The organism is Streptococcus oralis (assembly GCF_022749195.1).
Lineage (GTDB): Bacteria > Bacillota > Bacilli > Lactobacillales > Streptococcaceae > Streptococcus > Streptococcus oralis_CI.
In genome coordinates this window covers 842,060-899,730 of sequence record NZ_CP094226.1, presented here as the reverse complement: position 1 = coordinate 899,730, position 57,671 = coordinate 842,060, and the positions used below count along the sequence as shown (strand labels likewise).

The 57,671-nt window shown below is 39.9% G+C and carries 54 protein-coding genes and 2 pseudogenes (1 of these 56 cut by a window edge); 19 read left to right on the top strand and 37 right to left on the bottom strand.

The window, feature by feature from the left end:
* The 8 genes from glgB to MP387_RS04360 all read right to left on the bottom strand — a co-directional run.
* A protein-coding gene (glgB, locus tag MP387_RS04395) for a 1,4-alpha-glucan branching protein GlgB (protein ID WP_242747965.1) crosses the window boundary here: on the bottom strand, positions 1-1,149 show its 5' portion. The gene continues 747 nt to the left of window position 1, outside the view; 1,149 of the gene's 1,896 nt are visible here — the first part of the coding sequence; its start codon is at positions 1,147-1,149; its stop codon lies beyond the left edge, outside the window.
* A gap of 272 nt (positions 1,150-1,421) precedes the next feature.
* Entirely contained in the window at positions 1,422-2,846 is a 1,425-nt protein-coding gene (locus MP387_RS04390; protein WP_242747963.1) for an NADP-dependent glyceraldehyde-3-phosphate dehydrogenase, read from the bottom strand.
* Between the two features lie 197 nt (positions 2,847-3,043).
* Positions 3,044-5,329 (bottom strand): type I pullulanase, encoded by a 2,286-nt coding sequence (pulA, locus tag MP387_RS04385; protein WP_242747961.1) that lies wholly within the window; start codon positions 5,327-5,329, stop codon positions 3,044-3,046.
* Between the two features lie 149 nt (positions 5,330-5,478).
* Complete coding sequence (ligA, locus tag MP387_RS04380; RefSeq protein WP_242747959.1) at positions 5,479-7,437, bottom strand: NAD-dependent DNA ligase LigA; 1,959 nt, start codon at positions 7,435-7,437, stop codon at positions 5,479-5,481.
* A gap of 88 nt (positions 7,438-7,525) precedes the next feature.
* Positions 7,526-8,704: an MFS transporter gene (locus tag MP387_RS04375; protein WP_242747957.1), complete on the bottom strand. Its 1,179-nt coding sequence runs from the start codon at positions 8,702-8,704 to the stop codon at positions 7,526-7,528.
* An 80-nt stretch (positions 8,705-8,784) separates the two neighbouring features.
* Entirely contained in the window at positions 8,785-9,648 is an 864-nt protein-coding gene (locus MP387_RS04370; protein WP_242747955.1) for an Rgg family transcriptional regulator, read from the bottom strand.
* A gap of 3 nt (positions 9,649-9,651) precedes the next feature.
* A complete protein-coding gene (locus MP387_RS04365; protein ID WP_242747953.1) occupies positions 9,652-11,553 on the bottom strand; it encodes an ABC-F family ATP-binding cassette domain-containing protein in 1,902 nt (633 codons plus the stop codon).
* A 78-nt stretch (positions 11,554-11,631) separates the two neighbouring features.
* Positions 11,632-12,786, bottom strand: a complete 1,155-nt coding sequence (locus MP387_RS04360; RefSeq protein ID WP_242747950.1) for a DUF4352 domain-containing protein — start codon at positions 12,784-12,786, stop codon at positions 11,632-11,634.
* Between the two features lie 408 nt (positions 12,787-13,194).
* On the opposite strand from MP387_RS04360, the gene MP387_RS04355 reads away from it, so the two are divergent.
* Positions 13,195-14,913, top strand: coding sequence for a phospho-sugar mutase (locus MP387_RS04355; protein ID WP_242747949.1), 1,719 nt, complete (start codon positions 13,195-13,197; stop codon positions 14,911-14,913).
* 110 nt (positions 14,914-15,023) lie between these two features.
* Positions 15,024-15,371 carry a DUF6568 family protein gene (locus MP387_RS04350; RefSeq protein ID WP_242747947.1) on the top strand — a complete coding sequence of 116 codons (348 nt, stop codon included), beginning with the start codon at positions 15,024-15,026 and terminating at the stop codon, positions 15,369-15,371.
* Positions 15,372-15,380: 9 nt separating this feature from the next.
* On the opposite strand, the pseudogene MP387_RS04345 reads toward MP387_RS04350, so the two are convergent.
* The 9 genes and pseudogenes from MP387_RS04345 to yjbM all read right to left on the bottom strand — a co-directional run.
* Positions 15,381-16,157: pseudogene (locus MP387_RS04345) on the bottom strand (potassium channel family protein); the annotation flags it as partial.
* A gap of 111 nt (positions 16,158-16,268) precedes the next feature.
* Positions 16,269-17,078 (bottom strand): MBL fold metallo-hydrolase, encoded by an 810-nt coding sequence (locus MP387_RS04340; RefSeq protein ID WP_242747945.1) that lies wholly within the window; start codon positions 17,076-17,078, stop codon positions 16,269-16,271.
* A gap of 1 nt (position 17,079) precedes the next feature.
* Complete coding sequence (vicK, locus tag MP387_RS04335) at positions 17,080-18,429, bottom strand: cell wall metabolism sensor histidine kinase VicK (RefSeq protein ID WP_061413994.1); 1,350 nt, start codon at positions 18,427-18,429, stop codon at positions 17,080-17,082.
* Positions 18,422-19,129: a response regulator YycF gene (gene yycF / locus MP387_RS04330; RefSeq protein ID WP_000722058.1), complete on the bottom strand. Its 708-nt coding sequence runs from the start codon at positions 19,127-19,129 to the stop codon at positions 18,422-18,424. The genes vicK and yycF overlap by 8 nt, the downstream gene beginning before the upstream one ends.
* 56 nt (positions 19,130-19,185) lie before the next feature.
* Entirely contained in the window at positions 19,186-20,364 is a 1,179-nt protein-coding gene (mutY, locus tag MP387_RS04325; protein WP_242747943.1) for an A/G-specific adenine glycosylase, read from the bottom strand.
* 82 nt (positions 20,365-20,446) lie between these two features.
* Positions 20,447-21,421: a phosphate acetyltransferase gene (gene pta / locus MP387_RS04320; protein ID WP_242747941.1), complete on the bottom strand. Its 975-nt coding sequence runs from the start codon at positions 21,419-21,421 to the stop codon at positions 20,447-20,449.
* Positions 21,422-21,464: 43 nt separating this feature from the next.
* Positions 21,465-22,361 (bottom strand): RluA family pseudouridine synthase, encoded by an 897-nt coding sequence (locus MP387_RS04315; protein ID WP_242747939.1) that lies wholly within the window; start codon positions 22,359-22,361, stop codon positions 21,465-21,467.
* On the bottom strand, positions 22,358-23,176 hold the full coding sequence (locus MP387_RS04310; protein ID WP_061413985.1) for an NAD kinase: 819 nt from the start codon (positions 23,174-23,176) through the stop codon (positions 22,358-22,360). Before MP387_RS04310 ends, MP387_RS04315 begins: the two co-directional genes overlap by 4 nt.
* Entirely contained in the window at positions 23,160-23,831 is a 672-nt protein-coding gene (gene yjbM, locus MP387_RS04305; RefSeq protein WP_000151555.1) for a GTP diphosphokinase, read from the bottom strand. Before yjbM ends, MP387_RS04310 begins: the two co-directional genes overlap by 17 nt.
* Positions 23,832-23,959: 128 nt before the next feature.
* Between yjbM and MP387_RS04300 the strand changes: the two genes are divergently transcribed.
* From MP387_RS04300 to MP387_RS04265, 8 genes are all read left to right on the top strand, one after another.
* Positions 23,960-24,529, top strand: a complete 570-nt coding sequence (locus tag MP387_RS04300) for a CYTH domain-containing protein (RefSeq protein WP_242747937.1) — start codon at positions 23,960-23,962, stop codon at positions 24,527-24,529.
* Between the two features lie 111 nt (positions 24,530-24,640).
* Positions 24,641-25,600: a ribose-phosphate diphosphokinase gene (locus MP387_RS04295; protein ID WP_001283843.1), complete on the top strand. Its 960-nt coding sequence runs from the start codon at positions 24,641-24,643 to the stop codon at positions 25,598-25,600.
* Between the two features lie 9 nt (positions 25,601-25,609).
* Complete coding sequence (locus MP387_RS04290; protein WP_242747935.1) at positions 25,610-26,725, top strand: cysteine desulfurase family protein; 1,116 nt, start codon at positions 25,610-25,612, stop codon at positions 26,723-26,725.
* A gap of 4 nt (positions 26,726-26,729) precedes the next feature.
* Positions 26,730-27,077, top strand: a complete 348-nt coding sequence (locus MP387_RS04285) for a DUF1831 domain-containing protein (protein WP_000863524.1) — start codon at positions 26,730-26,732, stop codon at positions 27,075-27,077.
* A 6-nt stretch (positions 27,078-27,083) separates the two neighbouring features.
* The gene (locus MP387_RS04280) at positions 27,084-27,299 is read left to right on the top strand and encodes a DUF4649 family protein (RefSeq protein WP_000286093.1); all 216 of its coding nucleotides are present in this window, start codon (positions 27,084-27,086) and stop codon (positions 27,297-27,299) included.
* 82 nt (positions 27,300-27,381) lie between these two features.
* Positions 27,382-28,023, top strand: coding sequence for a redox-sensing transcriptional repressor Rex (locus MP387_RS04275; protein ID WP_033629707.1), 642 nt, complete (start codon positions 27,382-27,384; stop codon positions 28,021-28,023).
* A 15-nt stretch (positions 28,024-28,038) separates the two neighbouring features.
* Entirely contained in the window at positions 28,039-28,728 is a 690-nt protein-coding gene (locus tag MP387_RS04270) for a gamma-glutamyl-gamma-aminobutyrate hydrolase family protein (RefSeq protein WP_242747933.1), read from the top strand.
* Between the two features lie 23 nt (positions 28,729-28,751).
* Complete coding sequence (locus tag MP387_RS04265; protein ID WP_242747931.1) at positions 28,752-29,234, top strand: hypothetical protein; 483 nt, start codon at positions 28,752-28,754, stop codon at positions 29,232-29,234.
* A 14-nt stretch (positions 29,235-29,248) separates the two neighbouring features.
* Here the strand turns inward: MP387_RS04265 and radC are convergent, their stop codons facing one another.
* The 3 genes from radC to MP387_RS04250 all read right to left on the bottom strand — a co-directional run bounded on the left by radC (position 29,249) and on the right by MP387_RS04250 (position 34,119).
* The gene (radC, locus tag MP387_RS04260) at positions 29,249-29,929 is read right to left on the bottom strand and encodes a RadC family protein (RefSeq protein WP_242747929.1); all 681 of its coding nucleotides are present in this window, start codon (positions 29,927-29,929) and stop codon (positions 29,249-29,251) included.
* A 42-nt stretch (positions 29,930-29,971) separates the two neighbouring features.
* Entirely contained in the window at positions 29,972-32,263 is a 2,292-nt protein-coding gene (gene pcrA / locus MP387_RS04255; RefSeq protein WP_242747927.1) for a DNA helicase PcrA, read from the bottom strand.
* Positions 32,264-32,448: 185 nt separating this feature from the next.
* On the bottom strand, positions 32,449-34,119 hold the full coding sequence (locus MP387_RS04250; RefSeq protein ID WP_242747924.1) for a formate--tetrahydrofolate ligase: 1,671 nt from the start codon (positions 34,117-34,119) through the stop codon (positions 32,449-32,451).
* Between the two features lie 228 nt (positions 34,120-34,347).
* On the opposite strand from MP387_RS04250, the gene coaB reads away from it, so the two are divergent.
* Genes coaB through MP387_RS04235 form a run of 3 tightly spaced genes read left to right on the top strand, consistent with a single transcriptional unit; the run spans position 34,348 to position 36,147 of the window.
* Positions 34,348-35,037 carry a phosphopantothenate--cysteine ligase gene (gene coaB / locus MP387_RS04245; RefSeq protein WP_242747921.1) on the top strand — a complete coding sequence of 230 codons (690 nt, stop codon included), beginning with the start codon at positions 34,348-34,350 and terminating at the stop codon, positions 35,035-35,037.
* Positions 35,038-35,048: 11 nt separating this feature from the next.
* A complete protein-coding gene (gene coaC / locus MP387_RS04240) occupies positions 35,049-35,600 on the top strand; it encodes a phosphopantothenoylcysteine decarboxylase (RefSeq protein WP_242747919.1) in 552 nt (183 codons plus the stop codon).
* Positions 35,584-36,147: an ECF transporter S component gene (locus MP387_RS04235; protein ID WP_001042723.1), complete on the top strand. Its 564-nt coding sequence runs from the start codon at positions 35,584-35,586 to the stop codon at positions 36,145-36,147. The genes coaC and MP387_RS04235 overlap by 17 nt, the downstream gene beginning before the upstream one ends.
* A 40-nt stretch (positions 36,148-36,187) precedes the next feature.
* Here the strand turns inward: MP387_RS04235 and MP387_RS04230 are convergent, their stop codons facing one another.
* Positions 36,188-36,547 (bottom strand): hypothetical protein, encoded by a 360-nt coding sequence (locus MP387_RS04230; RefSeq protein WP_242747917.1) that lies wholly within the window; start codon positions 36,545-36,547, stop codon positions 36,188-36,190.
* A 135-nt stretch (positions 36,548-36,682) separates the two neighbouring features.
* On the opposite strand from MP387_RS04230, the gene MP387_RS04225 reads away from it, so the two are divergent.
* Together MP387_RS04225 and MP387_RS04220 are read left to right on the top strand one after the other, a co-directional pair.
* Positions 36,683-37,210, top strand: a complete 528-nt coding sequence (locus MP387_RS04225; protein WP_242747915.1) for an ECF transporter S component — start codon at positions 36,683-36,685, stop codon at positions 37,208-37,210.
* Between the two features lie 11 nt (positions 37,211-37,221).
* Positions 37,222-37,737 carry a transcription repressor NadR gene (locus MP387_RS04220; protein ID WP_242747913.1) on the top strand — a complete coding sequence of 172 codons (516 nt, stop codon included), beginning with the start codon at positions 37,222-37,224 and terminating at the stop codon, positions 37,735-37,737.
* Here the strand turns inward: MP387_RS04220 and MP387_RS04215 are convergent.
* From MP387_RS04215 to uvrB, 10 genes and pseudogenes are all read right to left on the bottom strand, one after another.
* Positions 37,734-38,201 (bottom strand): 8-oxo-dGTP diphosphatase, encoded by a 468-nt coding sequence (locus tag MP387_RS04215; RefSeq protein ID WP_242747911.1) that lies wholly within the window; start codon positions 38,199-38,201, stop codon positions 37,734-37,736. The genes MP387_RS04220 and MP387_RS04215 overlap by 4 nt on opposite strands.
* Before the next feature lie 22 nt (positions 38,202-38,223).
* Positions 38,224-38,649, bottom strand: a complete 426-nt coding sequence (locus tag MP387_RS04210) for a hypothetical protein (protein WP_242747909.1) — start codon at positions 38,647-38,649, stop codon at positions 38,224-38,226.
* Positions 38,650-38,722: 73 nt separating this feature from the next.
* A complete protein-coding gene (locus MP387_RS04205) occupies positions 38,723-39,163 on the bottom strand; it encodes a hypothetical protein (RefSeq protein ID WP_242747907.1) in 441 nt (146 codons plus the stop codon).
* Positions 39,141-39,698 carry a hypothetical protein gene (locus MP387_RS04200; RefSeq protein WP_242747905.1) on the bottom strand — a complete coding sequence of 186 codons (558 nt, stop codon included), beginning with the start codon at positions 39,696-39,698 and terminating at the stop codon, positions 39,141-39,143. The genes MP387_RS04205 and MP387_RS04200 overlap by 23 nt, the downstream gene beginning before the upstream one ends.
* A gap of 495 nt (positions 39,699-40,193) precedes the next feature.
* Complete coding sequence (locus tag MP387_RS04195) at positions 40,194-40,697, bottom strand: hypothetical protein (RefSeq protein WP_242747904.1); 504 nt, start codon at positions 40,695-40,697, stop codon at positions 40,194-40,196.
* A gap of 72 nt (positions 40,698-40,769) precedes the next feature.
* Entirely contained in the window at positions 40,770-41,489 is a 720-nt protein-coding gene (locus MP387_RS04190; RefSeq protein WP_242747902.1) for a hypothetical protein, read from the bottom strand.
* A gap of 192 nt (positions 41,490-41,681) precedes the next feature.
* Positions 41,682-42,308 (bottom strand): NAD(P)H-dependent oxidoreductase, encoded by a 627-nt coding sequence (locus MP387_RS04185; protein WP_242747900.1) that lies wholly within the window; start codon positions 42,306-42,308, stop codon positions 41,682-41,684.
* Between the two features lie 14 nt (positions 42,309-42,322).
* Positions 42,323-42,475: pseudogene (locus tag MP387_RS09145) on the bottom strand (UvrB/UvrC motif-containing protein); the annotation flags it as partial.
* Positions 42,476-42,564: 89 nt separating this feature from the next.
* Positions 42,565-43,602: an acyltransferase gene (locus MP387_RS04175; RefSeq protein ID WP_242747898.1), complete on the bottom strand. Its 1,038-nt coding sequence runs from the start codon at positions 43,600-43,602 to the stop codon at positions 42,565-42,567.
* Between the two features lie 40 nt (positions 43,603-43,642).
* A complete protein-coding gene (gene uvrB, locus MP387_RS04170; RefSeq protein WP_242747896.1) occupies positions 43,643-45,631 on the bottom strand; it encodes an excinuclease ABC subunit UvrB in 1,989 nt (662 codons plus the stop codon).
* Positions 45,632-45,811: 180 nt separating this feature from the next.
* On the opposite strand from uvrB, the gene MP387_RS04165 reads away from it, so the two are divergent.
* From MP387_RS04165 to zwf, 3 genes are all read left to right on the top strand, one after another.
* Positions 45,812-47,977, top strand: coding sequence for an ABC transporter substrate-binding protein/permease (locus tag MP387_RS04165; protein ID WP_242747893.1), 2,166 nt, complete (start codon positions 45,812-45,814; stop codon positions 47,975-47,977).
* Positions 47,977-48,717 (top strand): amino acid ABC transporter ATP-binding protein, encoded by a 741-nt coding sequence (locus MP387_RS04160; RefSeq protein WP_001096337.1) that lies wholly within the window; start codon positions 47,977-47,979, stop codon positions 48,715-48,717. Before MP387_RS04165 ends, MP387_RS04160 begins: the two co-directional genes overlap by 1 nt.
* 149 nt (positions 48,718-48,866) lie before the next feature.
* Positions 48,867-50,354 (top strand): glucose-6-phosphate dehydrogenase, encoded by a 1,488-nt coding sequence (gene zwf / locus MP387_RS04155; RefSeq protein ID WP_242747891.1) that lies wholly within the window; start codon positions 48,867-48,869, stop codon positions 50,352-50,354.
* Positions 50,355-50,398: 44 nt separating this feature from the next.
* Here the strand turns inward: zwf and ftsY are convergent, their stop codons facing one another.
* From ftsY to MP387_RS04140, 3 genes are read right to left on the bottom strand one after another with little or no spacing between them, the layout of a single operon-like run.
* On the bottom strand, positions 50,399-51,709 hold the full coding sequence (gene ftsY / locus MP387_RS04150) for a signal recognition particle-docking protein FtsY (RefSeq protein ID WP_242747889.1): 1,311 nt from the start codon (positions 51,707-51,709) through the stop codon (positions 50,399-50,401).
* Between the two features lie 3 nt (positions 51,710-51,712).
* The gene (locus MP387_RS04145) at positions 51,713-52,531 is read right to left on the bottom strand and encodes a Cof-type HAD-IIB family hydrolase (RefSeq protein ID WP_242747887.1); all 819 of its coding nucleotides are present in this window, start codon (positions 52,529-52,531) and stop codon (positions 51,713-51,715) included.
* Positions 52,531-53,322, bottom strand: coding sequence for a Cof-type HAD-IIB family hydrolase (locus MP387_RS04140; RefSeq protein ID WP_242747884.1), 792 nt, complete (start codon positions 53,320-53,322; stop codon positions 52,531-52,533). Before MP387_RS04140 ends, MP387_RS04145 begins: the two co-directional genes overlap by 1 nt.
* Before the next feature lie 205 nt (positions 53,323-53,527).
* Here MP387_RS04140 and MP387_RS04135 point away from each other — a divergent pair, with 205 nt between their 5' ends.
* The gene (locus MP387_RS04135) at positions 53,528-54,223 is read left to right on the top strand and encodes a VIT1/CCC1 transporter family protein (RefSeq protein WP_242747882.1); all 696 of its coding nucleotides are present in this window, start codon (positions 53,528-53,530) and stop codon (positions 54,221-54,223) included.
* Between the two features lie 38 nt (positions 54,224-54,261).
* Here the strand turns inward: MP387_RS04135 and MP387_RS04130 are convergent, their stop codons facing one another.
* The 3 genes from MP387_RS04130 to MP387_RS04120 form a co-directional block, all read right to left on the bottom strand.
* Positions 54,262-56,250 carry an ABC transporter permease gene (locus tag MP387_RS04130; protein ID WP_242747880.1) on the bottom strand — a complete coding sequence of 663 codons (1,989 nt, stop codon included), beginning with the start codon at positions 56,248-56,250 and terminating at the stop codon, positions 54,262-54,264.
* A 1-nt stretch (position 56,251) separates the two neighbouring features.
* The gene (locus MP387_RS04125) at positions 56,252-57,010 is read right to left on the bottom strand and encodes an ABC transporter ATP-binding protein (RefSeq protein WP_000173369.1); all 759 of its coding nucleotides are present in this window, start codon (positions 57,008-57,010) and stop codon (positions 56,252-56,254) included.
* Positions 57,011-57,390: 380 nt separating this feature from the next.
* A complete protein-coding gene (locus MP387_RS04120) occupies positions 57,391-57,663 on the bottom strand; it encodes a PspC domain-containing protein (protein WP_242747878.1) in 273 nt (90 codons plus the stop codon).
* Positions 57,664-57,671 lie beyond the last annotated feature (8 nt).

The following is a 57,671-nucleotide window of genomic DNA, read 5'->3' as shown; positions in this document are numbered from 1 at the left end:
CATCCAGCCCATATTCCATTTATAGTCAAATCCAAGGCCACCCATTTCTTTCATACCAGTAATCTTTGTCGCTGATGAACTTTCTTCTGCAATCATCATGATGTCTGGATGAGCTAACTTAATCACTGTGTTTAACCGTTGAAGGAAATAATAACCCTCGTAGTTAAGGTTTCCACCATCTTTGTTTGGAGTCCAAGGAGCATTATCATAATCTAGATACAGCATATTGCTCACTGCATCGACCCGAATACCATCTAAGTGGTAAAAATCAATCCAGAATTTAATACTTGAAATCAAGAAAGATTGGACCTCATTTTTCCCGAGGTCAAAATTCAGAGCACCCCAACCATAGTTATGAGCCTTGTTGTGATCTTGGTATTCAAAAGTTGGTGTACCGTCATAATATGCCAAGGCATCATCATTAATAGTGAAATGACCTGGAACCCAGTCTACGATAACACCAATGTTATTTATATGACACTCTTCAACGAAATCTTGGAATTCCTCAGGTCTGCCATAGGAATGTTCAAAAGCAAAGTAACCCATAAGTTGATAGCCCCAGCTCAATCCAAGTGGGTGAGCCATTAAAGGCATGAACTCAATATGTGTATAGTTCATCTCAACTAAGTATGGAATCAACTCGTCTTTCAGTTGCGAAAAAGTATAGGGACTACCATCTGGATTTCTCTTCCAAGATCCTGCATGGGCTTCATATATATTAACTGGTCTCTCGAAAAATCCCAGACGTTTGCGACGTGCTAACCAAAGGCCATCTTTCCATTTCTTTTCACGGATATTAGTCAAAACAGCTCCTGTACCCGGTCTAGCTTCAAAATAAACTGCCAAAGGATCAATCTTCATAATCTGGTGACCATTTGCACGCGTGATATGATATTTATAAATCTGACCTTCCTGAGCTTGACTCGTAAAGACTTCCCAAACACCTGCTTCATTACGAACCATGGGAATCTGATTCTCAACCCAATCAGTAAAATCACCAACTAGATGAACTGCTTGTGCATTCGGGGCCCAAACCCTAAAGGTATAGCCTATTTCTCCGTTTTTCTCCTCTCTATGCGCTCCTAAATAATGCTGGAGGTGAAAGTTCTCACCTGTAGTAAAGGTTCTTAATGCTTCTTGATTATTCATTCAATCCCCTTTCTTTTGTAAGCGTTTTCTATAATTCTATTATACAATCTTTTAAGATAACTTTCAAGTAATTTACGAAGGAAATCATATTTTTTTATGAAAGTCTTCAAAAAATTACCTAGCATTTTAAAAAAGATATCCAGAAAATAGAACACGAAACAATTTCCATATATTTTTTTATTATAATACCAGAATATTCGCTTTTTATCAATTTTCTACTGTATTTTTTAAAAAAAAATAAAACCAGGAAGTTATTTTCCTGATTTTATAAATTATTTCACATCAAAAACAATGGATTTGACATTTGTCATCGCTTCGATACTATATTTAATTCCTTGAACTCCTGCACCAGAACCTTTTACACCAAGGAATGGGAAATTATCTGGTCCACGTTGTGTTTTATTATTAATATGAACGGTTCCAACTTCAAGTTTTTCAGCAATTTCAAATGCCTTCTTAAAGTCATTTGTAAAGACTGAAGATTGAAGACCGAATTCTGATTCATTAGCAATTTCTACCGCTTCATTAGCATCTGAAACTCGAATAATTGGGAGAACAGGTCCAAATGGTTCTTCCCAGGCTAATTTCATATCTCTTGTGACATAATCAAAAAGTCCTGGCCAAATGAGATTATTCTCACGTTTGATTGGGCTGAGCGCTTTAGCTCCTTTTTCCTGAGCATCTTCAATCAATCCCCAGATGAAATCAGCTGAAGCATTATCAATAACAGGTGTGATATCTGCATTGTCAAATGGATCACCGACTGTTAACTTAGCAACTTCAGCTTGGAGCAATTCAGCCAATCTGTCTGCTACGCTTTCCACAACCAAAACACGTTTGATAGCAGTACAACGCTGACCAGAGTAGCTAAAAGCACCACCTACGATCTGCTTAGCTGCATTTTCTAAATCTGCATCTTCTAAAACAATTGCTGCGTCTTTTCCACCAAGTTCAAGCATAATTGGGCGCATACCAGCTAAACGACCAATACGCTCCCCAATCGGTGTTGAACCTGTAAAGTTAATGAAGTTCACTTCCTTGTGTTCGATGATGTAGTCTCCGATTTCAGAACCACGTCCAGTGATGGTGTTAAAGACACCTGCTGGGATTCCTGCTTCGTCAAATGCTTTAGCCAACAAGAGACCAGAAATAGATCCTTGTGTTGGGGGTTTGAACATAACGACATTTCCTGCAATCAAAGCCGGAGCAATCTTAGATCCAGAAAGGTTGACTGGATAGTTAAATGGTGCAATAGCTAAAACGACACCAACTGGTTCACGACGGACAACGGCTAGTTTATTTTTACTTGCAGCTTCAAAACCGCCACCTTCCATTGCTTGTCCAGTGATACGGAGACCTTCCTCGGCAGCAAAACGAATCAATTCTGCTGTACGTACTACTTCTCCAATGGCTGCTTTAATCCCTTTTGCAACCTCTTTAGCAAGAATGGTACCAATTTTTTCTTTGTCACGTTCCAAAATGTCTGCTGTCTTATGCAAATATGCTGCACGCTCAACTGGTGCTAAATCACGCCATGCTGGGAGAGCTGCACGCGCAGCTTTCATCGCCTCATCTACTTCAGCCTGACTCATAGCAGGTACTGTACCCAGCTTTTCCTGATTGATGGGAGAATAGATGGCAATTTCATTCTCTGATGATTTCCATTTTCCATTCACTAAATTCTGATAATTTGTCAAATTCTCTTCCTCCTGAAAATGATTAAAACTTATTTTATCAAATTTTCAGAAAATTACAACCCCTTTTGTGAAAATATTGATATTTTTTTCACAAACTTGATTCTTCAAATTATTTGAAATTTATTCCTATTAGATATTGGTTTTTCAATAAAAATCAAAAAAGGTCTAGTTTTAACTAAACCTTTTTGCTGCATTTACTATGAAAGTACCTGCAAGACTGCAACGCTGATATCATCAATCACATTAGACTCTTTAGAACGACTATTGGATACCAGCATTTCAAGATTTCCGGCATTTTCAAAGTAGAAGGAAGTTCCTTTAGCATTGAATACAACCAATAAGTGCTTTGATTCACCGTGAATTTCGTAAACAATCCACCCACTATTTTCAGCAGCTGTATGGACAAAGACATGACGATAAACTTCTTCGTATGTAGGATAAGAGAAAGCACGCGTTTGTGTTTTTAGGCGAATAATCTGGCGAATGAAGTCAATGCTCTCTTGTCTCTCATTGATTAAATCCCAGTTGACCTGGTTGACACTATCTGGAGCATTGTAACTATTCATGGCACGTTCTCTATCTGCCGCAGTCAGCTCGCCATTTTCTCCAGTAGCAAGGAGTTTGGTGCGTCCAAATTCTTGACCCAGCTCTATAAAGGACATACCTTGCATAAGAATGCTCATCGCTGTTGCTGTCTCAACCTGACGCATAATCTTATCTGAACTGTGATCTGGATGAAGGGTTACTAACAAATCATGCAAGTTGTAATTATCATGGGCTTCCACGTAGTTAAGAACTTGGTTTGGACTAAGATATGAACCCAACTCTCGGCTACCAAGAATAGCTTTGGCTACAATCGGTTCTGTAGCTGCACCACTAACAAATCCTGCCTTGATTGAGCCATAAACTTCTCCTCCTTTGATGGCATCACGCTGATCATCATTGAAGAATCCAATATTTGGCATCTGGTAGGCATTGTCCTTCTTGGCCTTGTCATAAGGTGCAAGACCGGTCCCCATATTCCAACCTTCTCCATAAGTGATAATACGAGGATCAACTTCATCCAGTGCCCAACGAATTGCCTGCATGGTTTTGATATCGTGAATTCCCATCAAGTCAAAACGGAAACCGTCAATATTGTATTCTTTTACCCAATAAAGGAGTGAGTCAATCATATACTTGCGGTACATTTCGTGTTCGCTTGCGGTTTCATTTCCTACACCTGTGCCGTTTTGGAAGGTTCCATCTGGATTCATACGATAGTAATAATCAGGAACAGTTGTTTGGAAAGGTGCATCAACCGTTGAGAAGGTATGGTTGTAAACGACATCCATAATGACACCGATTCCCGCATCATGATATGCCTGAATCATGGTCTTGAGGTCTCGAATAACCTGTCCTGGATCATCTGAATTGCTAGAGAAACTTGGTTCTGGCGCATTGTAGTTTTGGGGGTCATAACCCCAGTTATAGGTTACATTTCCATCCTCGTCATATTCCTTATGGCGATCAAAGATTGGTTGGAGCTGAACATAATTACAGCCGAGTTCTTTGATATAGTCAAAGGCTGTTGCTTGACCATACTGGTTAACCGTTCCAGTCTGGGCAGCCCCAAGGAAGGTCCCTCGAAGGTTTTCTGGAACTCCAGATGTCGGTGATTTTGTAAAATCACGAATGTGCATCTCGCAGATAACGGCTTTACATGGGTTTTCCAAACGCCAAGGAGCATCTGTCCCATGTTTGACTTTAAAAACTTCTACCTGTCTATCTTGCTGAGATAGGATGACAGAACGTTTTCCATCAGGACTTGTAGCGATAGTGTATGGGTCTCGTGTCAAGGTCTGGTGGTGCGGAAACTCAATCTGATAGTGATAAGCTTTACCTGCAAGATTTTCATCCAGGTCTACACTCCAAACACCAATGGTATTGTACTTATGACTGTATGAATAGCTATTCCCTCGCTTTAGATTAAAGGTTTTCCAAATCGGCGCGTCGTTACTTGTATTTTCATAAACGACCACTTGGACTGCTGTAGCTGTTGGAGCCCAGAGTTTAAAGCTTGTCTGGTAGTCTGAGATACTATAACCCAACTCTCCTTGGTATCCCCAATGATGATCAAAACTTTCACTGTGAAAGGCTTTATCAAAAGCAAACGGGTTTCGATCTTTATAGCAAGGACTTGCAATGGCTGGATTTTCAGAATAATAAACCGTCTCATCACCATCTAATATCCAAACCTCAGTCAACAGTGGATAATAGTTAAACCGTAGGAGATAGTCTTTTGTCTTTCCATCTATTTCGACAGAAAAGGTTAAAGTATCGAGTCTTTCTTCACTTGTGACTGTAAAGGAAAATTTTGCTCCAAAATAATCATTTTCATAATACAAATTTTCTTTAACATCTGCTTGTTTTCTACTGAATGAACAAGCATCATAATCCCCATTCTTTCGGTGAAAATGGATGACTACTGGGTATCTATACATTTCTTTTCCTAATTCCTAATTTTAATTTTTAAGTTATGCTGAAGAATTTAACGGGAATTTCAGCACAATAGAGAATAGTTCTAATAGATATAAAAACACATCAGGAGAGATAATTTCAGACTATCTAACATCTAGTTTTCAACTATTCTTTACAAACTTTCTAGCCAAGCTTCATCACGAACCTCGATACCAAGTTCTTGTGCTTTTTGGAGCTTGCTTCCTGCATCTGCTCCTGCTACGACAAGATTCGTTTTCTTAGAAACACTGCCTGTAACTTTGGCACCAAGGCTTTCGAGTTTGCTTTTGGCTTCTGAGCGCGTGAGACGTTCCAATTTCCCCGTGAGTACAACGGTCAAACCTGACAAGGCTGCATCTGCCACTACTGTCTGCCCTTTGTAGTCCAGATTTACACCAGCTTCTTTCAACTCGTCTAAGAGAATCTTTGATCCTTCTGTAGCAAAATAAGTCTGAAGGCTTTGTGCAATCACACTACCCAAGCTCTCGATACTTGCTACTTCCTCAGGATCAGCTTGGGCTAGATTTTCAATAGAGTGGAAATGTTGGAGCAAGAGCTGACTAGCCTTGCTTCCAACATGGCGAATTCCCAGACCAAACAAGAGCTTTTCAGCAGAGTTTTCCTTGGATGCTTGAATAGCCTGATACAGTTTAGAAGCAGACTTTTCCTTGACACCTTCTAAAAGGAGGAAATCATCTTCTTTCAAACGGTAAATATCTGCCACATCATTAACTAGATTGGCGGCAAAAAGCTTTTCAACAATAGATGGTCCAAGCCCCGTAATATTCATGGCGTCTCGAGAGGCAAAGTGAATCAAACCTTCCATGATTTGGGCAGGACATCGTGGATTGATACAACGAAGAGCCACTTCATCTTCAAAATGAAGCAACTGACTGTCACAGCTCGGACAGTTAGTCGGAATATCTAGTTTTTCTTCAGAAACACGTTTAGACTCTACCACACGCAGAACAGCAGGGATGATATCTCCAGCCTTATAAACGATAACCGTATCATCTTTGCGGATATCCTTTTCAGCGATATAATCTACATTATGCAAGGTTGCACGGCTAACAGTTGTCCCAGCAAGCTGAACGGGTGTTAGATTGGCAGTCGGAGTCACAACACCCGTACGACCTACTGTCCAGTCAACTGAAAGGAGCTGGGCTTCTTTTTCTTCAGCGGGAAATTTATAGGCGATTGCCCACTTGGGCGCTTTAACAGTAAAGCCGAGTTCTTCTTGACCTGCTAGGTCGTTGACCTTGATTACCACTCCATCAATATCGTAAGGAAGTTTCTCCCGTTCTTGTCCTACTTCTTGGATGAAATCCCATATCTCATCTATACTTTTAGCCAATATTCGTTTAGGATTAACTACAAAACCAAGCTGTTCAAGATGCTCCAAGACTTTTTCTTGACTATCACGAGTAGAAGGGCTGGCTTCTTGATAGAGGAAAGTCGCAAGATTGCGTTTGGCCACTACTGCTGTATCCAGCTGACGGAGGGTTCCTGCAGCTGCGTTACGAGGATTAGCAAATTCAGGCTCTCCATTTTCTTGGCGAGCTTGGTTGACCTGGTCAAATGAAGCGCGTGGCATGTAACACTCTCCACGAACAGTGATATCAAGTTCTTCTGGCAAGGTCAAAGGAATGTCCTTGACACGCTTGAGGTTCTCTGTGATATTTTCACCAACAGAACCATCCCCACGTGTCGCACCGACAACCAAAATCCCCTTTTCATACGTAAGCGAGATAGACAAACCATCGATTTTCAGCTCGCAGATATAGATTGGATGGGGTAATTCCTTTCGAACACGCGCATCAAAAGCTTCTAACTCTTCACGTGAAAAAGCATCCTGCAAACTGTATAGAGGATACTGATGACTGTATTTTTCAAAACCATCTAAAACCTTACCACCAACACGATGGGTCGGACTGTCCGCTAAAACTTGATCTGGATAGGCAGCTTCCAATTCGACCAACTCTCGGTAGAGGCGATCATACTCGCTATCTGAAACCGAGGGATTGTCACTCGTATAGTACTCGGTCGCATAGCGGTTAAGTAAGGCAACTAACTCATTCATTCTTTCATTCATAATCCCATTTTACCACAAAGCAAGCCCTCCTCACAATAGAGAAGGGCTGAAAAATGATTCGTAGTGAAATATTTTCTAAAAAAAGAAATTATAACTCTTTTTTAAAATGACTTCGCACGTAAATGAGGGAGAAACAAGACAGGATGATAACCCCACTTCCAATTATCAGAAAAGAAGAGAGATGGACACTTGGTAGCACCGTCATAAAGCCTTTTGCAATCGGCATAAATAGGATGGCTAAGGTAAAAATGGTGCTTAGTACTCTTCCCAAGTATTCCCCCTCAACCTTGGTTTGCACCTGAGTAAAAAAGTGAATATTAAAAATCGTCATAAACAGTTCACAAACTAAATTTCCAGAAAAGGAAAGAAAAGTTGGCAGTGGTAACCCCATCATAAAAACTCCAACTCCAGTCAAAGCCAATAGAATCAAAAGATTATAAACACTTGCCTTTATTCTACTAGCTAGAAGAGCTCCGATAATCGAACCAATAGCTCCCATAGTCAAAATACTTGCATAAGCTCCTTCTACCCCGTATAGATGATTTGAAAAAGGGAGAAGAAATTCAAAAGCTGCAAAAAAGAAATTAACACTGGAAGCTACTAACAAAAGGAAAAAGATCTCTTGCTGGCGCCAAATATAGCCCAGTCCTTCCTTCATATCAGAAAAAATATTTTTCCAGCTGAAAGTCTTTTTCTCTTGTTCCTGAATCTCTTTTTTGGGGAGGAAAGCTACTAAGGTAAATGCGATGAAAAAACTAATGGCATCTAAAACGAGCGTCATATGGAGACTGGCAAATTGTAAAACGAGGAAAGAAAGTACAGGGGAGCTAACACCTACAACTTGCAAAACGAGCTCTAAGCGAGCATTATAGGTCACAATCTCGTCTTTCTCTACAACCTCAGTTATAATGGCTTTATTGGCTGTACGAGAAAATGCAAAGGCAATCGCCTGAACAATATTGGCAAAAATCAAGGCAGCAATCATCAAGCTATCATTTCTGATGAAAGAAATAGCTAAGCAAAGAACGCCACAAATCAAGTCCATCGTCATCAAAATTTTGCGACGCGAAAAGCGGTCTGAAATCACTCCGCCAAAGGGATTGACCAGAATCGATGTGACGAGTTCAGAAATCTGATAAATCCCAAGAACAGTCTGACCTATCGTTCCCATTGATGCCAACCAAACACTGTTTCCATAATCATAGAGCATATTTCCTATCTTATTAATAGCACCACGACTAATCAACTGGATTGCATGTCGATTCATATAAAAAGCTCCTCTCAAATTTTGAAACTATTGTATCAAAATTGAAAGGAGTTTCTTTATTTTTCCCTTATTTGGGAAATTTAAGCATTTACAAATTTTTCATAATGTTCCTGATAGTAAGCCACTTGCTCAGGAAGTCCAAGCACATCAAAAATATGTATAGCCTCCTGCATCTGACTACAACCCTCTTCTTTCAAGTCTCTCTGGTAGAGGGCAAAACCTTTGAGATAATGGAAGATATTACGCTCATAAAGCTTGATACCATTTCCAATCAACTTCTCTACATTGCCCTCAAAATAGTCCGCATCCGCAAAGGTACGGTTTTCCAAACAATGCTGGTAACAGTTAAGAGCTAAAATCAAAACAAGTTTACGATGCCGACCAATTTCCTTGTAGTAGTCTTCTCGCTCCATAACTTCTCTGCCAATCCGAGCCACATAGTCCACATTGTAGAAAGTATAGAGGTTACCGAAAAGAATCAACTCATACATGGTCCATTCTTCTGTTTGAAAAAGATAATCTGCTACCTTTTCCAAATCACTCTGACTCATCGTATAATGAGCATCTCTTTGACAAATCAGACCTTGTAGCAGAATCCAATTCAGCTCAAAATAGAGGGGATTGGTCGAACTCTTAGCCTTTTCAAGTTGTTCTCTTTGAAGCTTTTGAAAACCTGCAATATTATTTGAGTAGTAAAGCGGAATAATCTGTGCCATCAAGGCAACATGTTCATGATTTTGAAAATCTCTAGCCTTGTCCATGAAATTTTCAATAGTCACATGAATATTGTCCAAAATCTCAAAGAAACGAGAAACTGCTAGATCAGACTCCCCAAGCTCGAAGCGAGATAACTGAGAGGTTGAACATGATTCACCTGCCGCCTCTTTTAAGGAGTACTTCCCACTTGTTCGAAATTCACGAAATACCTTTCCAAGATGTTCCATTTCTTACACCTGCTCCGATAATCCTTCCCACTCAAGCATAGCTTCTTCCTGACGATGGCTGATTTTGTCCAGTTCAGTCTGCAATTCCATGAGCTTTTCAGCATCGTTGGTTTCCAGCATTTGTTCAGAAATGACTTGGCTTTTAGTTTCTAACTCTTCTATTTCAGCCTCTAAACTCTCTATTTGGCGCATGAGCTTACGGGATTCTTTCTGACTTTCTTTCTGGGCCTGATAGTCATTAGATGGACTTGCTTCTTTTGCTTGATTACTCATTGAAGCTTCCTCTGTCTGACTGACTTCTATTTCAGCCTTTTTATCAACATAGTAGTCATAATCTCCAAGGTAGAGGGTTGAACCACTCTCAGACAATTCCAGTACATGAGTGGCTACACGATTGATAAAGTAACGGTCGTGGCTGACAAAAAGAAGGGTTCCATCAAAATCAATCAGAGCATTTTCTAACACTTCCTTGCTATCAATATCCAAGTGGTTGGTCGGCTCGTCCAAAATCAAGAAATTGTTGTTTTCCATTGAAAGTTTGGCAAGCAACAGACGAGCTCGTTCACCACCAGACAGCATTCCGACTGACTTTTTAACATCATCACCAGAGAAGAGGAAGGCACCAAGACGGTTGCGGATTTCAACTTCTGGTGTCAGTTTAAAATCATTCCAAAGTTCATCCAGAACCGTATTACTTGGTGTTAGCTTGCTTTGGGTTTGGTCATAGTAACCAACATCCACATTAGCGCCAAAACGCCTCTCTCCCTTGATAAAAGGGATCTGGTCTACTATTGACTTGATAAAGGTTGATTTGCCAATACCATTTGGTCCGACAATCGCAACAGCATTCATCTTACGAAGGTCTAGGTTGATAGGTTCTGAGAGTATTTCCCCATCATAACCAATAGACGCATTTTCAACGGTCAAAACGACATTTCCTGACGTTTTTTCAGACTGGAAGGTCATATTGGCTGATTTCTTGCCAGCTTCAGGCTTGTCCAAACGCTCCATTTTTTCTAGTTGTTTACGGCGAGATTGAGCACGTTTGGTCGTTGAAGCTCGGACTAGATTGCGATTGACAAAGTCTTCTAGAGCAGCGATTTCCTTTTGTTGCTTTTCATAGTTTTTTGCCTCAGTAGCTAGCTTTTGCTCCTTTAACTCAACAAAGCGAGAGTAATTGCCTACATAACGATCTAAGGAATGCTTGGTCAAATCCAGTGTAACAGTCGCAACCTTGTCCAAAAAGTAACGGTCGTGACTGACAATAATGAGGGCGCCGCTATAGTTCACCAAGTAACTCTCTAGCCAGGCTATGGTTTCAATATCCAAGTGGTTGGTTGGCTCGTCCAAGACTAAGAGATTGGGCTTTTCAAGAAGCATTTTAGCCAGTGCCAGACGGGTATTTTGACCACCCGAAAGCTCGGCAATTTTCATCTGCCACATAGACTCGTCAAACTTGAATCCATTCAAAATCGATCGAATATCAGCTTCGTAGGTAAAGCCACCAGCCTGACGGAAATTCTCTGATAAACGATCATAATCCGCCATCAGTTTATCTAGATCTTCACCAGACTTTTCACCCATCTCCAACTCCATCTGACGCAGTTGTGTCTCTGTCCGACGCAAGTCATCAAAGACGTGAAGCATTTCATCGTAGATGGTATTTTCAGACTCAAAACGGCTATCTTGGGCTAGGTAAGACAGAGAGATATCTTTTTTCTTATTAATTTCTCCACTAGTTGGCTCCTCTTCTCCAACCATAATCTTTAAAAGAGTAGACTTACCTGCACCATTTTTCCCAACAAGAGCAATTCGGTCTCGTTCATCTACCTGCAGATTAATATTATCAAAAAGAACCTCACCAGCAAAAGATCGTTCAATTTTATTAGCTTGTAAAATAATCATATCTCTATTTTACTATCTTTTTCTCTTTTGCACAATTGCAACGAAAAAAGTTCGAGTCATAAACCCGAACCTTTTATATTAGTATCCAATGCCGCCACGGAATGTGCGAGCCATATCTTTCAATTCATAGTTTTTAGAAGAGGTATCGATGGTCCATTTTCCATCTTTCTTGGTCATTTTAATTTCATAACCCTCTTTCTTCATGTTATCACTAGTGTCTAGTGGAGTTGAATCAAATTGACTTGGAGCATTTTCTAAAATGTACTTCTCACCAGCTTTCATAGCTTCTGAGTAGTTGCTATATTTACCTTTGTTTTCTTCGTAGAATTTACGACTCAATTCATGAACATTCAAGTTATCCAAGTCGATTGTTTCTGGTCTAACATAAACAACAGCATAATCAGGCAAGTATGTCTTCACCTTGTAATCAACTTTTGCTCTCTTAGCATTTGCTTTGATGTAGGCATCTGCGAATGTTCTAAGTTCTGAATCAGAAGGTTTGTAGTTATAGAAACCTTTTCCGAATGACTCTGTAAATTTCTTGATAAACTCTTCTTTATCAACTTTCGCATCGTTTGTGAATTCAGCACTATTATCAGAAGATTTTTTATCATCAGCAAGCGCAACAACTTGTGACTTATTATCAGTAGCACTTAGGTTCGTTCCACCACCAGAACTTTCCCCATTAAGGTAAACAGCATCGACATATTTTTTCATTACATCTTTCGCTTCATCAATATTGTCTTCATACTGACTTGGATCCACCTTGATTGCTACATCGTTATTCTTTTTAGAATTTTCTTTGATGTCATCGTAAAAGCTAGGTGCGAAGTGGAGTTCATACTTAGCGTTCTTGTCGACTTCATATACTACATAACCAGCAACGCTCTTTCCTTTAGAAAGACTATCACCATATGACATAAATTTAGTTTTACTGTCGCTTTCGTAGATTTGAATTGGTTGTAATTTTTCATCTTTTTCATTATAAAGCGTAATATCTTGGCTAGTAAAACTAAACTGTTTATCACGATTGTTCTTGATTTCGACTTGAAGCGCAAGGTAGCTTGAAGATGAATCTTCATCTTTAGGCAATACAAACATACCGTCTTTTACTGAAACTTCAAAGTTTGAGTTCGAGGCAGTACCATTGTCGCTTGCTTTTTTTTGAGCTCCACAAGCAACAAGTGCTAAAGCTGATAAAAGCAAAGCAGAATGCTTAAGAATTTTTTTCATAATGGATTCTCCTTTAATGATTTACTATATTTTACCATACGCCCTATAAAATTCAAAACAGAAACCAGATATTTTCAAAATATCTTAAATTTATAGAGTTTTAACTTAAATTTTTCTATCTGTTCATTTGATACATTAAAGGATTCTTTATAAAAAGAATAGAATACAATATTGACGATTTACTTTATTTAATCATTCCACAAAAATACTATAAACTTTTAATATTTTAAAAAATTAGATAATTGATTTTCATCGCTAACTTAGTATAAGTAAGCACAGTACTCACCATTTAACCACAAAAAAGAAAAAGTAAATTTCCTACATTTTAAGTTATGCTAACGTTTTACTAAAATGTCAAATCGTGATATAATGAAAGCGATTAAAGCAAATAAACAAAGGAGACACTCTATGACTTACCAAGAAAATTATCAAAAATGGGTCGATTTTGCTAACCTTCCAGACTACCTTCGTCAAGATTTAGAAAATATGGACGAAAAAACTAAGGAAGATGCCTTTTATACCAATCTTGAATTTGGTACTGCTGGTATGCGTGGTTTGATCGGTGCTGGTACAAACCGCATCAATATCTATGTTGTTCGTCAAGCCACCGAAGGTTTGGCTCGTTTGATTGAGTCAAAAGGCGGAAATGAAAAAGAACGTGGTGTAGCAATTGCCTACGATAGCCGTCACTTCTCACCTGAGTTTGCCTTTGAATCTGCTGCAGTTCTTGCAAAACATGGTATCAAATCTTACGTATTTGAAAGCCTCCGTCCAACTCCAGAACTGTCATTTGCAGTTCGTTACCTCAACTGTTTCGCAGGTATCATGATTACTGCCAGTCACAACCCTGCTCCATTTAATGGTTATAAGGTTTACGGAGAAGACGGTGGACAAATGCCTCCACACGATGCAGACGCTTTGACTACTTATATTCGTGCTATCGAAAATCCATTCGCTGTGGAAGTTGCTGATGTGGAAACTGAAAAAGCTTCTGGTTTGATTGAAGTCATTGGCGAAGCTGTTGATGCAGAATACCTTAAAGAAGTTAAAGACGTAAACATCAACCCAACCTTGATTGAAGAATTCGGTAAAGACATGAAGATTGTCTACACACCACTCCATGGTACGGGTGAAATGTTGGCTCGTCGTGCTCTTGCCCAAGCTGGATTTGATTCTGTTCAAGTTGTTGAAGCACAAGCAACTGCAGATCCTGACTTCTCAACTGTGAAATCTCCAAACCCAGAAAGCCAAGCTGCCTTTGCCCTTGCTGAAGAACTTGGTCGTCAAGTTGGCGCTGATGTTCTTGTGGCAACTGACCCTGATGCTGACCGTGTTGGTGTTGAAGTCCTTCAAAAAGATGGAAGCTACCTCAACCTTTCAGGTAACCAAATCGGCGCTATCATGGCTAAATACATCTTGGAAGCACACAAAAATGCTGGAACTCTTCCTGAAAATGCTGCTCTCTGCAAATCCATCGTATCAACTGACTTGGTAACGAAGATTGCTGAAAGTTACGGCGCAACCATGTTCAACGTTTTGACAGGTTTCAAATTTATCGCTGAAAAAATTCAAGAATTTGAAGAAAAACACAATCACACTTACATGATGGGATTTGAAGAAAGCTTCGGTTACTTGATTAAGCCATTCGTACGTGATAAAGATGCTATCCAAGCCGTTCTTGTCGTTGCTGAGCTTGCTGCCTACTACCGTTCACGTGGTTTGACACTTGCTGACGGTATCGAAGAAATCTACAAAGAATACGGCTACTACGCTGAAAAGACCATCTCTGTTACCCTTTCTGGTGTTGATGGAGCTGAACAAATCAAAGCCATTATGGCTAAGTTCCGTAACAATGCTCCAAAAGAATGGAACACAACAGCTATCACTGTCGTAGAAGACTTCAAGGCTCAAACTGCTACTGCTGCTGATGGTACTGTTACAAACTTGACAACTCCTCCAAGTGATGTTTTGAAATACACACTTGCTGACGGTTCATGGATTGCAGTTCGCCCTTCTGGTACAGAACCAAAAATCAAATTCTACATTGCTGTTGTGGGTGAAAGCAATGAAGATTCACAAGCTAAGATTGCCAACATCGAAGCAGAAATCAATGCCTTTGTTAAATAAGAAATTATAAAAGATGAGATCAACCAATCTCATCTTTTTTCGTATCAAATCTAAGCATTTTTAGAAACTTTATGGCATACTAGACTTATCAATGAAAGCGAGGTAATCTCATGGAACAATTTTTAGAAAACATCAAAGACCTTGAAGTCACTACAGTTGCGCGTGCGCAAGAAGCACTTGATAAGAAAGAAACTGCAACCTTCTTTATCGGTCGCAAAACTTGCCCTTACTGCCGTAAATTTGCTGGCACATTGGCAGGTGTCGTAGCTGAAACTAAAGCCCACATCTACTTCATCAACAGTGAAGAACCAAGCCAACTCAAGGAATTGCAAGAATTCCGCTCACATTATGGAATTCCAACCGTACCAGGATTTGTTCACATTGCAGATGGCCAAATCAATGTCCGTTGCGACTCTTCCATGTCCGCACAAGAAATCAAGGAATTTGCTGGATTGTAAAAAAACCACTCATCGAGTGGTTTTTTTATGGTCTAAATTATTTTTTTCAAGCAAGTCTTGTATCATTCTATGCAGTTCTTCTATCTTTTCAGATTGTTTCTCTAGTAATATCCTTTGACTCCGTAATTCGTCTTGGAGTTTATCAAATTTTATCTGCTCATCTGGATTATCCTTTACAAAAAAGTTTGTCAAAGTACTTGTTAACATCCCTATTGTGCCAATACCAACAAGCATTAGTAAAACAGCTAACCACTTCCCAAAAATCGACGCAGGAACAATATCTCCATAACCAACAGTCGTTACAGTCACAAGCGCCCACCAAAGACTATCTGAGAAAGTTTTTTCTTCAACAACAGATAAAATTGAACTACCTACCAGTACAATAAAGGAATTGAGATAGAAAATATAAAGTAAGCCATTTGTTCGTAAGAGTTTTCCAACCTTTTTTTCCAACTTGCCAGTCAATCCAACGACTCTTAAAAGACGAGTTAGTTTCAGTAATTTTGTCAGCCTTGCTAAGCGGAAGATACGCCCTAAGCGAAATACTGTAAAAATAGCATTCAAAGGAAGGATAGCTAGCAAATCGAAGATATTTTCAAGTATAAATCTCCATTTTTCTTTACTTGAAAAAAACCGCCAACCATAATCCACCGCAAAGATAAACCAAAGTAGTAAGTCAATAATACTATAGGGTGGATTATCCAAATCAATCATCTCAGCAAATCCAAGCAAAACAAGGACAACGGATATCAATGCAAGAATGATAATCGTTGTGTCATAGTAATCCTTTAATAATCATTTTCTCTTCACACTACTACTCCTTTAGTTATTTTTATCATTATACCACACTAAAACCCTGATAAAGTACAAAACAAAAGAAGGCACTCGCCTTCTTTTTTATATATCTGTTAATGGTGTTGCAGTATCTGGTGAGGTATCATAAACCTTAAAGTCTACTCCGACTCCCAGATCAGCCTGGGCTAACTGATTGACCATAGTCATATGAGCCAGCTCCTTGATATTGTTCTCTTTGGATAAATGCCCAAGATAGATTTTCTTAGTCCGATTTCCCATTGCACGAATCATGGCTTCAGCACCGTCCTCGTTGGAAAGGTGACCGAGATCCGATAGGATTCGTTGTTTGAGTCGCCAAGCATAAGATCCTGCTCGCAAGATTTCTACGTCGTGGTTGGACTCGATGAGATAACCGTCAGCATTTTCGACAATCCCAGCCATACGGTCACTGACATAACCTGTATCGGTCAACATGACGAAGCTCTTGTCGTCTTTCATAAATCGGTAAAACTGGGGTGCTACTGCATCATGGCTAACACCAAAACTCTCAATGTCGATATCGCCAAAGGTTTTGGTTTTGCCCATTTCAAAGATATGCTTTTGTGAAGAATCAACCTTGCCGAGGTACTTACTATTTTCCATAGCCCGCCAAGTCTTTTCATTGGCGTAAAGATCCATACCATATTTGCGAGCCAAGACACCGACTCCGTGGATATGGTCTGAATGCTCATGCGTAATCAAGATTGCATCCAGATCTTCAGGTTTACGATTGATTTCAGCTAGTAGGCTGGTAATCTTCTTACCAGACAGGCCTGCATCCACTAGGATTTTCTTTTTTGGGGTTTCCAGATAAAAGGAATTTCCACTGGAACCTGATGCTAAAATACTGTATTTAAAGCCTATTTCACTCATTCTAGTCTTCTATTTCGTCCTCCCATATTTCTTCTTTTACGGCATCCTTATCATAAGGGAGCACTATGGTAAAGGTTGAGCCCTTACCGTATTCACTTTTGGCCCAGATAAATCCATTGTGTTGCTTGATGATTTCTTTTGCTATCGCAAGACCTAAACCAGTACCACCTTGAGCCCGGCTTCTTGCACGATCTACACGGTAAAAGCGGTCAAAAATCTTCGGCAAATCTTGCTTTGGAATACCTAGACCTTGGTCTTTGATGGATAAAATCATCTGGTCATCTGTGGTCTTCATGCTGACAGTAATTTTTCCACCATCTGGTGAATACTTGATGGCATTGTTAAGAATATTATCAATCACCTGAGTCATCTTATCGGTATCAATCTCGATCCAAACTGAATTAATAGGGTAATCTCTAACAAGTTCATATTTTTTCTCGTCATCCTGACTTCTCATCTTATCAAACCGGTTGAGAATAAAGGTGATGAATGCAGTAAAATTAATCAATTCCACATCTAGCTGACTTGTCGCATTATCAATACGAGAGAGATGTAAGAGATCTGTCACCATCCGCATCATACGGTTGGTTTCATCGAGTGAAACCTTGATAAAATCAGGGGCAACAGGATCATAAAGAGCTCCCTCGTCCAAGGCTTCAAGATAAGATTTTACACTGGTCAAAGGAGTCCGCAACTCGTGACTCACGTTCGAAACAAAGAGTCTTCGCTCACGCTCTTCCTTCTCCTGCTCAGTCGTATCATGTAAAACGGCAACCAAACCAGAGATGAACCCTGACTCACGGCGAACCAGAGCAAAACGTACACGAAGGCTTAGATACTCCCCATTCACATCCTGGGAATCAATCGTCAGCTCAGGTATCTGTGTAATTAGATCACGCAGCTCATACTCATCTTCTATCTTAAGCAATTCGAGGATGCTTTTATTCAGAACATCTTCTTTCTGCACACCGAGCTGTTTCTTGGCCATGTCATTAATCATGGTAATCTGGCCACGACGATTGGTCGCAAGAACGCCATCTGTCATGTAAGAAAGAATACTGTTCAATCGTTTACTCTCTTGTTCCAGATTTTCCTGGGTCAAACGAATAACTTCTGACAAATCGTTCAGATTATTGGTGATATTGGTGATTTCTGTACTTCCTTGCAAGTCCAAAACTTGAGAATAATCACCTGCAATCAAGTCCTTAACCTTTTGATTTATCTCCTTTAGACGAATATTATCCCGACGATTTTCCAGTAACAGCAAGGTCACCACCAGGATAAAGCCAAGTAAAATCAAGATAAAGATAAAATCGCTGGTCAAGATAGTTTGTCTAATATCTTCAATCATTATTTCTCATATAGTATCCAACACCACGACGTGTGAGAATGTACTCTGGACGGCTTGGTGTGTCTTCGATCTTTTCACGCAATCGTCTAATGGTCACGTCCACAGTACGAACATCACCAAAATAGTCATAACCCCATACAGTCTCAAGCAAGTGTTCACGCGTAATCACTTGTCCAATATGAGACGCCAAGTGATACAAGAGTTCAAACTCACGGTGGGTCAAATCTAACTCCTCACCATATTTCTTAGCCACGTAAGCATCTGGAACGATTTCCAAATCACCAATTTGTAAAGGCTGGGTCTTCTTCTCATCAGACTCTTGGCTATCCACAGAAACCAAGTCTGTACGACGAAGCAGAGCCTTGACACGAGCCTGCAACTCACGGTTTGAGAAAGGTTTTGTAACATAATCATCTGCACCTAACTCTAAACCAATAACCTTGTCAAATTCGCTATCCTTAGCTGATAGCATGATAATCGGCACGCTACTAGTCTTACGAATAGCTTTAGCAACTTCTAAACCATCTATTTCAGGTAGCATCAAGTCGAGGATAATAATATCCGGTTGCTCAGCTTCAAATAGCTCGATTGCCTCACGACCATTGAAGGCTGTAACGACTTCATAACCTTCCTTGGCCATATTAAACTTAATAATATCTGAGATTGGTTTCTCATCATCTACAATTAATATTTTTTTCATTTTATCACCTTTTCTCTATCTATTATAACAAAAAAATGCAAAGAAGGCACAAATGGCTACTGTAGGCCTTTATCTTCAAAAGTTGTTTTATAAGCCTGCCAAATTTTTTGCTGAGGTTTCGCAAGTGGATAGTCAGAAAACTCCTGAGGAGAAACCCAACGAATTTCTCTGTCCGAAAACTGTTTTGTTTCCAACACTTGACCAGCTAGGATTTGAATATGCCATTTCCGATGACTAAATACATGCTTGACCTGGTCAAATACTTGCTGGGACCAATTAACTTCTAAATCATAATCCTGCTCAAAGTTTTCTTGAGGACTTGGCCCAAATACTCTTCTTTCCTCTTTGACTTGAGAAAAGAGATCTAGCTGATCGTCATCACTTGAGAAATCATCAACTTCAATCAATGGGAAATGCCAAAAACCAGCTAGTAGTTTCTCGCTTTCGTTTTTCTCAAGTAGATATTGACCATGGTCATTGCGTACAACCAAAGCCTTGAGATAGATTGGGAGGGGCTTTTTCTTGGGTTCTTTAATCGGATATACATCCATAGTTCCGTTCTGATAGGCTGCGCTAAAGTCCTTAACAGGGCTTTCTTCTGGTCGAGGGTTAACTGGGGCATCTATATCTGACCCTAAATCCATCAGAGCTTGGTTAAAGTCACCTGGTCGTTTCGGGTCAATCAAGATTTCCATCATAGCCTGAAAAATTTTGCGATTGCTGGGAACTCCGATATCATGATTAATCTCAAATAAGCGTGCCAAAACCCGCATGACATTGCCATCAACCGCTGGCTCAGGCAAATTAAAAGCGATACTGGAAATAGCTCCCGCAGTGTAAGGGCCAATCCCTTTTAAACTAGAAATTCCTTCATAGGTATTTGGAAATTGCCCCCTAAAGTCAGTCATAATCTGCTGGGCTGCAGCCTGCATATTGCGCACTCGAGAATAATAGCCCAATCCCTCCCAAGCCTTCAACAAACGTTCTTCAGGGGCATTGGCCAGACTTTCAACTGTTGGAAACCAGTCCAAGAATCGTTCGTAGTATGGAATAACTGTATCCACTCTAGTCTGCTGGAGCATGATTTCAGATACCCAGATGTGATAAGGATTTTTACTTCTCCTCCAAGGTAAATCTCGCTTGTTTTCATCATACCAGTTGAGGAGTTTTTGACGAAAAGAAATGATCTTCTCCTCTGGCCACATGACGATTCCGTATTCTTTCAAATCTAACATATATCTAGTATAACATAGAAGCTTCTAACTGTCCTTTTCTCAGTACTAAAAAGCCTCTTCCCATAGGAAAGAGGACTAAATCTTATTGATGAACTGCTTGAGCTGCTGTGATAAGGGTCAACTTGTACACATCATCTGCATTACATCCACGAGAAAGGTCGTTAACAGGTTTGTTCAAACCTTGCAAAACAGGTCCTACTGCCGCAAAACCACCAAGGCGCTCAGCCATCTTATAGCCAATATTTCCGGCTTCGATACCTGGGAAGATAAACACATTTGCTTGACCAGCTACCGTACTTCCTGGAGCTTTTAGAGCTGCAGTTTCGGGAACAAAGGCCGCATCAAATTGCAACTCACCATCAATCTCAAGATCAGGACGCAAGTCGTGAGCAATTTTTGTAGCTTCCACTACCTTGTCAACACTTTCACCAAAACCTGAACCTTTAGTAGAATAGCTTAGCATAGCAATTTTAGGTTCAATACCAAACATCTTAGCTGTGATTGCTGAGTTGATGGCAATTTCAGCCAAGGCTTCTGCATCTGGATTGATATTAATGGCACAGTCTCCAAATAGATAACGTTCTGTACCGCGTATCATGAGGAAGGCACCTGAAGTACGAGTTACATTTGGACGAGTTTTGATGATTTGTAGGGCTGGGCGAACTGTTGAGGCAGTTGAATGAATAGCACCAGATACCATACCGTCAACCAAGCCCAAGTAGACTAGCATCACACCAAAGTAGTTGACATCTTCAACCAAAACTTTGCGCGCTTCTTCTTCAGTCATTTTGCCCTTACGACGCTCTACCAAGGCAGCAACCATTTCTTCAAATCGAGGATAGTGTTGAGGGTCAATGACTTCATAACCATCCATGATCCCTTCGATTTCGAGATAAATTTTAATTTTTTCAGGGTTTCCGAGCAAAACAGGAATCACTTCTGTTTCTTTTACCAAGCGTTTTGTCGCTTGAAGAATACGAGGTTCTTCCCCTTCAGGGAGAACGATACGAGCATTTTTGCCAACCAGGTTGGCTTTGAGACTTTCAAAAACTTCCATGAGTTTTCTCCTTTAAGAAAATAAATTATACTCCAAACAATTTTTAAAGAGTATTAGTTGATAACTGAGTAATAAGATTGCTGAAATCATCCGGTAAGGGGCTTTCTAGTTGCAAATCTTGCTCTAGAAAAGGATGATAAAAAGATAAATAATGGCAATGCAGAGCCTGACGTTGGATACCGTCGTCTAAGCTGCCTCCATAGAGATCGTCTCCCAACAAAGGAAAACCGATATGAGAAAAATGCACTCGTATCTGATGAGTTCGCCCAGTATGAAGACGAATATCGACTAGGTGAATATTTCCATAAGACGCGACAACTTTGTAAGATGTATGGGCGTATTTCCCACCTTTGGCAACCCGTCTTGTGATAATGGAGTCCACATCACGCGCAATCGGGGCAATAATCTCCCCTTCAGGCTCCAAGACACCAGCTCCTTTAACCAAAGCAAAGTAACGTTTTTCGATAGACTTTCGTTGCAACTGCTTGTCTAAACGTGCATGAGCGTAGCCGTGCTTGGCAAAAAGCATCAAACCAGAAGTATCTCTATCAAGCCTAGTCACGATGTGAACTTGCTGATTTTCATATTCCTGTTTAACATAGTAGCCCTTGATAAAATTGGCAATGGTATTGGAATGATTGACACTGGGGATGGATGCTACTCCATAAGGCTTATTTAAAACCAGAAAATGATCATCCTCATACAAGATATCGAGTGGTCGATCAATAGCTTCAAGGCTCTCAAATCCTTCCTCTGCTGGAATATCAATAGTTACCCTGTCTCCAACATCTAAGAGATAAGTCGCATTTTGAGGTTGGCCATTGACCAGAATAGCCCCACCTCGAAACTTAATCTTAGCCAAAAGTCCCTTAGAAACCTCATGTTTCTTGAGGAAAGTTTTAACTTTAACGTGCTCATCTGCGGTAAATTCGAACCTCATTCATCCACCTCGCCGATGAAGGCATCTTTGACACGATTCCAGAAACTAGTGTGACTTGGAGTCGCTACGAAGTGAATCTTGTGATGGTCGATTTGATACTCAATCCGTTCGATATTACGGAAGGAATAGATGCTGTTATCGACTGATATCGTATGGTAATCATTGCGTGTCGGCAAAAGTTCAATCTTATCTTTTTTGGGAATAATGATTGATGAGCCCAAAGTGCGATAGACTCGGTTATTGAGGCTTGCTATTTCCGTCAACTGCAAGGCTTCAATGGTCGGATGCAAGACAGCTCCACCCAAGGACTTGTTGTAGGCAGTACTTCCCGTTGGCGTTGAAACAGTCACTCCATCTCCACGAAATCTCTCAAACGGAACATGGTTAATGATGATATCCGCAACCATGGTGCGATCTGATCGACGGATACTGGCTTCATTTAAAGCACGGAAGATTTTCACTTCTCCATTTTCAAGCGTTACCTTGACATTCAAGACTGGATAGGAAACTTTGGCACCAGTATCGAGTAAAAGATTGGTCACCAACTGATCCAGCTCAAAATCACGATAATCTGTGTAAAATCCCAAATGCCCTGTATGAACACCTACAAATCGAACCTTGTCTAACTGATTCTCATACTTGTGAAAGGCAGATAAAAGCATTCCGTCACCACCAATGGAAATGACGATATCGGGATTGGTATCGTTCAGTATAAAATGTTGTTTCTTTAGTTTTTCCCTCAGTTCATGCAAGACCTTCTGACTTTGTGGCTTTCTATTTGCTATGAGGTCAACTCGTTTACCTGTATTCTTCATCTGTATCGTCACTATTTCCTACACCATCGTTTAATTTTCTGCTCAATGGATCAAAGAGAGCCTGTGCTTCCTGGATATCATCACGAATCTTACCCATTTCTTCATCCAGTTGATAGGCTATTTTGGCCGTGATTTCCAGTCTTTTCCTGATTTCTTCTGGAAAATCGCCCTGATATTTATAATTGAGCGAGTGTTCAATCGTAGCCCAGAAATTCATGGCTAAAGTACGTATTTGAATTTCCGCCAAAATCGTCTTCGCTCCGTTGATCGTATCAACTGTGTATTCGACAACCACGTGATAAGAACGATAACCTGAAGCCTTACGATGAGTGATATAATCTCGTTCCTGAACGACTCTCATATCTTGGCGTTTACGTAGAATCTCAACTACTTCTTTAACGTCATCTACAAACTGAACCATGACACGTAAACCCGCAATGTCTTGCAGATCATGTTCCAGACTTGCATATGTAATTCCTCGACGAGCCATCTTTTCTTTGATACTTTCAATCGGTTTGACACGACCTGTTACAAACTCAATCGGAGAATGCTTGTTTTGCTTACGATACTGTTTGCGAATCCCCCGAAGTTTAATCTTCAATTCACCAACAGCCTGAATGTAAGGATCTAAAAATTCTTCCCATTCTATGGTCATACTTTCTCCCTTGTAATGTTTGATTGCTCTGTCGAAAATCTTTGATTTTTTCAGTACATTCGTATACAATAAATACATTGTCCATTATACCATAAATCGCTTTCAAAGATATAGAAAAGGTTGAAAAAATGAAACATTTAGAAATAGAATTGAAAACACTTCTGAAAAAAGGGGAATATGATCATCTAAAAAAACAGTTTTCCCATATCCAACCCGTCCTTCAGAAGAACTACTACATTGACACGCCAGATTTCCAATTGCGTGAAAAGAAGGTTGCCATGCGCATTCGCACCTTTTCAGATTGGGCGGAATTGACCTTAAAAGTACCTCAAACTGTAGGAAATATGGAATACAACCAGAAACTAACTCTTCCAGAAGCTGAATCATACCTAGAAAAACAAAAACTACCTCAGGGTCTCGTTCTAGAGAAGCTATCTAAGATTGGCATCGAAAGCCATGACTGGTTAGTTCTAGGCTGTCTTTCCACTCTACGTTATGAAATGAAAACTGAAATTGGCTTAATGGCCTTAGATGAAAGTCGATACTTTGACCAGACGGACTATGAACTCGAGCTTGAAGTCACCGACCATGAAAAAGGGAAAGAAGATTTTCAGAGATTTTTAGATGAAAATCAGATTACTTATCAGAAAGCTCCATCAAAATTAATTCGTTTTATTAAAAGCATGAAAAAAAGCTGAAATAATCTCCTTTTTTTGGTAAAATAGAAAAGATAAAAATAAAAGAATCTGGCTTTGAAAAACAAAACTTTCTCAGAGAAGATTCGCAAAGTTTACAGAGGACGGTCTATAATGTCAGATAGAAACAACATGAAACTTTTCACCCTAAACTCTAACCATGAAATCGCTCAAAAGATTGCGGATACAGTTGGTGTACCTCTCGGGAAGTTATCCTCTCGACAATTTTCTGACGGCGAAATCCAGGTCAACATTGAAGAAAGTGTCCGTGGTTACGATGTCTACATCATCCAGTCAACCAGCTACCCTGTTAGCAACCACTTGATGGAGTTGTTGATCATGGTTGATGCTTGTGTACGTGCAAGTGCTCATAGTATCAACGTTGTCCTTCCTTACTTTGGTTATGCGCGTCAGGATCGTATCGCTTCTTCTCGCGAACCCCTCACTGCAAAACTAGTTGCCAATATGCTTGTCAAAGCTGGTGTAAGCCGTGTTCTAACACTTGACCTCCATGCTGTTCAGGTCCAAGGTTTCTTTGACATTCCTGTAGACAATCTTTATACTGTTCCTCTATTTGCTAAGCACTACTGTGATAAAGGACTTCTTGGTTCTGATGTTGTTGTTGTCAGTCCAAAGAACTCTGGTGTTAAACGTGCACGTAGTTTGGCTGAATACCTTGATGCTCCTATTGCTATCATTGACTACGCCCAAGACGATTCTGATCGTAACGAAGGCTATATCATTGGGGATGTTGAAGGCAAAAAGGCTATCTTGATTGACGATATCCTAAATACTGGTCGTACTTTCTCTGAAGCAGCCAAAATCGTTGAACGTGAAGGCGCAACTGAGATTTATGCAGTATCCAGTCACGGTTTATTTGTTGAAGGTGCAGCAGATCTTCTTGACGCTACCAACATCAAAGAAATCCTCGTGACGGACTCAGTAGCAACCAAAGAAAGAACTCCAGAAAATGTATGTTACATTACTGCTAGCGAATTAATTGGTGATGCTATCGTCCGCATCCATGAAAGAAAACCAGTCAGCCCACTCTTTGCTTACAACAAAAAGAAATAAGGTGATTCTTTGATTTATTTGGACAATGCTGCTACAACTCCTATGTCAGCAGTAGCTATTTCTGAAATGACCAAGGTCATGCAAGAAACTCATGGTAATCCTTCTAGTATTCATGGCCATGGTCGCCAGGCTGGCAAACTCTTGCGTGAAGCTCGTCAGGACTTAGCCCACTTACTAGGAACCAAACCTCAACATATCTTTTTTACGTCTGGCGGTACAGAAAGTAACAATACAGCCATTATCGGCTATTGTCTCCGTCATCAAGACAATGGAAAACATATCATCACGACAGCTATTGAACACCATTCTGTACTTGAGACTATCGATTATCTGGTTCAACATTTTGGTTTTGAAGCGACCATCATCCAACCAGTAAATCAAGAAATAACTGCCCAGCAAATTCAAGAGGCCTTACGTGACGATACCATTCTCGTTTCCACCATGTATGCTAATAATGAAACAGGAAGCCTCTTACCTATCGCTGAGATTGGACGTATTTTAAAAGAGCACCCTGCTGCTTATCATGTAGATGCTGTTCAAGCTATCGGGAAAATTCCTATCCATCCCGAGGAATTAGGAATTGATTTCCTCAGTGCTTCTGCCCACAAATTCCATGGACCAAAAGGAATCGGATTTCTTTACGCTGCTTCAGCGGACTTTGATTCCTACCTTCACGGTGGAGACCAAGAACAAAAGAAACGTGCTGGAACAGAAAATCTCGCTGCCATTGTAGGCATGGTCGCTGCTCTAAAAGAGGATTTAAATGACCAAGTTGAGCATTACCAAAAACTAAGCGCACTCAAATCTGCTTTTTTAGAAGAAATTGCATGTCTCGACTACTATCTCAATGAAAGCAAGCACCAACTACCTTGTGTTATCAACATTTGCTTTCCTGGCCAAAAAAATGATTTGCTCTTGCTACGGTTAGATCTTGAAGGAATTTCAATTTCTACCGGTTCCGCTTGTACTGCTGGTATTGTGCAAACCAGTCATGTACTCGAAGCTTTCTATGGACCCGATTCGCCTCGTTTAAAAGAATCTGTCCGTATCAGTCTTTCTCCTCTTAACACTGAGGAAGAACTGAAACAACTCGCACAAACCTTAAAAAATATTATTGGAGATTAATCTAATGGCATTCGAAAAAACCATTAAACTACAAAACTGCCGCTACGACTACACACTTAGCCCAACTGTCAAAAAGTTCACACTGAAAGATAATACTTTCTTTGAAACAAAAGTTGGAAACTTCGAACTAACTCGTCTACTTGAAAAAGTACCCAACAGTGGTGAAGGTTTCAACCTAAAAATCATCATCAATAAAGACCTTACAGGTGCTAAACTCAACATCACTGACAAGTCTGGCCTTCGTTTGGTTAATATTTTTAAATCAGAAGATCACCACATTCATCAGGAAAAATTCTACTTCCTCATGGACAGCCTTGTAGAACGCGGTATCTTCACTAAAGAAGAAAGATAATTGACTATGTATCGACTTACCTATCAAGATAACTATCACGTAGAACGTACACTTGAATATAAAGATTACGAAGAGCTTATGTTATCTCTATCAGGTTGCGTGACCCTACCTGATACTCTCCTAATCAGCTCCTTAACGCTGAATGATAAGGTGATTTATCAAGGATTGGTTGGCGATCTCTACCGTTTTCTATCACAAGCTCATTTTTCAGATAAAAACTAAGAAATTTCTTAGTTTTTTCTTATTTTTGTTGATTTTTTCACAATGTTTCTATAAAATAGAAGAATAGAAAGGTTGTGATTTTGTGAAAGATAAACAGTCTGCTATTCCAAAAGCAACAGCAAAAAGACTCTCTCTTTACTATCGAATTTTCAAGAGATTTCATGCAGAAAAAATCGAACGTGCCAACTCCAAACAAATTGCAGAGGCTATCGGTATCGACTCTGCGACCGTTCGTCGGGATTTTTCCTATTTTGGTGAACTAGGTCGTCGTGGTTTTGGTTACGATGTCAAAAAATTGATGAATTTTTTTGCTGATCTCCTAAATGATAACTCCATTACAAATGTTATGCTGGTTGGGATTGGTAATATGGGGCATGCCCTTCTCCACTACCGCTTCCACGAGCGCAACAAGATGAAGATTATCATGGCCTTTGACCTGGATGACCATCCAGAAGTTGGAAGCCAGACACCTGATGGAATTCCAATCTATGGTATCTCACAGATTAAAGAAAAAATCAAAGAAGCAGATGTCAAAACTGCTATCCTAACAGTTCCAAGTGTTAAATCACAAGAAGTTGCCAATCTTTTGGTTGATGCAGGTATAAAAGGTATTCTCAGTTTTTCCCCTGTTCACCTTCAACTCCCAAAAGATGTGGTCGTTCAGTATGTCGATTTGACAAGCGAACTCCAAACCCTCCTCTATTTTATGCGTAAAGAGGATTAGAAAGCGAAAGCATGTATGAAAAAACCAGTTATTGGGATTACAGGAAATGAAAAAGCTCATCCAGATGATGACATCATGATGAGCTATGCAGCAAAAGGCTTTGTTGAAGGAGTCAAGGACGCTGGCGGAATTCCAATCATCCTACCGATTGGTGATCAAGAAATGGCTGCCTATTACATCAGTATCATTGATAAGCTCATCCTAACGGGTGGGCAAAATGTTGATCCAAAGTACTATGGTGAGCCAAAAACCATTGACAGCGATGACTACCATCTTCAAAGAGACCAGTTTGAATTAGCCCTTATCAAAGAAGCGATTAAGCAAAAGAAGGCAATTTTCTCTGTTTGTCGGGGTACTCAACTTTTCAATGTCGCCATGGGAGGCACGCTACACCAAGATATCGAGGATCATTGGCAGGACTGTTCAGCCGAATACACGACCCAACGCCTCGTAACGGAACCTGATACCATTCTCCGAGAAATCTATGGAGAAATCTCTCACATCAACTCCTTCCACCACCAGAGCATTAAAGATCTAGCTTCAAATCTTAAGGTTGTAGCACATGATCCTAAAGATGGAATCATTGAGGCTGTGACAACTACAGACGACTTTCCTTATCTTGGTGTTCAATGGCATCCTGAATTTCTCTTTGAAAATCGCCCCAAAGATAAAACTCTATTTGACTATGTTGTTAATGAACTCTAGGACTTATAAATAGGTTATTAATCATGAATGAAATTAAAATACCTTCTACTCATGAGATTTTGAGAGATATAGAAGCTAATGTTTTCATATCTTATAAGGAAAAGGAAGCTAATCTTTTCTTATCAAACAATGAAAAAGAAATAAGGGTTTGCTTTCATCTTTCTAATCTCTATAGACTTTTAACAGCGGAAAGTTACCAATCTTTTTCTAAGAATAAAGAGAATTTCGATAAACTATCTCAAAAAGAAAAACAGCTGAAAGAAATGTCTAAAAAGGCAAAACTATTTTGTAAAAAGGCAGATGCTAAACTAAAAAGTAAATTTCATTCAAGTCTTTACTTTTACAGAGATATTCTCATTCATAAAAAAAGATATTATAAAATCGAAGATTTCAATGAGATTGTCGACTTTATCGTTCAAGAAGATTTACTTGTACCCACGATAAAACCTCTTCCTGTTATCAATATGGCAGAAGTAGATTCCTATGTTTTAAAAGTAATTGAGTAAGATCATGTGCATTCTTAAATCAAATCCGTCTTTTCACGGTAACTAAAGTAATCAGAGTGAGAGACAATCAAATGGTCCAAGAACACAATTCCCATCAGTTCGCAGGCTTCCTTGACTAGCTTCGTGACATGGTTGTCGTTTCGACTAGGAGATACGGAACCGGATGGATGATTGTGAACGAGAATCACAGACGTTGCCATATGCTTCAAAGCATAGTGAAGGATTTCTCTCGGTTCAGCAATACTGCGTGTCGCAGATCCGATAAAAATAGTTTGCTGATGGATGATTTGATTTTGAGTATTGAGATAGAGCGCCACTAGGTGCTCTTGTTTTTTGTCGCCAAGTTCCTGTTGCATTTTCTTGGCTAGTTTTTGACTACTGAGAATACTTTCCATCTCAAGAGTTTCATATTTGTGAATACGATGTCCCAGTTCAATCACCGCTTGTAATTCAATGGCTTTTATTCGCCCTATACCAGACAGACTCTGCAATTCCTGCAGGGTCATATTTTTCAGATCAGTTAGACTGTTAAGACTATTCAAGACTTTCTGGGAAATTTCAAAAACATTGACCTGACGTGTTCCTGTTCTGAGCAGAATTGCTAGCAATTCTTGATTGCTTAGAGCCTCTACTCCTTCTTTAACTAGTCTTTCTCTAGGCAAGAGTGAATCTTCTTGGAATGAGATACTGTACATAAAAATCCTCCTCACTTTATTATTCGTGAGAAGGATGAAAAATTAGATTTTTTTCTTAATTGGAGCTACACTGGCTAGAAGTTTTTTCAGACCGACTTCTGGGAAATTGATTTTCAACTCCTGAGTATCACCGCTACCAGAGACTTCCAGAACAGTTCCCTCTCCCCACTTCTTGTGGAGAGCAATATCCCCAATAGACCAGTTGGTATCGCTTGAATCTTTTTTATTTCCAGCTGCAAACTGTCCAAATGGGAGACTACTTGACTGGATAGAGCTTGGTGCGGCATTTCGTTTCCGTTCTTGAAGCGCTTGAGCTAGGCTCATACCCTTCCCGAAAGCAATCCCACCACTGCTATACGAAGCCTTGAAACTGGTGTTAGCAGGACGACCCAAACCTTGATACTCGAGCAAGTCTGAACTAATTTCATTGATAAAACGAGTTGGACGATTGTAATTGGTACGACCGAAAAGCAAGCGTGAGTTGGCATTGGTCAGATAGAGGATTTTCTCAGCGCGTGTGATACCTACATAGGCCAAACGGCGTTCCTCTTCTAGCTCATCTGGATCTTCAGCTGCACGGCTAAGTGGAAAGACATTTTCCTCCATCCCAATGATAAAGACAACTGGGAACTCAAGTCCCTTAGCTGCGTGCAAGGTCATCAAGGTCACTTCTGATGTCTCCTGACTGCCTGAATCCGTATCCGCAATCAGGGCAAGGTCATTCAAGAATCGACTGAGTTTGTCCAAACCAGTTTCCTCTTCTTGACTATCAGGATTGTCGTCAAAATTCTTGGTAACAGATAGAAATTCCTCGATATTTTCAACCCGCGCCTTACTTTCCAAGGTAGCTTGGGTATTAAGAATATCGACATAACCTGTTTTTTCTAGAACAGCCTCCACCAGCTCGGTGATGGTTAATTGGTCAAGTTGTTCCCGCAAATCCAGAATCATATTGGCAAAGTCCCAGATAGACTGGGCTGCTTTTCCTTTGATGCTAGACAGCATGATATTAGCTGAAGCATCCAGCATAGACATCTCTTGCATATTAGCAAAATCCCGGATTTTCTCAACAGTTCCTGGTCCAATTCCACGTTTTGGTTCGTTGATAATGCGCTCAAAACTAATGTTATCACTTAAGTTGGCAATAAGATTGAGGTAAGCAATAATATCGCGAATTTCCTTACGGCTGTAGAACTTGGTCCCACCAACCATAGTATAAGGAATATTAGACTTGAGGAGGGCCTCCTCAATAGTACGAGATTGCGCATTAGTCCGATAGAGAACTGCAAAATCCTTGTAAAGGAAGTTTTGACTGCGACCAAGTTCATCGATAGTTTTAGCTACAAATACAGCCTCATCTTGTTCATCATTGGCACGATAGTAAATAATCTGCTCCCCATCAGCATTCTGGGTCCAGAGATTCTTAGGACGACGATTTCTATTGTTTTTAATGACATCATTTGCGGCTTGGAGAATGGTTTTGGTTGAACGGTAATTCTCCTCCAACAAAACGACCTTGGCTTGAGGGTAATCTTTCTCAAAATCCAAGATATTCTGCATATCAGCCCCACGCCAACCGTAAATAGACTGGTCAGCATCACCGACTACGCAGATATTTTTAAAGCGTGAAGCCAAGAGTTTGACCAATTGGTACTGGGCATGGTTGGTATCTTGGTACTCATCAACGTGGATATATTGGAATTTTTGCTGGTAGTAGGTCAAAACATCAGGATTTTGATCAAAAAGACGCAAGGTCAGCATAATCAAATCATCAAAGTCAACCGACTCAGACTGACGAAGCTCTTTCTGATAGGCTGTATAACATTGAGCCACGATTTGCGTATACATATCACCAGCTTGAGCAGCATAAGCCACATCATCAATCAGGTCATTCTTAGCATTGGAAATAGTCCCCAAAATAGTCCGTTCATTCCATTTTTTAGGATCCAAGTTTAATTGCTTGAGAATGCGTTTCATGAGGGTTCGCTGTTCACTAGAATCTACAATGGTGAAATTCCGATTGTAGCCAATATGATCCGCATCGCGACGCAGGATACGAACACACATGGAGTGAAAGGTCGCAATCAGACAGTCCTGAGTAGCTGGATTGAGCCCATAGGCACGCTCCTTCATCTCACGAGCAGCCTTATTGGTAAAGGTAATGGCCAAGATATTCCAAGGATTGACCATCTTTTCATCAATCAAGTAGGCGATTCTGTGAGTTAAAACACGAGTCTTCCCAGAACCAGCCCCCGCCATGATTAACAAGGGTCCTTCTGTCGTTTGCACCGCCTCAGCCTGACGGTCATTCATTCCATTCAATAATGCGTTCATTTTCTCTTCCTTACTCTTGAAGTCAATGTTTCTATTATATCAGAAATCAGAGAAAATATCTTTAGCTAGACTGATTGCGTCTAGAAAGTAACTCTATTATATCAGCTGACGACAACGCCTCATATCTAGACAAGAAAATGAGCTTGGAAATCTTTTCCAAACTCATTTAAACCAATTGCAATTTACTAGAACAAACCTAGAACGGTCCCGTCACTTTCAACATCCATATTAAGAGCGGCTGGACGTTTTGGAAGTCCTGGCATGGTCATGACATCACCAGTTAGGGCAACGATGAAGCCTGCACCTAATTTTGGTACCAATTCACGAATGGTAATTTCAAAGTTTTCTGGTGCTCCAAGTGCATTTGGATTGTCTGAGAAACTGTACTGAGTTTTCGCCATACAGATTGGCAATTTGTCCCAACCATTCTGAACGATTTGGGCAATTTGAGTTTGAGCTTTCTTCTCAAAGTTCACTTTGCTACCACGGTAGATTTCAGTGACAATTTTTTCAATCTTTTCTTGGACAGAAAGGTCATTGTCATAAAGACGAGTGTAGTTGGCTGGGTTTTCAGCGATTGTCTTGACAAGTGTTTCGGCAAGTGCTACGCCACCTTCTGCGCCATCAGCCCAGACACTAGCCAACTCAACTGGCACATTGATAGAGGCACAGAGTTCCTTCAAAGCTGCGATTTCAGCTTCTGTATCAGAGACAAATTCATTAATCGAAACAACTGCTGGAATACCAAACTTACGGATGTTCTCAACGTGGCGTTTCAAGTTAGCAAAACCTGCACGAACTGCTTCCACATTTTCCTCTGTAAGAGCGTCCTTAGCTACGCCACCATTCATCTTAAGGGCACGAAGGGTTGCGACGATAACAACAGCATCTGGAGATGTTGGCAAGTTTGGTGTCTTAATGTCAAGGAATTTCTCAGCACCAAGGTCTGCACCAAAACCAGCTTCAGTAACAGTATAATCAGCCAAGCGAAGGGCTGTGCTTGTTGCCAAAACAGAGTTACATCCATGAGCGATATTAGCAAATGGACCACCATGTACAAAGGCAGGTGTACCGTAAATTGTCTGAACCAAGTTCGGTTTGATAGCATCTTTCAAAATCAATGCTAAAGACCCCTCAACCTGCAAATCACCAACAGTAACTGGCGTACGATCGTAACGATAGCCGATAACGATATTGGCCAAACGACGTTTCAAGTCTTCAATATCCGTAGCCAAGCAAAGAATGGCCATGATTTCTGAAGCAACTGTAATATCAAAGCCATCCTCACGAGGAATACCATTTAGAGGACCACCAAGTCCAACGGTCACATGACGAAGGGCGCGGTCGTTCAAGTCCACCACACGTTTCCAGAGAATACGACGTTGGTCAATTCCCAGCTCATTTCCTTGATGCAGGTGATTGTCAATCAAGGCAGAAAGGGCATTGTTAGCAGTTGTAATGGCATGCATATCCCCGGTAAAGTGAAGATTGATGTCCTCCATTGGCAATACTTGGGCATAACCACCACCGGCTGCACCACCCTTAATCCCCATTACTGGTCCAAGAGATGGTTCGCGGATAGCAATCATGGTTTTCTTGCCAATTTTGTTTAAGGCATCTGCAAGACCAATGGTAATGGTTGACTTTCCTTCACCTGCTGGTGTTGGATTGATGGCAGTAACCAAGATCAATTTCCCAACTGGATTGCTCTCAACAGCACGAATTTTATCAAAGCTGAGCTTAGCCTTATACTTCCCGTACAATTCCAAATCATCATAAGAAATACCCAATTTCTCAACAACATCAACGATTGGTTTCAACTCAATACTCTGTGCGATTTCAATATCTGTTTTCATTCAAAACTCCTCTAACCTCTAATGTGATAATTCATTATAACACAAAACAAGATTTTTAACATCCATAAACTCTCTAAACGTTCGTAAATATCCTGAATTTCAAGAATTTTAGAGCCCTTTGAAAAATTTTATATGGCTTTATAGTTGTAAACTATAGTGTAGCTTTGTTTTAGCAAAATTTTATCGCTTTCATTTTACTTACTGTTTATTTTTGTGTACAATAGTCCTATGAAAATTTTAGTCACATCGGGCGGAACGAGTGAAGCTATCGATATTGTCCGCTCTATCACTAACCATTCTACAGGTCGTTTGGGGAAAATCATCACAGAAACCTTGCTTGCTGCGGGGCATGAAGTTTGTTTGATAACGACAAAACGAGCTTTGAAGCCAGAAGCTCATCCCAACTTAAGCATTCGAGAAATTGACAATACCAACGACCTTCTAGTTGTGATGCAAGAACTTGTTAAGGAATATCAGGTCTTAATCCACTCAATGGCCGTATCTGATTACACTCCTGTTTATATGACAGGGCTTGAGGAAGTTCAGGCTAGCCCTAATTTGGAAGAATTTTTAAGCAAGCAGAATCATCAGACTAAGATTTCTTCAACTGATGAGGTTCAGGTCTTATTCCTGAAAAAAACACCCAAAATCATCTCTCTGGTCAAAGAATGGAATCCTGCCATTCATCTGATTGGCTTTAAACTGCTGGTTGATGTCTCTGAGGATTATCTCATTGAGATCGCACGAAAGAGTCTTATCAAGAACCAAGCAGACTTAATCATTGCAAATGACCTCGCTCAAATTTCAGCAAATCAGCATCGCGCAATCTTTGTTGAGAAAGAACAACTCCAAACCGTTCAAACCAAAGAGGAAATTGCAAACCTCCTCCTTGAAAAAATTCAAGCATACGATTCATAGAAAGGAAAGCCATGGCAAATATTCTCATCGCAGTGACAGGTTCCATTGCCTCCTATAAATCAGCTGACCTAGTCAGTTCCTTGAAGAAACAAGGCCATCAGGTCACTGTCTTAATGACTGAGGCAGCGAGAGAGTTTATCCAACCGTTGACACTACAGGTCCTCTCTCAAAATCCTGTCCACCTTGATGTCATGAAGGAACCTTATCCTGATCAAGTCAATCATATCGAACTAGGCAAAAGGACCGACCTTTTTATTGTAGCCCCAGCTACTGCTAATACCATCGCAAAGTTAACCCACGGATTTGCTGATAACATGGTGACAAGTACAGCACTTGCCTTGCCAAACCACGTCAAAAAGTTAGTCGCACCAGCCATGAATACAAAAATGTATGACCATCCGGCAACTCAGGCTAATCTAAAAATATTAGAGACCTATGGTTATCAGATCATCTCTCCAAAAAAATCTCTACTAGCCTGTGGCGATCACGGCAAAGGCGCCCTAGCTGACCTGAATACTATTTTAGAAAGAATAAAGGAAACCCTCGATGAACAAACGCTCTAACATTGCACCGATTGCTATCTTTTTTGCAGTTATGCTCGTTATCCACTTTTTGAGTTCTCTCCTATTTAACCTTTTCCCATTCCCAATTAAACCAACTATCGTTCATATTCCAGTCATTATTGCTAGTATCATCTATGGCCCTCGAGTTGGAGTTACACTTGGTTTTCTTATGGGACTATTGAGCTTAACGGTAAACACGATTACCATCCTTCCAACCAGCTACCTCTTCTCACCATTCGTACCGAACGGAAACATCTATTCTGCTATTATCGCTATTGTCCCTCGCGTTTTGATTGGGCTGACACCTTACTTGGTTTATAAATTATTAAAAAATAGAACAGGTCTCATCTTTGCTGGTGCTCTCGGTTCCCTTACCAACACCGTCTTTGTCCTTGGGGGAATCTTCTTCCTTTTTGGAAATGTCTTCGACGGCAATATTCAAAAACTCTTAGCAACCGTTATTTCTACAAACTCAATTGCCGAGCTTGTCATTTCTGCCGTCCTAACAGTAGCAATTGTCCCCCGTCTCGAAACCTTGAAGAAATAAAAAAAACTCCACTTTCGTCCTGAAGGTGGAGTTTTAGCATTTAAAACATGAGAAACATCAATAGAATATGAAAGCCAAAGCGCAGGAGATGATACGAAAGAGGGGTAGGTTGCTGACTTTTCTGACTATCCAAATATAGGGTTAGTGATAGAAAAACCAAACCAAATGCAATCACCAATCTGACGAAATAAGCAATTTCGAGTATTGCTGCCATCAAAAGAAAACCTAATAAAGGAAGGCTAAAGAGTGAAACAGCCAGACTGCTTGCTAATAGAGAGAGTAGCGAAAGGACCAATAAACTATAAACTAGGAAGCGAGTCCAACCTGAGACGACTTTCCCTTCACTTTTCTGTTTTGACATCATCACGATTACCACGATTAGGTAAACAAAAAGTATCATCACAATTTCTCCTCAGTTCCTATTATTCTTTACCACATTTTAACCAAATTTTCCTGAAAAATCAATAATGCTTCTTGACTTAGCTGACTATTTATTGTACTATACTTGTGTATATACAGATAAATGGAGGTTCTTATGGATATACGGAAAAAAACGCAGTTTATGACCATGACTGCCCTACTCACTGCAATAGCGATTTTGATTCCAATCATTATGCCTTTTAAAATCGTTATCCCACCGGCTTCTTACACCTTGGGAAGTCATATCCCCATCTTTATCGCCATGTTTCTTTCGCCTTTGATGGCTGCTTTTGTGATTATTGCTTCTAGTCTTGGTTTCCTGATGGCAGGTTATCCGCCTGTTATTGTACTTCGTGCCTTCTCTCACATTGTTTTTGGTACTTTGGGGGCTTTGTACTTAAAGAAATTCCCTGAAACCTTGGATAAACCAAAGACATCTTGGATTTTTAACTTTGTTTTGGGTGTTGTTCATGCTATCGCTGAAGTAATAGCTTGTATCATCTTCTATGCTACTTCAGGGACAAATGTTGAAAATATGTTTTATGTTCTCTTTGTTCTAGTTGGTTTTGGCACAATTGTCCATAGTATGGTAGACTATACCTTAGCACTAGCTGTATTTAAAGTGCTTCGAAAACGTCGCTAAAAGGAAAAACTATGACAAAAAATCGCAAACAGGCCCTTCTCAAACTGTTAAAAGATGCACCAAAAGCCCTCAATGGCCAAACCTTGGCTGAACACTTTCATGTTACGCGCCAAGTCATTGTACAGGACATCGCTATTCTTCGAGCAGATGGAGCTCCTATCCTATCCACCAATCGTGGTTATATCTACAAGGAAAATGATGCCAGCCCCTACGTCCACAAACTCTTTAAAGTGAAACATGAACTGGAAGAAATCGGACAGGAACTACTAGCTATTGTAGACAATGGCGGACGCGTTCAAAATATCTTAATCGATCATCCCGTTTATGGCGAAATTGAAACCCTACTCAAACTCACTTGCCGCCGAGATGTCCAGCACTTTCTGGAACAAGTTGAGAATTCAGACTTTAGACCCCTTTCTGAATTGACAGACGGCATCCATTACCACCTTGTTGAAGCCGAGACACAACAAGACCTCCACTATATCGAGGAGGTCTTGGAGCAGTTAGGTTATTTAGTAAAAGACTAGAAAATTTCTTTTTCCCAGCCGTCCTCTGTACGGTGGCGATAGAAGAACTCAGACTTGTCAGGTGCTTCCATCATTTCCATCAAAGGCAACATATCATAGGCCAGATCCAAGTTTGGAATCTGGTCTTTTTTCACCCAAGATACTTCTCCTTCTTCTGAGGATTGGAGACTTCCAGTAAACTCTGTCGCCTTATAACAAACAACGATGTAGCGCCCACCTGTGTCTAAGGGCCAGTTTTTAATGCCGACTAGTTGAGGATTCTGAATGGTTAGGCCAGTTTCTTCGTATATTTCACGAATGACAGACTCGGCAAAGGCCTCGCCGTTCTCAACATGACCTCCTGGAAAGGCATAGCCAGACCAGCGATTGTTTTCAGGAGAGCGATATTGCATGACTACACGCTTATTTTCTAGATCTTCGATTAGACAGATATTGGTTAAAATGGTTGCTTGGGCACAGGACATGGATTCACTCGCTTTCTACTTGTTAATATTCAGCTCGATATTTTACTTCGGACTTCATCATAAAAGGATTAACTAAATCGTGGTATTCACGATAACCATGGAGCAAAGATCCTCTAACGATGATAGCTTCTCTATCTACTATTCTAAAATCTACTGTAATTGGAATGCGTGAATCTTCTATAAAAGAAAAAGCTAAAAGTGAGACACCCCAGATACAAAAAACTGCAAAAACACTAAAAAGCTCTAGGATAAGAGGACGTTTTTGATCTATCCTTGATTTATAAAATCGAGCCCATAAATGCGACAACAAGGTTAAACCAAGACAAAGCAACCAGATATTCCACAAAGTTGGAATAAATGCTAAACCAAATGCTAATAAAATAAGATGGATAATGACAAAGGATAACAGGGCTAGATACACTATTCTAAACACATTTAAATATTTCAAAATAAATTTTTCCTCATCTTAAGATTATGACTAGATATCAAACAGGCTATGGATTAGCTCGCTTTCTAAGTTGTTATATGCCTTTTTCGAACTTAATATCAGATTTCATGATGAATGGATTAATCAACTCGTGATGTTCATAAGTACTACGGGCCAAAAAACCTCTAGCAATGATGATTTCCTTATCTTGTATGCGATAGTCTATATTGATAGGGACGGCTGGATCCGAGATAACTGATAAAACAAAGAATGCTGCAAACCAAAGGTAAAATGTCACCAATCCACTAAATATTTGAAAAATAAGGTGATACCATTTAGCATCTCTTGTTCTATAAAAGATTCTCCAAGGATGGATTAGGAAGGTCAAACAAAGAATGAAAAACCAACTATTCCACAAAATCGGCGTAAAAGATAGTCCAAAAACCAGCAACACCAAATGAAGAACCACAAAGGTCAGCAAAGCCAAATAAAGTGTCTTAAACGAAATTAACTTAGTTAGATTTTCTTTTGTCATAATTTTTCCTCTTTTTATCATTATATTTCAAAATCACCATCAATATCGCTGGAATGATGAAAAAGATTAGATAGGTAGCAATTGGAAGCCAGATGTAGCGATAATCAACAGATAATAAGGAAGGAATTTTTTTAACATTTCTCCCTTTCACCCCAACAATTAAGTGGAGGAGAAAAATAGGTCCGTTTATGAATAGAAAAGTTTCTAAAAATCCTTGTACTGAATCCTTATTGCTAAAACCATCTCTAAAAATACCTTGATAAAGTGTGTGCACCAAAAAGACAAAATTCATAATAATTGGCAAGACATAGGACATTTCTTGATATGGTTTCGGGATAAGTGACGTCCCGAACAACACATACATGATACCAAAAATAGATAATAATATTATACCACCATCCATAAAAGAAGCAATCTTTGAATGTCTTTCCAGCCACAATTGGACGTGAGCTACCAAAGAATACTTTTTATGGATTTTTCTCATTTTTCTGTCCTGTTGTTTGACCTTCTTTTTTCTCTTAATCTTTCGTTCCATTTACGCCTCCTTCTTCTCTTTTCTATTCGTATAATCAAAAGCAGGATGCCCAGCCCCAAGAAAAAGAAAAAGAGATAACTTACAATAGGGACCCAGACATAGGCTGGATCCATAGAAATTATGGGAGGGAAATTCGTTGACTTACGACGTCCTAGCCAATTCAGACCTACCAAGAGATGAAAGGGAAAAAGAAGACCATTAAACCCAATAAATCCCCATGAAAAGTAACGCCATTTCTGAAGTTTATCACTACTAAAACGAAAGACAAGGAAATAGGTTGATAAGATCAGAAGGATAAGATTGAAGCTTAAGGGAGAAAGATAGTTTATGTTCGGTAATGGATAACTAATGTAAGAGGCGGCAAGAAATGATACAAACATAGATCCAAATAACACACTCGTATCCAAAAGTTGACCAATCCTTCTGTGACTTTCCATCCAAAGAAAAATCCTCTTAGTCCAAGAAGACTTTTCTTTTGTCTTGTACTTCATTTGCCTACTCATCTTCATTTTCATCTACTCCTTTTTTTGAAGTTTTAGAGAGAAAGAAGATTGCCAAAGTTAACATCAAAACTAGAAGGTAGATGACAATAGGAAACCAGATATAGGATGACTCCAGTGAAAACAAAGGTGACAGAACAACTCTTCCTCTTTTTCTCACGCCAATCAGTTGAAAAATGAAGCTAAGGATATTGATATAAATAAAGGGTTCACAAAATCTTTTAAGGGTCCTTTCTTTTTCCGTTTTCACTGACAAAAAGAGAGCATAGAACCTATTACCCAAGATAAAAAGATTCAATTGCAAGGGAAACAAGAGCTCTCTGTGCCGAAAATCAGCTGGAATGCTTTTGTTCTGTGATGTTGTAAATTCTATAATTAGGAACAAGATAATATAAAAGAACATATCAAGCATAAATTTGATAAATCGATGTCCTTGTAACCAAAAACGAACAAAATCTAACCCTGATGACTTCTTATAATTCTTCTCTTTCAATTTCATAATAACTTCTTTCCATTTAAAATATCTGCTAAAACGTATAGGTGGTATAGGTTCAAAGTTAAATTTTAAGATTTAAAATTTCTTAATTCTGTTCTTTTCGTAACTTATCAGTTTATGATTCTGAATCTTTAAAGAAACACCACTACCTGAACGATATCCTTTAGCACCATAGTAGTAAGAAACCTCATAAAAGGCATCTGGCAACTCGGCATTATCTATCCCATTTGAAATAAATCCTGTCAGTCCACCTTCACCATCAAAATAATCTTTCTCACCCTCTTCTAAAACAGTGTCTTTATATCTAACACTTCCTTTAATAATTCCTTTTTCCAAAAATTCATCAATAGGGAGGTCATATAAACCTTGAAAAGCTTTCCCTTCCTTATGGTTCTTTTCGATGAGGGCATAATAGTCTTGGATATTGTCAGATTCAGTATCGACACTCCAGTAACTACTTACGAATTCCAAATTGGGATTTTCATATTGCTTGAAAAAACTCTCTACCTTTTCTTTGTTAGAAACACTGACAGGATTCTGGTTGAGTAGCTGATCTGCTATATGTGAAAATTGATGCAACATCGTTCCAATAGTTCCATCGTAGGCTAGTTCTTCACTCGTCCGTCTAGAATTTCCTGGAGATTTAGGAAAATATATTAAACTGTCACTTACAGTAATCTTTCTTCCATTAACTTCTTCAGTATAATCATATTCAATTTCATAATCTTCAGAAGGCCATCTATATCTAGAAAACTTCGTAACCTTCACATCACCTTTAAAACCATATAATTTCAATGTTCTGCTTGCTACCGCCTCAATGTCGTTTTGATTTGGTCCAGAAAAAGTAGTATGAAAGGTAACTACTAAAATGACTACAAAACTCAGAAAACAGGCTGAGAGGATAATTGCGATAAAACACTGAAATTCAACACTAACCCTTTTTTCATTACTACATTCTCCTAGATAAACATATTAAAATTTATTTCACTAATCCAAATCCTTGACTTCCTCAGCTACTTTTTGTAGATATTTTTGTCTTGTAGAATTTGTATTCACCTCACGCCCTAACTCACCCAAAATTGAAACTTTCTTTGTTTTAATACCGCAGTGATTTAGGACAGCATTCTTTAATACTGATATTCCATAACTGTCTGGGATATTGATAGGACCTGAAAATACTTTGTACCACCATGTTGGTGCCATGGATGTTGCGTAAATACTAGCTGTTTTTCCTTTTAGTAACTTTTTAAACTGCTGACCCCTTAAGTAGTTTAAAATAAAACTTCCTTGATTATTGGCAGAGTAAGCAATTCCTGGCGTGAAAACACGATCAATCCACCCCTTCAATAAACTAGGCATACTACTCCACCAAATTGGATAAACGAAAATGAAATGATCTGCCCACTGAATTAATTCCTGAGAGCGAAGTATGAAAGAGTCCTCTTCCATCCGTTTTCGATAACCATAACGTAACACAGGATCAAAATCTATCTCATTTAGGTTAATAGATTCAAGCTCATGGCGATTTGAGTCAATATTTTCTACAATCGTTCGAAAAATTTCTTGACAGAAACTTCCCTTGTCAGGATGTCCATTGATGACTAAAATTTTCATTCGTTTTCTCCTATCTAATCCAACGCCTTCACTTCCAACATCATATCACGGATTTGTGCTGCCAGTTCAAAATCAAGCACTTCGACAGCTTCTTGCATTTGTTTTTCGAGTTTTTTGACGAGTTCCTTGTCCTCTTCTTTGGAAACTGCCTTGGTTACGTCGATTAGGACAAGGATAATCTCAATAAACCCTAAATTCTCAATACAGTGTATAATTTAGTCTCTCTTACTTCTATTTTTAATAAGACAATAAAGTTTTAAGTCTGTTTAAGATTTTTAACACTCTTTATTAAAGTAAGAATATACGCCATTAATTTATTTCTAAAATACTCAATCATAGCGCCAGAAAAGAACAGGGCCAGTGTCATAACTAGAATCATAATGACAAAAATGGGAAATTCTTGTTCTTCAACTAAAGTATGGATGGTTGGTATAATTCTTCTAAAAATAAGAGGATGTACATGAAACAGATAAACCCCCAAAGTTAGTGGAGATATTAAAAGAACTAGTCTCTTAAAAGTTAAGGGAATATCTTTAATATTCAAGAAGAGTAAAAATATTGCTATTCCTTGCAGTGTGATCGTAGGAGAAATATAACTTCTCCACTGTTCAAAACCAAGCCAGCACAATATAAAAGTTAAACTAGTTAGAAATAAAATGAATCCTCTAACGTTACGTATTTGAAAACGACTTTCGTAATTTGATTTTCTAATTATTGCTCCTAAAATGTACAAGAGGATCATCCATAATACACTATAACCACCCCACAAACCTAGAATATCTTGTTTAAATACTGTGGGTATGACAGAAAAGTATATAAATGCTCCACTAACAATTGGAAGCAATTGTTCTTTTTTCAATGTCAACACTGCTTGATTCAAAAATGGTGCTATTAAGACTAAACCAAAATAGCAACTCATATACCAATACTGTCCATGACTTATTGGAGTTAAAGCTGAAAACCAATCACTTAAGTTGACAGATGATTTTGAAAAAATAGCAAATACAAAAGTAATTGAAATAGTATAGAAAATAATCTGTACCCAAAAGCTAAACATTTTTTTATAACTAAATTGTGAATAAAGACCGACATACCCACTGATTAAAATATAAATATTTACAGCTGAATATGAGAAAGCTTCTAAAAAATTGGCAAAAATATAGTAAAAATCTTTTTGACTATCAACTTTCTCCAAAATTCCTCCCATACCCAAAACATGTAAGTTGCAAATCATCAACATAGCGAAAATTCTACAACATTCAATGCCTATGTGTTTAGTTTTTTTTGCTGTCATATTATGTCTCTCTATATATTTCTATTTCTTTATAATTTTTTCAGTTTAACGCCTTCACTTCCAACATCATATCACGAATCTGAGCTGCGAGTTCAAAGTCAAGCACTTCGACGGCTTCTTGCATTTGTTTTTCCAGTTTTTTAACGAGTTCCTTGCGCTCTTGTTTGTTGAGGCTATTGATATCGACTTCCTTGTCCTCTTCCTTAGCAACTGCCTTGGTCACAGCAATCAGGTCACGGATTTCTTTCTTGATTGTCTGAGGCACAATACCGTGTTCTTCATTATAGGCCATCTGGATTTTCCGACGGCGGGCAGTTTCATCGATAGCACGTTGCATAGACTGGGTCATGGTATCAGCATACATGATGACATGACCTTCACTGTTACGGGCGGCACGTCCAATGGTCTGGATTAAGCCACGTTCGTTACGTAGGAATCCTTCCTTGTCGGCATCGAGAATGGCTACTAAACTTACTTCAGGAACGTCAATCCCTTCACGGAGCAGGTTGATTCCGACCAAGACATCAAAAACACCCAAGCGTAGGTCACGGATAATCTCCGTCCGCTCCAAAGTCTTGATATCCGAGTGCATGTACTTGACCTTGATGCCCATTTCTTTGAAGTAGTCGGTTAAGTCTTCAGCCATTTTCTTAGTCAAAGTGGTGATAAAGGTCCGTTCATTCTTTTCAACACGGGCATTGATTTCACCTAGGAGGTCATCAATCTGTCCCATAGTCGGACGAACTTCCACTTCTGGGTCTAGAAGCCCTGTTGGACGAATGATTTGCTCAATCACTGTCTCGGTCTGTTCATTTTCATAGTCACCTGGTGTCGCTGAAACATATACAATCTGGTGAACATGACTTTCAAACTCTTCCCGACGGAGAGGACGATTGTCCAAGGCAGAAGGCAAACGGAAACCATAATTGACCAACATTTCCTTACGTGAACGGTCTCCATTGTACATGCCCTTAATCTGCCCCATGGTCATGTGACTTTCATCAATCATGATTAAGAAATCATCTGGGAAGAAATCAAGAAGCGTATAAGGAGGCTCTCCTTCGCTACGACCATCCATGTGACGAGAATAGTTTTCAACACCGTTGGTATAACCCATCTCACGTAGCATCTCAATATCATACTCTGTCCGCTGTTTCAAACGCTGAGCTTCTAGCAGTTTGCCTTCCTTTTCAAAGACAGCCAACTGCTCCTCCAACTCTGCCTGAATCTTAGCAATGGCAATCTCCATGTGGTCATCATTGGTCACAAAGTGAGTGGCAGGGAAAATCGCCAAATGATCCACTTCTCCCAATACCTGACCTGTCAAAGCCTCAACTTCACGGATACGATCAATTTCATCCCCGAAAAACTCTACTCGAAAAGCGTGTTCATCACGGGAAGCTGGGAAAATCTCCACCACATCCCCACGAACGCGAAATCTTCCCCGTTGGAAATCAATATCATTGCGTTCAAACTGAATGTCAACTAAATCATTTAAAAGTTTGTCACGAGAAATCTCAAGACCTGGACGAAGACTAACAACACTATCAGAATATTCCTTGGGCGAACCCAAACCATAGATACAAGAGACAGAAGCTACGACGATGACATCGTTACGCTCCAGAAGAGCTGAAGTCGCTGAGTGTCGAAGCTTGTCAATCTCATCATTGACCGAGCTATCCTTCTCAATATAGGTATCGCTCGAAGGGACATAGGCCTCTGGTTGATAATAATCATAGTAAGACACAAAGTACTCAACAGCATTTTCAGGGAAAAATTCCTTAAACTCTCCATAGAGCTGACCAGCTAGGGTTTTGTTATGGGCAATGACCAAAGTAGGTTTATTTACTTTGGAAATGACCTGACTCATGGTGTAGGTCTTCCCTGTACCCGTCGCCCCCATCAAAATCTGTGCCTTTTCTCCACCCTCGATATTGTCAACCAACTGCTCAATCGCTTGGGGTTGATCTCCTGAAGGTTCATATTTTGATACTAGTTTAAATTTATTATCTGTAATTCGATTTATCATGATTGCCTCATCTGAATTTTTCTATCCTTCTATTTTACCATAAATTTACTTTTCAGACTCTACTCTAGGTTGATAAGAGTGAGTATTCCATGTTACATTTCCTTACATAAAATCCATAAAATTTGCCTTTTTATTCATTTTCTGATATAATGGGAAAATATTCGGAAAAGGAGACTAAAAATGAAGAAAAAAATACTAGCATGTTTGCTCATTTTATTTCCCATTTTCTCACTAGGTATGGCAAAAGCTGATACTGTTAAGATTGTGTCTGATACAGCTTACGCACCTTTTGAGTTTAAAGATTCAGATCAAACCTATAAAGGGATTGATGTTGATATTATCAATAAAGTCGCAGAAATCAAAGGATGGAACATCCAAATGTCTTATCCTGGCTTTGATGCAGCTGTAAATGCAGTGCAATCAGGTCAAGCAGATGCTATTATGGCAGGTATGACAAAAACAAAAGAACGTGAAAATGTCTTTACCATGTCTGATACCTATTATGATACAAAAGTTGTCATTGCTACAACAAAGGCAAATAAAATCACCAAATATGAGGAACTTAGCGGGAAAACAGTTGGAGTTAAGAACGGAACTGCCGCTCAACGTTTCCTCGAAAGTATCAAAGATAAATACGGTTTCTCTATTAAAACCTTTGATACTGGTGATTTGATGAATAATAGTCTAAGCGCTGGTGCTGTAAATGCCATCATGGATGATAAACCTGTTATTGAGTATGCGATTAACCAAGGACAAGATCTCAGCATCAATATGGATGGTGAGGCTGTTGGAAGCTTTGCTTTTGGTGTCAAGAAAGGGAGCAAGTATGAACACTTGGTTACCGAGTTTAACGAAGCCCTAGCCCAAATGAAAAAGGATGGTAGCTTGGAGCAAATCATCCAAAAATGGACAGCTTCTACAACTACGGCAACCCCAACGACAACTACTGCTGCTGGGCAAAAAGCTACTCCAGTGAAAAGCAAGTACATTATTGCCAGTGACTCATCTTTCGCCCCATTCGTCTTTCAAAATTCAAGCAATCAATACACCGGTATTGATATGGACCTCATCAAGGCCATTGCCAAAGATCAAGGTTTTGAAATTGAAATTACCAACCCAGGATTTGACGCAGCCATCAGTGCTGTTCAAGCAGGACAAGCAGATGGTATCATTGCTGGTATGTCTGTAACAGATGCCCGTAAGGAAACCTTCGATTTCTCAGAATCATACTACACAGCAAATACGATTCTCGGTGTGAAAGAATCAAGCACCATTGCTTCTTATGAAGACCTCAAGGATAAAACTGTCGGTGTTAAAAACGGAACTGCCTCTCAAACGTTCCTTACTGAGAATCAAAACAAATACGGCTATAAGATTAAAACCTTTGCAGATGGCGCTTCAATGTATGACAGTCTGAATACTGGATCTATTGATGCTGTGATGGATGATGAGCCTGTTCTCAAATATTCTATCAGTCAAGGGCAAAAATTGAAAACACCAATCGCTGGAACTCCAATCGGTGAAACTGCCTTTGCGGTTAAAAAAGGAACAAATCCTGAATTGATCCAGATGTTCAATAATGGACTTGCTAACCTCAAAGCTAACGGAGAATTCCAAAAGATTCTTGACAAGTATCTAGCTAGCGAAACTTCAACTGACTCTACAAGTACGGTTGACGAAACAACTATCTGGGGCTTGCTTCAAAACAACTACAAACAACTTCTTAGTGGACTTGGAATCACTCTTGCTCTAGCGCTTATTTCATTTGCAATTGCCATTGTAATTGGGATTATCTTTGGTATGTTTAGCGTTAGTCCATACAAATCTCTTCGTCTGATCTCTGAGATTTTCGTTGACGTTATCCGTGGTATTCCCTTGATGATTCTTGCAGCCTTCATCTTCTGGGGTATTCCAAACTTCATCGAGTCCATTACTGGCCAACAAAGTCCAATCAATGATTTTGTAGCTGGTACTATCGCCCTCTCACTCAATGCAGCTGCTTATATCGCTGAAATCGTTCGTGGTGGGATCCAAGCCGTTCCAGTTGGTCAAATGGAAGCCAGCCGCAGTCTAGGTATCTCTTATGGAAAAACCATGCGTAAGATTATCTTGCCACAAGCAACTAAATTGATGTTGCCAAACTTCGTCAACCAATTCGTTATCGCTCTAAAAGATACAACCATTGTATCTGCTATCGGTTTGGTGGAACTTTTCCAAACTGGTAAGATTATCATCGCCCGTAACTACCAAAGTTTCAAGATGTATGCAATCCTTGCTATCTTCTATCTTGTAATTATCACGCTTTTGACTAGACTAGCGAAACGCTTAGAAAAGAGGATTCGTTAATGGCAAAACTAAAAATTGATGTAAATGATTTGCATAAGTATTATGGAAAAAACGAAGTTTTAAAAGGTATTACTACTAAGTTTTATGAAGGAGATGTCGTTTGTATCATCGGTCCTTCTGGTTCTGGTAAATCCACTTTCCTCCGTAGCCTTAACCTTCTCGAGGAGGTAACGAGTGGCCACATCACAGTAAATGGTTATGATCTGACTGAAAAATCAACCAATGTCGACCATGTTCGCGAAAACGTGGGAATGGTCTTCCAACATTTCAACCTCTTCCCTCACATGTCCGTCCTAGAAAATATCACTTTTGCACCTATTGAACACAAACGGATGACCAAAGAAGAAGCTGAAAAATTGGGGATGGAGTTGCTTGAAAAGGTAGGACTAGCAGATAAAGCTAATGCCAACCCAGATAGCCTTTCAGGTGGTCAGAAACAGCGTGTAGCTATCGCTCGTGGACTTGCCATGAATCCTGATATCATGCTCTTTGATGAGCCAACTTCCGCTCTTGACCCTGAAATGGTTGGAGATGTACTGAATGTTATGAAGGAATTGGCGGAACAAGGTATGACCATGATCATCGTAACCCATGAGATGGGATTTGCTCGTCAGGTAGCCAACCGTGTTATCTTTACGGCTGATGGTGAATTCCTGGAAGATGGAACTCCAGATCAAATCTTCGACAACCCGCAACATCCTCGTCTAAAAGAGTTCTTGGATAAGGTCTTAAATGTATAAAACAAAACTGTAAGGTTCTCCTTACAGTTTTTTAATTGCGTATTGGATTTTTTGTTTTTTTTGAAAATTATGATAAAATAAAAACTATGATAATGAGGAAATCTCATCCCTAGTCCAACTAGGAAAAAATATAGAAATTAGGTAGCTAGATGTCATCAAAGGTTATTGTTACAATTTTCGGTGCGAGTGGAGATTTAGCTAAACGCAAACTCTACCCTTCCCTTTTCAGACTCTATAAATCAGGCAATCTCTCTGAGCATTTTGCTGTTATCGGAACAGCTCGTAGACCTTGGAGTAAGGAATATTTTGAATCTGTAGTTGTTGAGTCCATCCTTGATTTGGCAGATAGTACCGAGCAAGCCCAAGAATTTGCTAGCCACTTCTACTATCAAAGCCATGATGTGAATGATACGGAACATTACATTGCTTTGCGTCAATTACAAGCTGAGCTGAACGAAAAATACCAAGCTGAACACAATAAACTCTTCTTCTTGTCCATGGCACCTCAGTTCTTTGGAACCATTGCCAAGCACCTCAAATCTGAAAACATTGTCGATGGTAAAGGTTTTGAGCGCTTGATCGTTGAGAAACCATTTGGTACAGACTACGAAACAGCTAGCAAACTCAATGAAGATCTCCTTGCGGCCTTTGATGAGGAGCAAATCTACCGTATCGACCATTACCTAGGTAAAGAGATGATTCAGAGTATCTTTGCTGTTCGTTTTGCCAACATGATTTTTGAGAATGTTTGGAATCGCGAACACATCGATAATGTTCAGATTACCTTTGCAGAGCGCTTGGGTGTAGAAGAACGTGGTGGCTACTATGATCAATCTGGTGCCCTTCGTGATATGGTGCAAAACCATACACTCCAACTCCTCTCTCTTCTAGCCATGGACAAACCAGCTAGCTTTACAAAGGATGAGATTCGTGCTGAAAAGATAAATGTCTTTAAAAACCTCTATCATCCAACTGAGGAAGAATTGAAAGAACATTTTATCCGTGGTCAATATCGCTCTGGTAAAATCGATGGCATGAAATACATCTCCTATCGAAGCGAGCCAAACGTCGATCCTGAATCTACAACAGAAACCTTTGCATCTGGTGCCTTCTTTGTAGACAGCGATCGCTTCCGTGGTGTTCCCTTCTTCTTCCGTACAGGAAAACGCCTGACGGAAAAAGGAACTCACGTCAATATTGTCTTTAAGCAAATGGACTCTATCTTCGGTGAGCCTTTGGCACCAAATATCTTGACCATCTATATCCAACCAACTGAAGGATTCTCTCTCAGCCTCAATGGTAAACAAGTCGGTGAAGAATTTAACCTAGCACCAAGCTCTCTGGATTACCGTACAGATGCTACTGCTACTGGGGCTTCACCAGATCCATACGAAAAGCTAATCTACGATGTCTTGAATAACAACTCTACCAACTTTAGCCACTGGGATGAGGTAAGTGCTTCGTGGAAATTGATTGACCGTATCGAAGAGCTCTGGGCTGAAAATGGCGCCCCACTTCATGACTATAAAGCCGGAAGTATGGGACCACAAGCTAGCTTTGACTTACTTGAGAAGTATGGAGCCAAATGGACCTGGCAGCCCGATATCGCTTATCGTGAAGATGGCCGTTTAGAATAGCAAAAATATCCTGCAAGATTGACTTGCAGGATATTTATTTTGTATTAAATCAAGCCCTCTAAGAGACCTTTCATAAAGTTTTCAGAGTTGAACTCACCAATATCATCGATTTTCTCACCGAAACCAATCAATTTTACAGGGATATTGAGTTCTTCTCGAATTGCCAGAACAACACCACCGCGAGCAGTTCCGTCAATTTTTGTCAAAACAATTCCAGTCAATGGTGTTATCTTCGAAAATTCCTTAGCTTGTACCAAGGCGTTCTGTCCAGTTGAAGCATCGAGTGCCAGGAAGGTTTCATGAGGTGCTTCTGGAACGACACGCTTGATAATGCGACCAATCTTTTCCAACTCAGCCATAAGGTTGTCCTTGTTTTGCAGACGACCTGCTGTATCAATCATAAGGATATCAATCCCTTCAGCTACAGCGCGTTCCATACCATCAAAGACCACACTTGCTGGATCAGCCTTTTCAGGCCCCGTCACAACAGGAACATCCACACGACGCCCCCATTCAGCTAGCTGGGCAACGGCGCCAGCACGGAAGGTATCTGCCGCAACCAGCATGACTTTCTTTCCAGCTTGTTTGTAGCGATGAGCTAATTTCCCGATAGAAGTTGTTTTCCCAACACCATTAACACCAACAAAGAGCATGACTGTCAAACCATCTTGGAAATGGATTTGTTCATCGTAGTTGCCATCCTTCTCATAGAGTTCAACCAATTTCTCGATAATGACACGACGGAGCGCGTCAGGCTTCTTAGCGTTTTCAAGTTTGGCTTCATAACGTAGTTCTTCTGTTAAGTTTGAAGCGACTTGCACACCGACGTCGCTCATGATGAGCAGTTCTTCCAATTCCTCGAAGAATTCTTCATCGACAGAACGGAAGTTGGCAAAGAAGGCATTCAAACGAGCACCGAATCCCGTACGAGTTTTCTTGAGACTGCGGTCATATTTTTCCTGAACGGTTTCTTCAACTTGAGGAAGTTCTTCTTCTACTACTTCAGAAGCTAGCTCTTCTTCGAATTCTACAGTTTCTTGGTTCTCTTCTTCTAGAATTTCTTCAGGCTCTTGGATTTGCTCCAATTCATCAGCTTCTAGCTCAGGCTCCTCTTGGTCTGTTTTCTCGACTGCTTCTAGTTCAATGGCCTCATCTGTCGAGACCTGAGGAATTTCTTCTTGAGCAGGTGTTTCTTCCACTTTGTCTCTTGCTTTCTCTTCCTGAGCAGTTTCTTCGACTGCCGTTTGGTTTTCTTCAACCTCTTCTGACAAATCAAGATTTTCCAGAGCTTCTTTAACAATATCTTCGATTTTCGGCTCTTCTTTTTTTCCGAATAGACGGTCAAATAATCCCATATTCTACTTCTCCTTTAGCACGTATTCTTCGATAGCCCAGGCAACGGCTTCCTCGTCGTTGGTCATGGGGGTAATGACATTGGCAACCGCCTTAACCGCTGGAACTGCATTTTGCATAGCAACTCCCAGACCTGCCCACTCAATCATAGAAAGATCATTGGCCTCGTCACCACAAGCCATGACTTGACTTTGATCGATTCCTAAGTGTTTAATTAATTTCGATAAACCTGTTGCCTTGTGGACGTTTTTCGGCGACCATTCCAATAAGAGTTCACGCGATTTGAAGATTTCATATTGGTCAAACAATTCTGGAGAAATCTGTTGAATCGCTGCATCCAAAGGTTCTTGGGCAAAGGCAGTCACACATTTATTATACGTCATCTGACTAGATAGATCCTCAAAAGCGACAGGTACGAAAGTCAAGGCTGGGTTGAACTTAGCATAGAGACTTTCTTGGTCTGACTGGATTTGATAGACGGTTCCTTCTGAAATGGCATCTAACGGTAATCCGAGTTTTTCAGTTTCCTCGTACAATCGTGCTACATCGTCGATTGAAAAGACAGTTTTATCGAGAATCTCCCCTGTGTTTTTCTGTACCAGACCACCATTAAAGGTGATGGTGTACTCATCCTCCTGACCGTCAGTCCCTAGCTCATGGAGAAAGAAATCCATAGCCTTCAAAGGACGCCCTGTTGTCAGTACGACCTTGATGCCACGATCACGCGCAGCTTTGAGGACTGCCTTAGTTCGATCTGTCAGCCTTTTATCCGTTGTCAGCAAGGTGCCATCCAAATCAAGTGCAATCAATTTAATATCTGCCATTACAAGCCCTCCATATAAGCCATCACTGACTGGTCCTTGTGGTGGCCAATCACTGCTTCTGCTAATTCTAAAATCTCTGGTCGCGCATTTTCAGGAGCGATTGGGTGCCCTACGACCTGCATCATGTGAAGGTCATTGAGATTATCTCCAAACGCCATGACCTGATCCATGGTTAAACCAAGTTTTTTGGCTAGCTCAACAATAGCCACACCCTTATCAACGTAGTCCAAGACAATATCGATGGATTCAAAACCTGTTGTCATGGCATTGACACCAGGAACATTTTCGTTGACCCAGGTCTCTCCAGCTTCTATCGTATCTTCTGTGAAGTTCGTGGTGAATTTAAAAATCTCATCAGTGATAGCTTCCAGACTCTCTACTTTTTGAATGTTCTCATTGTAGTGACTACTTAACTTTAGATAGGTTTCTTCCACTGTTTCCAATACATAACAAGCTTTTTTCCCTGTCAGAAGCATTTTTCTTTCATCAAAATAGGGTGATTTCTTTAAAGCTTCAAAAGTACTCAAGTAAAAGTCGCGAGACATCGTAGCCTCGTACATATCCTCACCATGAAACTCAACGTAGCTGCCATTTTCAGCTATAAAAATCACTTCGTCACGCACATCCGCAAACAACTTTTTCAGGGACAAGATCCCACGACCCGAAGCCACAGCAAAATAAATCCCCTTTTCCTTGTAGGAAACAAGTACGTTTTTGAGGCGTTCCATATCAAACCGACCCTCTCCATCTAGAAAGGTTCCATCCATATCGGTTGCTACAAGTTTAATCATAAAATCCTTCATACTCCAATTGATAAATCTATCTTCTATTATACCATAGATAAGTTTAAAAAGGTCCAGTACAGTAGGATAGCACTACTTTTTCGGAGAAACTTCAAAGGGCCTAAAAATTAGAATCGTAGAACTTTTTTCAGATAGTTTAAAAAGTTTGTATTCCCCTACCCTTTTCTCTATAATGGAGAGAAAGGAGATGACTATGACTGAAATAAAACATGAAATTGATGCAAACTTTGCAGGCCGACTTAATATCCTACGCGCAGGTGTTCTGGGTGCCAATGATGGGATTATTTCCATTGCTGGAGTGGTTATCGGGGTTGCTAGTGCGACAAGCAATATCTGGATTATCTTTTTATCAGGTTTGGCTGCTATCCTCGCTGGTGCTTTTTCTATGGCAGGGGGAGAGTATGTCTCTGTATCCACTCAAAAAGACACGGAAGAAGCCGCTGTTGCCCGAGAACAATTACTCTTGGATAAAGACATCGAATCTGCAAAACAATCCCTCTATGCTGCTTACTTACAAAATGGTGAGTGTGAAACGTCCGCCCAACTTTTGACCAACAAGGCCTTTTTAAAAAATCCACTCAAAGCCTTGGTTGAGGAAAAATACGGTATCGAGTACGAAGAGTTTACCAATCCTTGGCATGCTGCGATCTCTAGCTTTATCGCCTTTGTACTGGGAAGCCTTCCTCCTATGCTTTCTATCACTATCTTTCCAAGCGATTATCGCATTCCTGCTACTGTTTTTATCGTGGCCCTTTCCCTTCTTGTCACTGGCTATACCAGTGCTAAACTAGGCAAGGCACCTACGAAAACTGCTATGATCCGTAACCTCTGTATCGGACTTCTGACCATGGGAGTAACCTTCCTCTTGGGACAACTCTTTAGCATTTAAGATAAAGAAATACCTCGATAAATATCGAGGTATCTTTTTTACATTTGCACAATCTTGCGATAGCTTCTTGACGTAATCATAAAGATCAAAACATAGATGATAAGGAAGATGGCACAGATGGACAGAGTGACGGTCAACATCATGGTCGCATCTAGCACCCCAATGACTTTTAGGATGAGGCTAAGCATATGATAGGCAAAAGCAAGGTGTAGGAAGGCAAAGAGCAATGGAAGGAAGAAAACAGTTAGGACCTGTTTATTGATGGTTTGCTTGATTTGCTTTTGATCGAGACCGACTTTTTGCAAAATGATAAAGCGTTCACGATCTTCATAGCCTTCAGAGATTTGTTTGTAGTAGATGACAAGAACCGTTCCCACCATAAAGATGATAGAGAGGAAGATACCGATGAAGAAAACTCCACCAAAGAGAGCACTCATCTGCGCACTACTATCAGCCAGATTGCTTCCGTAAACATAGCTTCCTTCTTTGTTTAGTTCTCTATTAAAGTTGTTAACGAATTTTGAATAGTCATCTGCAATTTTAAGCTGCTCTTCCTCACTAGCCGTTACATTCATACCACCATAGTATTGATTAAAGATGGAAGAATTAGGATGCTGGTCAAGAAAGGCTTTCAAGTCAGGAACAACCAAATAGTTATAATCCGAAGTTAGAATATTGTACTGATTTGGGACATGTTCAAGAATAAAATCTTTTTTGATTTCTTCTTTGATCGTGTAGGTCTGGTCATTCAGAGTCAGTTCTTTTTGACCTTGAAGTTGCTTGTTTTGAGCAAACAATCCAACTTCCTTACCTGAAAGTGCAAGTTTCTGTCCTGTCATATTCTCATAGTCTTTTTGGTCAAAGACCATAAAAATAGTTTTCGGTTGAACACGATTTTGACCTTTCTCAAAAATTGTCAATTTCGTACCTTCTTGATTTGCCACACCAAAGTTACTGTATGTAAGGACTTCTTTCTTTGTGACAGTCAATCCTTTTTCACTAGCATACTGGCTCAAGAGTTTTTCGATATCTTCTTTTTCAACATTCTGTCCTGTAATCCCAAAATCATGTGGATTCATGACCTTCTTGAAGTTTTCTGATGCCTTAAAGATACTTGTTGCAGCAGACATAGTCACTAAGACCATGGTTGAGAGAATAGCAATCGTCGCCAGACCAACCGCATTTTTCTTCATACGGAAAATGAGATTGGATACGGAAATCATGTTGTTGGGTTGGTAATAATAACGCTTGTTTTTCTTTAAGATTTGTAAGAAAACTGTAATCCCTGCATTGAAGAGAAGATAAGTTCCCAAAATTACTAACAAAACTGCTACGAAGAAAATCAGAACAGCAGAAAGTGGGTTTTCGACTGTTACTGCTAGATAGTAACCCGCTCCCAAACTAATCAGACCTAGAATGGTTTGGACACCTAAGAAACGTCCTTTTTTCTCACCACTGGCCTTCTCACGAGAGAGCTGAAGGGCATTCATGCGTGCAATACGAAAGGCATTGATAAAAATCAGACCTAGGAAGATAGCTCCAAAGACGATGAGAACTAGGATAAAGACAATTGGTTGGAAAGTCGAAACGAGCTCCACTTTCATCTTCATCAGCTTCAGAAGAAGGGCGAAGATTAGCTTATCAAAGAGAGCTCCTAGACCGAGACCAGCTGTCAAGGTTAAGGAACCAAAAATAAGAAGCTCCTTAAAAACCATACTGATCAAATGGCGCTTTTCGAGACCCAGCATACCATATACACCCAGCTCCTTGGAGCGGTTCTTCATGACAAAACTATTGGCATAAAGTACAATAATTCCAGAAGCGATGGTAACAACCACCATACCGAGGGCAAGCGTCATAGAGATAGTTTCTCCCCCTCGGATCTTGCCAATGTTAGGATTAAGCGACAGTGAGTAAAAGAGATAGGTGATGGTCACTGCTAAGAGAACAGCTAAAGCAAAGGGATAGTAGAGTTTGCGGTTTTTGATCAAGTTGGATACCGCTAACTTATTGGTTAATCGGAACATACTAATTCACCTCGCTTGCCATAACAGTCAAAGTATCAGAGATTTCTTGGAACATCTGACGCTCTGTCTTGTCTCCACGGTAGATTTGGTTGTAAAGAATGCCGTCTTTGATAAAGAGAACGCGCTTGGCCCTGCTGGCTGCTGCCGTTGAGTGAGTTACCATGAGAATGGTTTGGCCACGTTCATTGATTTCATCAAATACATCCAGAAGTGCTGCAGATGACTTGGAGTCAAGGGCTCCTGTTGGCTCATCGGCAAGGAGAATTTCAGGTTCTGTGATGATGGCGCGTGCTACTGCTACCCGTTGCTTTTGACCACCAGAAATCTCATAAGGGTACTTCTCTTGCAATTGGTTTATGCCTAGATTCTCAGCAGTCACCACCAATTTTTTCATCATCTCTGTGATAGGTTTTCGTGATAACACTAACGGAAGTAAGATATTGTCCTTAACAGACAGGGTATCTAGCAAGTTAAAGTCTTGGAAGACAAATCCCAACTTCTCACGACGGAAGCTAGAAGCCTGAGAATTTTTAATGGTTGCTGTGTCTGTTCCATTTAGGTAAACCTGACCACGAGTTGGTTTATCCAGCATAGCTAGGATGTTGAGTAGGGTAGACTTCCCTGAGCCAGACTCTCCCATGATGGCAACGTAGTCACCCTTTTCTACAGTAAAGTGAATGTCTTTGAGGGCCTCTACTTGGTTACCTTGGAAACGTGTTTTGTAGATTTTTTGAACGTGTTTTACATCTAAAAGTGTCATTGTTATCTCCTTCTTAATATCCCATCATTTGAAACTGTGCTTGCATCATAGCGCATCCCAGTTGAACACGCTCGATATCTTTTTGACTTGGTTTTCTTCTTTTCTTTTGTAATATTCTTTTCATGGTTTTGCTCCTTTGTTCTTTATGAGTCTAGTTTATCGCAAAAAAAGATGGCTTGCCATAACCTAACCTTACAAAAGAGACTTTAATCTTACATTTTTGTAAGATTGAGGAATATCAAGCAATTTCGCTATCAATATTTTACCATAAAAGAAAGGCAAGAAGAAAACCCTTGTGGATACAAGGGTTAAGGTTCACTTCTTTTTCTGACCTCTTTGAGAAATAAGGAAAGTATCTATAAACTATTTCAAAATCCAACTCACCAAAACCGTCCATCATTGTCATCAATGGCTTCGGCTTCCTTGCGTTTGCGTGGTCCTGTTCCGTACATTTCTGCTTCAATCTCTTCCTTAGTTGGCAGGATAGAGGCGAGGATGATGTAGATAATCACGCCAATCCCAAAATTTGATATGGTAAAAATGGCGAAGAGAAAGCGAACTAAGGTGACATCAAAATTCCACTTGTCTGATAGGCCAGCTAAAACTCCCGATACCATACTATTTCGTTTCACTTTATAAAATTTATTATTCATGATTTGTT

Excerpts from the sequence above, each read along its gene's own strand:
- vicK (WP_061413994.1), bottom strand. The coding sequence starts at position 18,429 with ATGATTGAAGATATTAGACAAACTATCTTGACCAGCGATTTTATCTTT.
- coaB (WP_242747921.1), top strand. The coding sequence starts at position 34,348 with ATGAAAATTTTAGTCACATCGGGCGGAACGAGTGAAGCTATCGATATT.
- yjbM (WP_000151555.1), bottom strand. The coding sequence starts at position 23,831 with ATGACCATAGAATGGGAAGAATTTTTAGATCCTTACATTCAGGCTGTT.
- MP387_RS04130 (WP_242747880.1), bottom strand. The coding sequence starts at position 56,250 with ATGTTCCGATTAACCAATAAGTTAGCGGTATCCAACTTGATCAAAAAC.
- MP387_RS04295 (WP_001283843.1), top strand. The coding sequence starts at position 24,641 with ATGTCAGATAGAAACAACATGAAACTTTTCACCCTAAACTCTAACCAT.
- MP387_RS04215 (WP_242747911.1), bottom strand. The coding sequence starts at position 38,201 with ATGTCCTGTGCCCAAGCAACCATTTTAACCAATATCTGTCTAATCGAA.
- MP387_RS04310 (WP_061413985.1), bottom strand. The coding sequence starts at position 23,176 with ATGAAGAATACAGGTAAACGAGTTGACCTCATAGCAAATAGAAAGCCA.
- MP387_RS04160 (WP_001096337.1), top strand. The coding sequence starts at position 47,977 with ATGGCAAAACTAAAAATTGATGTAAATGATTTGCATAAGTATTATGGA.
- MP387_RS04370 (WP_242747955.1), bottom strand. The coding sequence starts at position 9,648 with ATGGAACATCTTGGAAAGGTATTTCGTGAATTTCGAACAAGTGGGAAG.
- MP387_RS04365 (WP_242747953.1), bottom strand. The coding sequence starts at position 11,553 with ATGATTATTTTACAAGCTAATAAAATTGAACGATCTTTTGCTGGTGAG.
- MP387_RS04300 (WP_242747937.1), top strand. The coding sequence starts at position 23,960 with ATGAAACATTTAGAAATAGAATTGAAAACACTTCTGAAAAAAGGGGAA.
- MP387_RS04225 (WP_242747915.1), top strand. The coding sequence starts at position 36,683 with ATGGATATACGGAAAAAAACGCAGTTTATGACCATGACTGCCCTACTC.
- MP387_RS04315 (WP_242747939.1), bottom strand. The coding sequence starts at position 22,361 with ATGAGGTTCGAATTTACCGCAGATGAGCACGTTAAAGTTAAAACTTTC.
- MP387_RS04175 (WP_242747898.1), bottom strand. The coding sequence starts at position 43,602 with ATGACAGCAAAAAAAACTAAACACATAGGCATTGAATGTTGTAGAATT.
- MP387_RS04125 (WP_000173369.1), bottom strand. The coding sequence starts at position 57,010 with ATGACACTTTTAGATGTAAAACACGTTCAAAAAATCTACAAAACACGT.
- MP387_RS04140 (WP_242747884.1), bottom strand. The coding sequence starts at position 53,322 with ATGATTAAACTTGTAGCAACCGATATGGATGGAACCTTTCTAGATGGA.
- zwf (WP_242747891.1), top strand. The coding sequence starts at position 48,867 with ATGTCATCAAAGGTTATTGTTACAATTTTCGGTGCGAGTGGAGATTTA.
- MP387_RS04270 (WP_242747933.1), top strand. The coding sequence starts at position 28,039 with ATGAAAAAACCAGTTATTGGGATTACAGGAAATGAAAAAGCTCATCCA.
- MP387_RS04375 (WP_242747957.1), bottom strand. The coding sequence starts at position 8,704 with ATGAATCGACATGCAATCCAGTTGATTAGTCGTGGTGCTATTAATAAG.
- yycF (WP_000722058.1), bottom strand. The coding sequence starts at position 19,129 with ATGAAAAAAATATTAATTGTAGATGATGAGAAACCAATCTCAGATATT.
- MP387_RS04165 (WP_242747893.1), top strand. The coding sequence starts at position 45,812 with ATGAAGAAAAAAATACTAGCATGTTTGCTCATTTTATTTCCCATTTTC.
- pcrA (WP_242747927.1), bottom strand. The coding sequence starts at position 32,263 with ATGAACGCATTATTGAATGGAATGAATGACCGTCAGGCTGAGGCGGTG.
- MP387_RS04145 (WP_242747887.1), bottom strand. The coding sequence starts at position 52,531 with ATGGCAGATATTAAATTGATTGCACTTGATTTGGATGGCACCTTGCTG.
- MP387_RS04195 (WP_242747904.1), bottom strand. The coding sequence starts at position 40,697 with ATGAAATTGAAAGAGAAGAATTATAAGAAGTCATCAGGGTTAGATTTT.
- MP387_RS04285 (WP_000863524.1), top strand. The coding sequence starts at position 26,730 with ATGGCATTCGAAAAAACCATTAAACTACAAAACTGCCGCTACGACTAC.
- MP387_RS04235 (WP_001042723.1), top strand. The coding sequence starts at position 35,584 with ATGAACAAACGCTCTAACATTGCACCGATTGCTATCTTTTTTGCAGTT.
- MP387_RS04265 (WP_242747931.1), top strand. The coding sequence starts at position 28,752 with ATGAATGAAATTAAAATACCTTCTACTCATGAGATTTTGAGAGATATA.
- MP387_RS04355 (WP_242747949.1), top strand. The coding sequence starts at position 13,195 with ATGACTTACCAAGAAAATTATCAAAAATGGGTCGATTTTGCTAACCTT.
- MP387_RS04230 (WP_242747917.1), bottom strand. The coding sequence starts at position 36,547 with ATGATACTTTTTGTTTACCTAATCGTGGTAATCGTGATGATGTCAAAA.
- uvrB (WP_242747896.1), bottom strand. The coding sequence starts at position 45,631 with ATGATAAATCGAATTACAGATAATAAATTTAAACTAGTATCAAAATAT.
- MP387_RS04135 (WP_242747882.1), top strand. The coding sequence starts at position 53,528 with ATGACTGAAATAAAACATGAAATTGATGCAAACTTTGCAGGCCGACTT.
- MP387_RS04350 (WP_242747947.1), top strand. The coding sequence starts at position 15,024 with ATGGAACAATTTTTAGAAAACATCAAAGACCTTGAAGTCACTACAGTT.
- MP387_RS04200 (WP_242747905.1), bottom strand. The coding sequence starts at position 39,698 with ATGGAACGAAAGATTAAGAGAAAAAAGAAGGTCAAACAACAGGACAGA.
- pulA (WP_242747961.1), bottom strand. The coding sequence starts at position 5,329 with ATGTATAGATACCCAGTAGTCATCCATTTTCACCGAAAGAATGGGGAT.
- ligA (WP_242747959.1), bottom strand. The coding sequence starts at position 7,437 with ATGAATGAAAGAATGAATGAGTTAGTTGCCTTACTTAACCGCTATGCG.
- MP387_RS04205 (WP_242747907.1), bottom strand. The coding sequence starts at position 39,163 with ATGACAAAAGAAAATCTAACTAAGTTAATTTCGTTTAAGACACTTTAT.
- pta (WP_242747941.1), bottom strand. The coding sequence starts at position 21,421 with ATGGAAGTTTTTGAAAGTCTCAAAGCCAACCTGGTTGGCAAAAATGCT.
- MP387_RS04340 (WP_242747945.1), bottom strand. The coding sequence starts at position 17,078 with ATGAGTGAAATAGGCTTTAAATACAGTATTTTAGCATCAGGTTCCAGT.
- radC (WP_242747929.1), bottom strand. The coding sequence starts at position 29,929 with ATGTACAGTATCTCATTCCAAGAAGATTCACTCTTGCCTAGAGAAAGA.
- MP387_RS04280 (WP_000286093.1), top strand. The coding sequence starts at position 27,084 with ATGTATCGACTTACCTATCAAGATAACTATCACGTAGAACGTACACTT.
- MP387_RS04220 (WP_242747913.1), top strand. The coding sequence starts at position 37,222 with ATGACAAAAAATCGCAAACAGGCCCTTCTCAAACTGTTAAAAGATGCA.
- ftsY (WP_242747889.1), bottom strand. The coding sequence starts at position 51,709 with ATGGGATTATTTGACCGTCTATTCGGAAAAAAAGAAGAGCCGAAAATC.
- MP387_RS04185 (WP_242747900.1), bottom strand. The coding sequence starts at position 42,308 with ATGAAAATTTTAGTCATCAATGGACATCCTGACAAGGGAAGTTTCTGT.
- mutY (WP_242747943.1), bottom strand. The coding sequence starts at position 20,364 with ATGTTAGATTTGAAAGAATACGGAATCGTCATGTGGCCAGAGGAGAAG.
- MP387_RS04120 (WP_242747878.1), bottom strand. The coding sequence starts at position 57,663 with ATGAATAATAAATTTTATAAAGTGAAACGAAATAGTATGGTATCGGGA.
- MP387_RS04360 (WP_242747950.1), bottom strand. The coding sequence starts at position 12,786 with ATGAAAAAAATTCTTAAGCATTCTGCTTTGCTTTTATCAGCTTTAGCA.
- coaC (WP_242747919.1), top strand. The coding sequence starts at position 35,049 with ATGGCAAATATTCTCATCGCAGTGACAGGTTCCATTGCCTCCTATAAA.
- MP387_RS04250 (WP_242747924.1), bottom strand. The coding sequence starts at position 34,119 with ATGAAAACAGATATTGAAATCGCACAGAGTATTGAGTTGAAACCAATC.